We start from the raw sequence: 55,778 nt of genomic DNA on the forward strand, positions 1-55,778 counted from the left end.
GGTGTGGGGGGGGAAGAGGGAAGGGGACAGTGACCCGTGGGGCCACCCCCCCCCCCACGGCCCGTTCCGACGTCCCTACCGGGTCAGGCCCTGACCCGGGGCGCGGTGGTCGGCTGCTGGGGGTCGGCAGCGGTGGCGCCGGACCGGTCGGCGGCCGGTCCCTGGGCACCGGGCCCGCCGCGGCGGGCCTTGAGCCGGGCGATCGGCCCGGGCGTCCAGTCCTTCAGCCGCATCGCCGGCGACTCGATCAGGTACCAGGAGATCGCGGCGAGCACCACGGTGCCCGCCAGCGCGCAGGCGAAGTAGCCGAGCTTCCCGTACTTCACGAATCCGAGCATCGCCAGCGCCTGCTCCACGGTGAAGCCGTAGATGTAGATGCCGTAGGAGAAGTCCCGGTTGCGCCCGATCCGCTGGAACGGCCGGGGCAGCCGGATGGCGAGCCAGAAGAGCAGGTACGCGAAGGCCGGGTAGCCGATCACGAACAGGCCGCCCCAGCGCATGGTCACCGCCAGGGTGAGCAGCGCGGCCAGCGCCAGGCCGTCGTGGACCGGGATCCGCTCCCGGTACAGCTGGACGGTGGCGCCCAGCAGGAACGCGAAGCCCAGGTGGATCAGGAAGTGGACGGACATGCCGCCGAGCAGCGGGACGTCCACGTAGGTGTTCATGTCCCCGGGGATGCCCCGCCAGCCGGGCGCGTTGATCCAGTCGTTGAGGATCAGGATCCACAGCGCCGTCATGGCCAGCGGCACGAACCGGCGGGCCCGCATCAGCACGCCGCCGGCCGCGAGCAGGCCGACCACGACGTAGCAGAGCAGCTCGTACTTGAGCGACCACAGGGCGCCGTTGACGCTCTGGTCGTAGTTGGTGCCCCGCTTGATGCCCTCCGCGATGGTGCCGGAGACGTCCCAGCCACCGCTCAGCGAGGTGTTCCAGGTGCCCATCAGGTAGTGGCGCGGGCCGTTGGGGTGGCTCCAGAACCCGTCCAGCGACCCGTGCTGCCAGTGGTACAGCAGCGGCATGATCACCAGGACCGAGATCAGCAGCGAACCCCACAGGCCGGGCATGATCCGCAGGATGCGGTGCCAGCTGTAGCGGCCGATGGTGGTGCGGCGGCCGCTGCCGGTGATCATGAAACCGGACAGGACGAAGAAGCCCACCACGGCCATCTTGCCGATGTCGGTCTGCTGGCCGCTGCGCAGCCACAGCGGATCCAGATGGCCGTAGCCGAGCGGGTACACGTGGGAGACCACCACGGAGGTGGCCAGCAGGAGTCGCAGCAGCCCGAAGCTGTTCGCACGGCCCGAGAAGAGCTCTGCCAACGTGCCTCGGGAGTGGAGCAGACCGGTCGGTCTCATGGATTCCTCAAGTCTGGTCGGGACGGGGCCGGTAGCCGGGTGACGCCTGGACGAAGGCCGTGGAGGCCGGTGCCCGCGGATGGGGCCGACCCGCTCCGGGTGCTACGGCGCGGACGGGGACCCGACCTGTGCCTGCCAGAGTGCCGCAACCGCCTCTCGCAGCGTACGGCGGGGGGCCCAGCCGAGCTGTTCGGCGGCCAGCGCGATGTCGAGCTGCTGCCACTCCGTCTCCGGACCGGTGCCCTCGGGCGCGGGCACCTCGGTGACCTCGGTGGGCACCCCGCTCTCCTCGATCAGCAGCTCGACGAGCAGCCGCGCGGAGCTGGCCGAGCCGGTACCGATGTTGACCACGGGGGCCGTGGTCCGGGTGCCGACGGCGGTCAGCACGGCGTCCACGGTGTCGGTGAGGTCGACGAAGTCGCGCTGCGCGGTGAGCGGGGCCAGCGACAGCTGGGCGTTCTGCCCGGCCAGCCGGGCCGCGTCCAGCTTCGCGGCCATCACACCGAGCAGGCTGTGCCCGGGCTGGCCGGCGCCGACCACGTTGCCGAGCCGCAGCACCACGCCGTCGATCCGGCCGGCGGCGACGGCCCGCGCCACGGACTCGGTGGCGGCCAGTTTGAGCTTGCCGTACTCCATCACGGGTGCGGCGGGGTCGCTCTCCCGCTGGCTGGTGCCGATCGGCGCCATGCCGTACTCGTGCACCGTGCCGAGGTGGATCAGCCGGGCCGGCGCGGCCATCGCGGAGACCGCCTCCACCAGCCGGTCCACCAGGACGACGTTGGCCTCGTACATCTGCTCGTCGGTCAGGCCCCACATGCCGCCGGCGGCGTTGACCACGGCGTCGATCCGCTCGCCGTCGAGCAGCGCCGCCAGCTCGGCGGGCGCCGTCGTGCTGAGGTCGACCCGGGCGAAACGGCCGGGGAGCGCGGCGGGCGCGGTGCGGGCCAGCGAGAGGACCTCGTGGCCCTGCTCGACCAGACGGCCGACCAGCACCCGTCCGATGAAGCCGGTACCACCCAGGACGGCGACGCGGGCCGGGGCCGCGTGAGGTGCGGACATGACGGGGTTGCTCCTAGCGGGAGGGTCGGAGGTTCAGCGGGGCTGGGCGGCGGTCGACGTGGCGTTGCGGACCAGGGTCCTGGCCCCGTCCCACTGCTTGGCGCGCAGCGCGCCGGGCACCAGGGTGAGGGCGTGGATCCGGGCCGAGAGGTGCAGCCGGGACGCCTTGGCCGCGCGGTGCCAGCCCTGCGCGTCCAGCCGGTCCGCCACGTCCAGGAAGTACCGGCGGGCCTCGGCGAAGCGGGCACCGGAGAAGGCCGAGGTGGCCGAGATGCTGACGTTGTGCCGGCGGTACTGGAAGCAGCGGGTGTCGTCGATCACGACCTGCTCGCCGGCCTGCAGCAGGTCGATCACCAGGGCCAGGTCCTGGATGATCTCGACGTCGTCGCGGAAGCCCATCGCCCGGACGGCCTCGGTGCGCCAGCACAGCGACGGGAAGTACAGCCAGTTGCCCCGCAGCAGGCTGGTCGCCAGCTCCTCGCCGCCCATCACCCGGCGCCCCTGCAGCTTCGGCGCGTAGATCCGGCGCTTCGCCTCGTCCGCCAGCGTCTTGCTGGGCCGGCCGTCGCTGTCGATCACCTCGACGCCGGGCTGCACGATGGCCACCCCGGGGTGGGCCGCCACGCAGGCGCGCACCGTCTCGACGTAGTTGGGCAGCATGATGTCGTCGGTGCCCATGAAGACCATGTACTCGTGCTCGGCCAGGCCCAGGCACTTGCGGTAGTTGCCGGTGACCCCGAGGTTCTGCTCGTTGCGGAAGTACCGGACCCGCTCGTCGCCGAGCTGCGCGAACCACTCCGGGACGCCCGGCTCCTTGCCGTCGTCCACGACGGTCAGCCGCCAGTCCCGGTCGGTCTGCGCGAGCACGCTGTGGACCGCGGCCTTCATCAGTGCGACGTCGCCGTAGTACGGGAGCAGCACGTCCAGTGTGGTCATGGTGGCAGGCACATCCGCTGGTAGAGGGGCAGCCGCAGGTGGTCCTCCGGCGGGGTCATCATACTGACCGCCGGATCGGCGGGTTCCGCCCGAAGGGCCGCAAACGCGGCACCCCGTGACCGCCGGGGTCACGGGGTGCGGGCCGGGCGCGGGCGGGCCGGACCGGCTCAGACGGTCCGCAGGCCGCGGTAGAAGTCCTGGCAGGCCCGGTAGTCCGGCAGCAGCCCGGAGGCGAGCGCCTCGGCCAGCGAGGGCGCGGCGTCGTCGCGGGCGGAGAGCACCGGGGCGTCGGTCGGCCACTCGATGCCGAGGTCCGGGTCGAGCGGGTGCACCGCGTGCTCGCCGGTCGGGTTGTAGGTCTCCGAGCACACGTAGGAGAGCGTGGCGTCGTCGGACAGCGCGCAGAAGCCGTGGCCGACGCCCTCCGGGATGTACACCGAGCGGCGGTCCACATCGTCCAGCCGCACGAACTCCCAGGTGCCGAAGGTGGGGGAGCCGACCCGGAGGTCGACGACCACGTCGAGCACCGCGCCGCGCACGCAGCTGACGTACTTGGCCTGGCCGGGCGGCACGTCGGCGAAGTGGATCCCGCGGACCACGTCCTTGGCCGACACGGAGAGGTTGCCCTGGGCCATCCGCAGGGGGTGGCCGACCACCTCGGACAGCCGGTCGAAGCGGTACCACTCCATGAACAGCCCGCGCGGGTCGCCGTGCTGCTGCGGGGTCACCTCGAACGCGCCGCCGATGGACAGCTCGCGGAACTTCACCGGGCGTTCTCCTCGTCGAGCAGGGCCAGCAGGTACTCGCCGTACCCGCTCTTGCGCAGCGGCTCGGCGAGCTCGCGCAGCTGGTCGGAGCTGATCAGGCCGGCCCGCCAGGCGGTCTCCTCCAGGCAGCCGATCTTGAAGCCTTGGCGCTCCTCGATGACCCGGACGAACTCCGAGGCCTGCACCATCGACACGAACGTGCCGGTGTCCAGCCAGGCGGTGCCGCGGTCGAGGATGGTCACGTGCAGCTGGCCCGCGTCGAGGTACGCCTCGTTGACGGCGGTGATCTCCAGCTCGCCGCGCGCGCTGGGCTTCAGGCCGGCCGCGATCTTCACGACCTGGTTGTCGTAGAAGTACAGGCCGGGCACCGCGTAGCGGGACTTCGGCGCGGTCGGCTTCTCCTCGATCGAGAGCACCCGCCCGTCCTCGGCGAACTCCACCACGCCGTACGCGGTCGGGTCCGCCACCGGGTAGGCGAAGACCCGTCCGCCGACCGGCTCGGTGTGCTGGGCGAGCCGGGTGCCCAGGCCGCTGCCGTGGAAGATGTTGTCGCCGAGGATCAGCGCGACCGGCTCGTCGCCGATGAAGTCGGCGCCGAGCACGAAGGCCTGGGCGATGCCCTCAGGGCGCTCCTGGACCGCGTACTCGAGCTTCAGGCCGAACTGCGAGCCGTCGCCCAGCAGCCGCGTGAACTGCTCCTGGTCCTGCGGGGTGGTGATGATCAGGATCTCGCGGATCCCCGCCATCACCAGGGTGGAGAGCGGGTAGTAGATCATGGGCTTGTCGAAGACCGGGAGGAGCTGCTTCGAGACGGCCCGGGTCAGGGGCCACAGTCGCGAGCCGGTGCCGCCCGCCAGGAGGATTCCACGCATGTCAGCACCTTATGTGAGGTCGGCGGCGGCCGGTCGACCCGGGGTCGGCCCCGAACGGCCAGCGGGTAGACTCCACCCCACTATGCGCATCCTCGTGACCGGCGGCGCCGGATTCATCGGTTCAGAATTTGTCCGTCAGCTGCTGGGCGCGGACGACTCCGCCCAGATCACCGTCTTCGACAAGCTGACCTACTCGGGCGTCGAGGCGAACCTCGCACCGGTCGCCGGCCACCAGGGCTACGCCTTCGTCCGCGGCGACATCTGCGACGTCGAGGCGGTCGACCAGGTGATGGCCGGTCACGACGTGGTCGTGCACTTCGCCGCCGAGTCCCACGTCGACCGGTCCATCGAGGGCGCGGGCCCGTTCGTCCTGACCAACGTGGTCGGCACCCAGGTGCTGCTGGACGCCGCCCGCAAGCACGGGGTCGGCCGATTCGTCCACGTCTCGACGGACGAGGTGTACGGCTCGATCTCCGAGGGCTCCTGGACCGAGACCTGGCCGCTCGCGCCGAACTCGCCGTACTCGGCGTCGAAGGCCGGTTCCGACCTGCTCGCGCTGGCCTACCACCGGACCCACGGCATGGACGTCGTGGTCACCCGCTGCTCCAACAACTACGGGCACTACCAGTTCCCGGAGAAGGTCATCCCGCTGTTCACCACCAACCTGCTCGACGGCAGGAAGGTGCCGCTGTACGGCAACGGCGGCAACATCCGCGACTGGCTGCACGTCTCGGACCACTGCCGCGGCATCGACCTGGCCATGCGCAAGGGCCGGGCCGGCGAGGTCTACAACATCGGCGGCGGCACCGAGATCACCAACAAGGAGCTGACCGGCCTGCTGCTCGACGCGGCCGGCGCCGGCTGGGACATGGTGGAGCCGGTCGCCGACCGCAAGGGCCACGACCTGCGCTACTCCCTGGACATCAGCAAGATCAGCGAGGAGCTGGGCTACGCGCCGCAGGTCCGCTTCGAGGACGGCCTCGCGGCGACCATCGCCTGGTACCGGGACAACCGCGACTGGTGGGAGCCGCTCAAGGCCCGCACCGCCCTGCACGGCTGAGCCCGGAGCCAGGACCGTGAGCAACCCGATTGCGCGGGTGTTCGGCGCGCTCCCGCCCGGAGTCCGGCTGGTGGCCGGCGGCACCGTCGTGCTGGGTGCGTCCTCCTACATCTACCTCGCCCTGGCGGGCTACAGCCTGACCGCGGCCGAGGTGGCCGGCGTCTCCGTGCTGTGGACCGTGGTGATGTCCGTCGGGTACGGGTTGTTCTCCCCGGTCGAGCTGGAGCTGACCCGGCTGGTGTCGGCCCGGGACGTCGCCGGCCACGGACCGCTGCCGGCCGTCCGCCGGGTGCTGGCCCTGGCCGGCGCGGTGCTGGCCGCGGTCCTCGCGGTGATCGGGTTCGCGGCGCGGCCGATCGCCGACCGCCTGCTCGGCGGCGACCTCGCGCTGGTGGCCGGTCTGGGCGGTGCGATGGTCGGACTGGCCGTCAGCTCGGTGGTCCGCGGCGCGCTCGCCGGCCTCGGCAACTTCCGCGCCTACGGCTCCCAGCTGGCGGTCGACGGCGGACTGCGGATCGGCCTGGCGGCCCTGCTGCCGGCGTTCGGCCTGCACTCGGCGCTGGCGTTCAGCCTGATCCTGGTGGTGGCCCCGCTGGCCGCCTCGGTGATCGGCCTGCGGTCGGTGCTCGCCGACCGCCGCGGCGGTCCGGCCCCGGCCTGGCCCGGCCTGGTGCGCGGGATCGCCCTGCTGACCGGCTCGACACTGCTCGCCCAGCTGATGGTCAACGCCGCGGTGGTCAGCGTGAAGCTGCTCTCCGCCGACGCGGTGGTCCTGGTCGGCGCGCTGCTCAACGCCGTGGTGCTGGCCCGGGTGCCGCTGTTCGCCTACGCCGCGATCCAGGCCTCCCTGGTGTCGGCGCTGTCCGGCGCCGCGGCGGCCGGTGACCACCAGGAGTTCCGCAAGGTGCTGTCCCGGACGGCGGCCATCGTCGCCGGGATGTGCACCGTGGCCGGCCTGCCCACCGTGGTGCTCGGCCCGTGGCTGATCCAGCTGCTCTTCAACGCCCAGCCGGTGCTCGGCCGGGCGGACTTCCTGTGGCTGGTGCTCGGGACCCTGTTCTTCATGCTCGCCACGGTCTTCGGCCAGGCCCTGATGTCGCTCGGGCGCCACCGGCACCAGCTGTTGTCCTGGGTGTGCGGCACCGTTGCCCTGGTGGCCGTCACCCTGCTGCCCGGGGACACCGGGACCCGTGCCGAACTGGGCTACCTGGCTGGTGCTGCCGTGAGCGCGGCTGGCATGCTGTGGTCGCTGGTCCGCTCGCTGCCCCGGACACGGCAACCGGTCCTCGCCGACCGCGCGACCGCCGACGGGCACAGCCCCGCCTCATCGATACCCGGCCCCTGAGACAGCTATGCGCAGTGCGTGTGAAGAATATGCGTTCGACACCCCTAAGATGTCTCAGTGATCGCCACGCCCACTGCCGCTGAAAGGCGTAACCCGTCGTGCGACTAACGATCATCACCTCGATCACCGGTGTGCTGGTGGTCGCCTACATCCTCGAACTGCTGCGCCGGCAGCAGCTGCGGGAGAAGTACGCGGCCATCTGGCTCCTGATCGGCCTGGCCGTGGCCCCGCTGGGCTTCTTCCCCACCGTCCTGGACTCCACCGCGCGCAAGCTGGGCATCGCCTCCGGCGTCAGCCTGGTGCTGTTCGCCGGCTTCGTCCTGGTCCTGCTGGTGTGCCTGCACCTCAGCTGGGAGGCCAGCCAGCTGGAGGCGGAGACCAGGAGCCTGTCGGAGGAGGTCGCCCTGCTCCGTTCCCACCTGGTGGAACACCACGGCTACCCGGTCCGCAAGCAGGACCCGACCACGGCGCTCGCCGACACCACCGAGGTGCACTCATGATCGACGGCCTGCGGGTCCTCATCATCCTGCCCGCCCTGAACGAGGCCGAGGGCCTGCCGGGCGTGCTGAAGGAGATCAAGACCCAGCTGCCCGGGGTGGACACCCTGGTCGTCGACGACGGGTCGACCGACGGGACCGCCGCCGTGGCCACCGCCTGCGGCTCCCCGGTGGTCCAGCTGCCGTACAACCTCGGGGTGGGCGGGGCCATGCGGCTCGGCTACCGCTACGCGTACCTGCACGGGTACGACGTGGCCATCCAGGTCGACTCGGACGGCCAGCACGACCCGGTCTACGTGCCGCTGCTGCTGGAGAAGCTGAAGGAGGCCGACCTCGCGATCGGCGCCCGCTTCGACGGCGAGGGCAACTACAAGGTGCGCGGCCCGCGCAAGTGGGCGATGGGCCTGCTCTCCAAGGTGCTCTCCCGGATCACCCGGACCAGGCTCACCGACACCACCTCCGGTTTCCGTGCCTGCAACCGGCAGCTGATCGAGTTCTTCGCCCAGTGGTACCCGGTGGAGTACCTCGGCGACACGATCGAGAGCATGGTCGGCGCGGCCCGCTGCGGCTTCGTGGTCCGGCAGGTGCCGGTGGCCATGCGCGAGCGCACCACCGGGACGCCGAGCGCGTCCCCCTTCAAGGCGACCATCTACCTCGCCCGGGCCGGCCTGGTCCTGCTGCTCGCCCTGATCCGGCGGATGCCGAAGCACCTCAAGGACATCGCCGCCGCCGACCGCACCCCGGCCGTCCAGCGCGAGCTGGTCGCCGGGGGCTGAGCCGGCCCGCGGCCCGGGGCGGGCGGCACGTCCGCCCCGGGCCGGACCAGGTGGCATCCACGGGGGAGCCGCCCGACCCGCGGCAGCACGCCGCCTCATGAAAGCGATCGATATGACTGACCTGGTCGACGACCCGGTGAGCGGTGCCCGACCCGACAGCGGCGTGACGTCCTCCGCCACCGAGGAGGCGGCCGGCACCCGGGTGCCGCGCTTCAAGCCGTGGCAGCTGCGGCTGGCCGAGGGCGGGGTCAGCGTCATCGCCGCACTGTGCTTCCTGCGGCTGTGCATGCACATCAGCGTCAACCCGCTCCTGCGGATCGGGCAGGTCAGCGGCCTGGCCAAGGTGCAGCAGTACGGCGCCCTGCTGGGCCTGCCGCTGCTGGCACTGCTGCTGTACGCCGCCTACCGCGGCACCTTCCAGCGCTTCCAGGTGGTCCAGCGGCTGGTCTGCGCGGCGCTGGCGGGCCTGGCCACCGGCGCGGTCGCCGGCGGCATCGCGGTCGCCCTGCACGGCACCCCGTTCGGCCTGGGCGGCCAGGAGGGCGACCCGGGCAACGTCATGGGCATGGCGAACGACATGATCCGCGGCGACGGCCTGCCCGGCGTCTACCCGCCGCTCTTCCCGGCCCTGCTCGCCCTGGTGGCCGACACCTTCCACCACGGCGTCGCCGGCGTCGGCTACGCCATGAAGGACCTCCAGCTGCTGTGCACCGCGCTGGCCGGGCCGCTGGCGTACCTCGCCTGGCGGCTGATGCTGCGCCCGGTGTGGGCGGCGCTGATCGCCATCCCGTCGGCGATCGTCTTCATGGACCCGATCCGCCCGTACAGCCACATCACCATGATCGTCATGGTCCCGATGCTGGCCGGCTACCTGCGCGAGCTGCGTCGCGCGCACGAGCTGTCGCGGCGCTCGACGGTGCTGCGCTCGGCCGGCTTCGGCGCCTCCTTCGGGCTGCTCTTCCTCTGGTACTCGGGCTGGTTCGTGTGGACCGCCCCCGGCGTGCTGGTGCTCGCGCTCTTCCTGGTGCCGTGGCGCCAGGGCCGCGCCCGGCTCCGCCGGGCCCTGCTCTCGCTGGGCGTCACCCTGCTGAGCGCGGCCGTGGTCGGCGCACCGCTGCTGATCCAGATGGTCCGGCTGGGCGCGACCACCAAGGACCGCTACGCGTACGTGATGACGTACCTCGACCCGGCCTACGTGATGGGGTGGATCTCCGACCGCGAGGGCCGCGAGAACTACCACACCTTCCCGGACGTCGGTGAGCTGGCCGGGCAGAACGCCTTCACCCTGCTGCTGCTCGCCGCGGTGGCGCTCGCGATCGGCTTCGGCCTGCGCAGCATCGCCGTCCGGACCACGCTGGCCGGCCTGGTCAGCGCCTGGCTGCTGCGGTTCTGGTTCGCCTCCCACATGGAGCACGACCAGGCGGTGCAGCTCTACCCCCGGACCACCTGGATCATCATGTACAGCCTGATGATCCTCGGTGTGCTGGGCCTGATGTTCACCACCCAGCGGGTGGTCGGCTGGCTGCGGACGGTGGGCGGCGACACCCCCGGCGCCCGGATCTCGCCGATCGCGGTCGGCCGGCTCGGCGCCGGCGTGCTGTGCGGCCTGGCCCTGTTCGCCACCGTCGGGGCCTCCTGGTCGGCCAACCGCTACATGCCGACCACCGAGATCGGCGTCGAGGACATGGGCCTGGACGCCTACCGGGCGCACTTCATCCAGCAGCAGAACGGCAAGTGCCCCAAGTACGCGGGCAGCAAGGGCTGTTCGCCGATCAACATGGACCTGGCCGAGTACACCTTCGGTCCGGACGACTTCAAGCTGTTCTGCGGGAACGCGACCGCGGAGGAGTGGCCGGTCCTCTGCGGGCGCAAGCGCCCCTGGTAGACCGCCGCGGCGGAACGCTCTCCCGATCGGCCCCGGGCCCGGCGTGGTGCACTCCATGCCGGGCCCGATTGGCTTATCGGGTGCCGGATGTGGCAAGATGTCCAAGTTGCTCGGTTGAGTGCCGATGCTGCGCGCCTCCCGTCGGGAGGACCGGAAGCGAGTCCCATGTACTCGTCGTTCCCGTGATGGCCGTTCATGTGTTCACGTGCGGTATGTGAATGCAGTGGTGTGTAGTCGACACCGCGGCAGCTGCGGGGCGGACGTACGGGAATCTTCCGGGAAGCGTGTGCGGGGCCTCGATCCGGCGCCTGGTGGGTGCAAGACCTGCCGAACCGGCGGAAATCTGATCCCAGGGGGAACCCGGATCGGATTTTTTGCAAGCGGGAGTGCGACACGCCCGACCGCGTGGGTCGGACGGCAACCACCCAGGGGCGCCACCGGACCAGTCCACCCGGACGAACCCGGCAGTAGAAGCAGCAGACGAGACAAAGGACTACTGAGTAGCCATGGCGGGACAGAAGATCCGCATCCGGCTCAAGGCCTACGACCACGAGGTGATTGACTCCTCGGCGAAGAAGATCGTCGAGACCGTCATTCGCACTGGTGCGCAGGTCGCGGGCCCGGTGCCGCTGCCCACTGAGAAGAACGTGTACTGCGTCATCCGCTCGCCGCACAAGTACAAGGACTCGCGCGAGCACTTCGAGATGCGCACTCACAAGCGTCTGATCGACATCCTCGACCCGACCCCGAAGACCGTTGACTCGCTGATGCGCCTCGACCTTCCGGCCGGCGTCGACATCGAGATCAAGCTCTGAGAGGCGCGACGAAGATGGCAAAGCAGATTAAGGGCATCCTGGGCGAGAAGCTCGGCATGACCCAGGTCTGGGACGAGAACAACCGGATCGTTCCGGTGACCGTCGTCAAGGCCGGGCCCAATGTCGTGACCCAGGTCCACACCGCCGACAGCGCGAGCGGCTACGACGCCGTGCAGATCGGCTTCGGCGAGATCGACCCCCGCAAGGTGAACAAGCCCCTCGCGGGCCACTTCGCCAAGGCCGGTGTCACCCCGCGCCGCCACCTGGTCGAGCTGCGTACCTCGGACGCGTCCGAGTACACCCTCGGCCAGGAGATCACCGCTGAGCTGTTCGAGGCGGGTGTCAAGGTCGACGTGACCGGCACCTCCAAGGGCAAGGGCTTCGCCGGTGTCATGAAGCGTCACAACTTCAAGGGCCTCGGCGCCGGTCACGGCACCCAGCGCAAGCACCGTTCGCCCGGTTCCATCGGTGGCTGCGCCACCCCGGGTCGCGTGTTCAAGGGCATGCGGATGGCGGGTCGGATGGGCCACGAGCGTGTGACCACCCAGAACCTGACCGTGCACGCCGTTGACGCGGAGAAGGGCCTGCTCCTGATCAAGGGCGCAATCCCGGGCCCGAACGGCGGCCTCGTCCTCGTCCGCACCGCGGCGAAGGGGCTGTGAGGATATGAGCACCATTGACATCCTGTCGCCGGCCGGCGACAAGGCCGGCAGCCTCGAGCTGCCCGCCGAGATCTTCGACGCCAAGGTCAGCATCCCGCTGATGCACCAGGTCGTCGTGGCGCAGCTCGCTGCCGCCCGTCAGGGCACCCACAAGACCAAGACCCGTGGCGAGGTCCGCGGCGGCGGCAAGAAGCCGTACCGCCAGAAGGGCACCGGCCGCGCCCGTCAGGGCTCGACCCGTGCGCCGCAGTTCGCCGGTGGTGGCGTCGTGCACGGTCCCGTGCCGCGTGACTACTCGCAGCGGACCCCGAAGAAGATGATCGCTGCCGCCCTGCGCGGTGCGCTCACCGACCGGGCCCGCCACAACCGCATCCACGTCGTCACCGACGTGGTCGCGACCGAGGCGCCGTCGACCAAGGCCGCCAAGGGTCTGTTCGGCAAGATCACCGACCGCAAGAACGTCCTCCTGGTCGTCGAGCGTGCGGACGAGCTGGGCCTCAAGTCCGCTCGCAACCTGCCGAACGTGCACATCCTGGACGCCGGCCAGCTGAACACCTACGACGTGCTCGTCTCCGACGATGTGGTCTTCACCCAGGCTGCCTTCGAGCGTTTCGTGGCCGGTCCGGCCGCGTCCGCCAAGGCTGTTGCCGCTGAGGGCGAGCTCGAAGGGAGCGCCGCCTGATGGCTGCACAGATCACGAGCAAGACGTACACGGACCCCCGTGACGTCCTGGTGAAGCCGGTCATCTCCGAGAAGAGCTACTCGCTCCTCGACGAGAACAAGTACACGTTCATCGTGTCTCCGGACGCCAACAAGACCCAGATCAAGCAGGCCGTCGAGGCGGTCTTCTCGGTCAAGGTCGAGGCCGTCAACACGCTCAACCGTCAGGGCAAGCGCAAGCGCTCCAAGACGGGCTTTGGCAAGCGCAAGGACACCAAGCGCGCCATCGTGACGCTGGCCGAGGGCAACCGCATCGACATCTTCGGTGGTCCGGCCTCCGCCTGACGGGGTCGTGATCGTCGATAAGGACGAGGACGAAAATGGGTATCCGCAAGTACAAGCCGACTACGCCGGGCCGCCGTGGCTCCAGCGTGGCCGACTTCGTCGAAATCACGCGGTCCACGCCGGAGAAGTCGCTGGTTCGCCCCCTGCACAGCAAGGGCGGCCGTAACAACGCCGGTCGTGTCACCGCTCGCCACCAGGGTGGCGGTCACAAGCGCGCCTACCGCGTGATCGACTTCCGTCGTCACGACAAGGACGGCGTGCCGGCCAAGGTCGCTCACATCGAGTACGACCCCAACCGCACCGCGCGCATCGCGCTCCTGCACTACGCGGACGGCGAGAAGCGCTACATCATCGCCCCCCGCGGCGTTGCTCAGGGTGACCGGATCGAGAACGGCCCCGCGGCCGACATCAAGCCGGGCAACAACCTGCCGCTGCGCAACATCCCGGTTGGTACCACCATCCACGCGGTGGAGCTCCGTCCCGGTGGCGGTGCCAAGATGGCCCGCTCCGCCGGTGCCGGCATCCAGCTCCTCGCCCGTGAGGGTCGCATGGCGCACCTGCGCATGCCCTCCGGTGAGATCCGCCTGGTCGACGCCCGCTGCCGCGCCACCATCGGCGAGGTCGGCAACGCCGAGCAGTCGAACATCAACTGGGGCAAGGCCGGCCGTATGCGCTGGAAGGGCGTCCGCCCGACCGTGCGTGGTGTCGCCATGAACCCGATCGACCACCCGCACGGTGGTGGTGAGGGTAAGACCTCCGGTGGTCGTCACCCGGTCTCGCCGTGGGGCAAGCCCGAGGGCCGCACCCGTCGCCCGAACAAGGCGTCGGACAAGCTCATCGTGCGCCGCCGCAAGACCAACAAGAAGCGCTAGGAGCAGGTCAGATGCCGCGCAGTCTCAAGAAGGGCCCCTTCATCGACGGCCACCTTCTCAAGAAGGTGGACGCGCAGAACGAGGCGGGCACCCAGAACGTCATCAAGACCTGGTCCCGTCGTTCCGTGATCTTCCCGGCCATGCTCGGCCACACGATCGCGGTTCACGATGGCCGCAAGCACGTCCCGGTGTTCGTCACCGAGTCGATGGTCGGCCACAAGCTCGGCGAGTTCGCCCCCACGCGCACCTTCAAGGGGCACGTGAAGGAAGACCGCAAGTCGAAGCGTCGCTAAGCGTCGCGAGCTTGAGCGCCAGCAAGACTCAATGACTTACACCAGCAAGGGGACAACCATGGAAGCCAGGGCCCAGGCGCGGTACATCCGCGTCACGCCCATGAAGGCCCGCCGCGTGGTGGACCTCATCCGTGGCCTGAACGCCACGGAGGCCCAGGCGGTCCTGCGTTTCGCTCCGCAGGCCGCAACCGTGCCGGTCGGCAAGGTGCTCGACAGCGCCATCGCCAACGCCGTGCACAACTACAACCACAACAACGTGGACGACCTCGTGATCTCCGAGGCGTACGTTGACGAGGGCCCGACCCTGAAGCGGTTCCGCCCGCGTGCCCAGGGCCGTGCCTACCGGATCCGCAAGCGGACCAGCCACATCACCGTGGTCGTCAGCAGCAAGGAAGGGACCCGGTAATGGGCCAGAAGGTTAACCCGCACGGGTTCCGCCTCGGCATCAGCACGGACTTCAAGTCCCGCTGGTACGCCGACAAGCTGTACAAGGACTACGTCAAGGAAGACGTTGCCATTCGTCGCATGATGACGAAGGGCATGGAGCGGGCCGGCATCTCGAAGGTCGAGATCGAGCGCACCCGCGACCGCGTCCGCGTCGACATCCACACCGCGCGTCCGGGCATCGTCATCGGCCGCCGCGGCGCGGAGGCCGACAAGATCCGGGGCAACCTGGAGAAGCTGACCGGCAAGCAGGTCCAGCTGAACATCCTCGAGGTCAAGAACCCCGAGCTGGACGCCCAGCTCGTGGCTCAGGGCGTCGCGGAGCAGCTGTCCTCCCGCGTCTCCTTCCGTCGCGCCATGCGTAAGAGCATGCAGTCGACCATGAAGGCCGGCGCCAAGGGCATCAAGGTCCAGTGCTCCGGTCGTCTCGGCGGCGCCGAGATGAGCCGTTCGGAGTTCTACCGCGAGGGCCGTGTGCCGCTGCACACCCTTCGTGCGAACGTCGACTACGGCTTCTTCGAGGCCAAGACCACCTTCGGCCGCATCGGCGTGAAGGTCTGGATCTACAAGGGCGACGTCAAGAACATCGCCGAGGTCCGCGCTGAGAACGCCGCTGCCCGCTCGGGCAACCGCCCGGCCCGCAACGACGCCCGCCCCGCGCGTGGCGAGCGTGGCGGCGCCCGTGGTGGCGAGCGCGGTGGCCGTGGCCGTCGCCCGCAGGGCACCGAGGCTTCGGCCCCGGTGACCGAGGCTCCGGCTGCTGAGAACACCGGAACGGAGGCCTGACCCCATGCTGATCCCTCGTAGGGTCAAGCACCGCAAGCAGCACCACCCCAAGCGCCGTGGCGCTGCCAAGGGTGGCACCGAGCTCGCGTTCGGCGAGTACGGCATCCAGGCCGTCACCCCGGCCTACGTGACGAACCGTCAGATCGAGTCCGCTCGTATCGCGATCACCCGTCACATCCGCCGTGGTGGCAAGGTCTGGATCAACATCTACCCGGACCGCCCGCTCACCAAGAAGCCGGCCGAGACCCGCATGGGTTCCGGTAAGGGTTCGCCCGAGTGGTGGATCGCGAACGTGCACCCGGGTCGGGTCATGTTCGAGCTGTCGTACCCCAACGAGAAGGTGGCTCGTGAGGCGCTGACCCGCGCAGCTCACAAGCTCCCGATGAAGTGCCGGATTGTCCGGCGCGAGGCAGGTGAGAGCTGATGTCGGCCGGCACCAAGGCTGCTGAGCTGCGCGAGCTGGACAACGAGGGTCTCGTTGCCAAGCTCCGCGAGGCCAAGGAGGAGCTGTTCAACCTCCGCTTCCAGGCGGCGACCGGGCAGCTCGACAACCACGGACGGCTCAAGCTCGTCCGTAAGGACATCGCGCGGATCTACACCCTGATGCGCGAGCGCGAGCTGGGCATCGAGACGGTGGAGAGCGCCTGATGACTGAGAACACCAACGAGACGCGCGGTTTCCGCAAGACCCGTGAGGGTCTCGTCGTCAGCGACAAGATGGACAAGACCGTCGTCGTCGCCGTCGAGGACCGCGTCAAGCACGCTCTGTACGGCAAGGTCATCCGCCGTACGAACAAGCTGAAGGCGCACGACGAGCAGAACGCTTGCGGCATCGGCGACCGGGTCCTCCTGATGGAGACCCGCCCGCTGTCCGCGACGAAGCGCTGGCGCGTCGTCGAGATCCTCGAGAAGGCCAAGTAACGAAGCCGATGTGGTACGGCCGTATGTGCTCGATGTCGAGAGACGATCGAGTGAGCAGCGGCCGGCCCGTCGACTCTCGTTGACGATCAGGAGAAAGCTGTGATCCAGCAGGAGTCGCGACTGCGCGTCGCCGACAACACTGGTGCCAAGGAGATCCTTTGCATCCGTGTTCTCGGTGGCTCCGGTCGCCGCTACGCCGGTATCGGGGACGTCATCGTCGCCACCGTCAAGGACGCGATCCCCGGCGGTTCGGTGAAGAAGGGTGACGTCGTCAAGTGCGTCATCGTTCGCACCGTCAAGGAGCGTCGTCGTCCGGATGGCTCGTACATCCGTTTCGACGAGAACGCTGCGGTCGTTCTGAAGAACACCGACGGTGACCCCCGTGGCACCCGCATCTTCGGCCCGGTGGGCCGCGAGCTGCGTGACAAGAAGTTCATGAAGATCATCTCGCTGGCGCCGGAGGTGCTCTAACCCATGGCGAACAGCATGAAGATCAAGAAGGGTGACCTGGTTCAGGTCATCACCGGCAAGGACCGCGGCAAGCAGGGCAAGGTCATCCAGGCCATGCCCGCCGAGAACAAGGTCCTCGTCGAGGGTGTGAACCGGGTCAAGAAGCACACCAAGCCGGGCCCGGGCACCCAGGGTGGCATCGTCACCGTCGAGGCTCCCGTGCACGTCTCCAACGTCCAGCTGGTCGTTGAGAAGGACGGCAAGAAGGTCGTCACCCGCGTTGGTTACCGCTTCGACGACGAGGGCAACAAGATCCGCGTTGCCAAGCGGACCGGTGAGGACATCTGATGTCTGAGACGACTGTTGAGAAGGTGGCCCCCCGCCTCAAGGAGCGTTACAACTCCGAGATCAAGGGCCAGCTGCACGAGCAGTTCTCGTACGAGAACGTCATGCTGATCCCCGGCCTGGTCAAGGTCGTGGTCAACATGGGTGTCGGCGAGGCGGCCCGTGACAGCAAGCTGATCGAGGGCGCGATCAAGGACCTGACCGCGATCACCGGCCAGAAGCCGGCCGTGACCAAGGCCCGCAAGTCCATCGCGCAGTTCAAGCTGCGCGAGGGCCAGCCGATCGGCGCCCACGTCACCCTCCGTGGTGACCGCATGTGGGAGTTCGTGGACCGTCTGGTGTCGCTGGCGCTGCCGCGTATCCGTGACTTCCGCGGCCTCTCGCCCAAGCAGTTCGACGGCCGTGGCAACTACACCTTCGGTCTCACCGAGCAGGTCATGTTCCACGAGATCGACCAGGACAAGGTCGACCGTCAGCGCGGTATGGACATCACCGTCGTGACCACCGCTCAGACCGACGATGAAGGCCGGGCGCTGCTGCGTGCCCTGGGCTTCCCGTTCAAGGAGGCGTGAGCATGGCGAAGAAGGCCCTGATCGCAAAGGCCGAGCGCAAGCCGAAGTTCGGCGTGCGGGCCTACACCCGTTGCCAGCGGTGCGGTCGTCCGCACTCTGTCTACCGCAAGTTCGGCCTGTGCCGTGTGTGCCTCCGTGAGATGGCGCACCGCGGCGAGCTGCCGGGTGTGACCAAGAGCTCCTGGTAATCCGGGCGCGCTAGGCACACAGCTACGCGACGCAGTGGTGCCCGGCCCCCCACTTTTGGGTCTCCGTTCGGAATCCCGTAAGGTGGTGGGGTCGGGCCCCCTGCCGCGGCATCTCCTATAGGTGCTCGCGGCTCTCTCACGAGGGCTCGCACCCAGTCTTACTACGCCGCAAGTCCCCTGCGCTTGTGCCCCTTTCGCACTCTTTTGCGAGTGCGCGGAGGGGGACCTGGCGCGGAGAAACTGTGGCGAGAGAGGCCTGAGGCCATCATGACCATGACCGACCCCATCGCAGACATGCTCACGCGTCTGCGTAACGCGAACTCGGCGTACCACGACACCGTGGCGATGCCGGCCAGCAAGATCAAGGCGCACGTCGCCGAGATCCTGCAGCAGGAGGGGTACATCTCCTCCTACAAGGTTGAGGAGCCGGTTGAGGGCGAGGTCGGCAAGAAGCTGACCATCGAGCTCAAGTTCGGCCCGAACCGTGAGCGCTCCATTGCCGGCATCAAGCGCATCAGCAAGCCGGGTCTGCGTGTTTACGCAAAGTCCACCAACCTGCCGAAGGTGCTCGGCGGCCTGGGCGTGGCGATCATCTCCACGTCCTCGGGTCTCCTCACCGACAAGCAGGCCGCCAAGAAGGGCGTAGGCGGAGAAGTTCTCGCCTACGTCTGGTAATTCGGGAAACGGAGGTACAGCAATGTCTCGCATTGGACGGCTGCCCATCCCGGTTCCCGCCGGCGTGGACGTCACCATCGATGGCCGCGAGGTGTCGGTGAAGGGCCCCAAGGGCTCCCTCACCCACGTCGTCGCCGCGCCGATCGAGATCGGCAAGGGCGAGGACGGCACTCTGCTCGTCTCCCGCCCGAACGACGAGCGTCAGTCGAAGGCCCTGCACGGCCTGTCGCGGACGCTGGTGGCGAACATGATCACCGGCGTGACCGCGGGCTACCGCAAGTCGCTGGAGATCAGCGGTGTTGGTTACCGAGTCGCTGCGAAGGGCTCCGCCATGGAGTTCCAGCTCGGCTACAGCCACCCGATCCTGATCGAGGCCCCGGAGGGCATCTCCTTCGTGGTCGAGTCGCCCACCAAGTTCCACGTGGACGGGATCGACAAGCAGCTGGTCGGCGAGGTTTCGGCCAAGATCCGCAAGCTGCGCAAGCCTGACCCGTACAAGGCCAAGGGCGTCAAGTACGCGGGCGAGGTCATCCGCCGCAAGGTCGGAAAGAGTGGTAAGTAAGCGATGAGCGTCTCTGTCAAGATCGGCAAGGGCAACGCCTACAAGAACGCCGCCCGCAAGCGCCGCGCCATCCGCGTTCGCAAGCGCGTCGTCGGCACCGAGGTGCGTCCGCGCCTCGTTGTGACGCGCTCGAACCGTCACATGGTCGCCCAGGTCATCGACGACGCCAAGGGTCACACCCTGGCGTCGGCGTCCACCCTCGACGTGTCCATCCGTGGCAACGAGGGCGACAAGACCGAGCTGGCCAAGAAGGTCGGAAGCCTGGTCGCCGAGCGCGCCAAGGCCGCCGGCATCGAGTCGGTCGTCTTCGACCGCGCGGGCAACCGGTACGCCGGCCGCATCGCCGCCCTGGCGGACGCGGCCCGTGAGGCCGGGCTCGACTTCTAAGCCCGCTCGTCGGCCTAGTCGACGGACGTAATCGAGAGAGGTAATTCCAATGGCTGGACCCCAGCGCCGCGGTAGCGGCGCCGGCGGCGGCACCGGCGGTGGCGAGCGGCGTGACCGTAAGCGTGACGACCGGGGCAACGCTCCCGCCGTCGAGAAGACCGCTTACGTTGAGCGCGTCGTAGCGATCAACCGTGTCGCCAAGGTTGTCAAGGGTGGTCGTCGTTTCAGCTTCACCGCGCTGGTCGTGGTGGGCGACGGTGACGGCACCGTGGGTGTCGGATACGGCAAGGCGAAGGAGGTTCCGGCCGCCATCGCCAAGGGCGTTGAGGAGGCCAAGAAGAACTTCTTCAAGGTCCCCCGTATCCAGGGCACCATCCCGCACCCGATCCAGGGCGAGAAGGCCGCCGGCGTCGTGCTGCTGAAGCCGGCGTCCCCCGGTACCGGTGTTATCGCCGGTGGCCCGGTGCGTGCCGTCCTGGAGTGCGCCGGCGTTCACGACATCCTGTCGAAGTCGCTCGGCTCGGACAACGCGATCAACATCGTGCACGCCACCGTGGCTGCTCTGAAGGGCCTCGTGCGCCCCGAGGAGATCGCCGCCCGCCGTGGCCTGCCGCTGGAGGACGTGGCTCCCGCCGCTCTGCTGCGGGCGCGTGCTGCTGGGGTGAGCGCCTGATGGCTCGCCTCAAGATCACGCAGACCAAGTCCTACATCGGTAGCAAGCAGAACCACCGTGAAACCCTTCGTTCGCTTGGTCTCAAGCGGATGAACGACGTGGTCGTGAAGGAGGACCGTCCCGAGATCCGCGGGATGGCCCAGACTGTCCGTCACCTCGTCACGGTCGAGGAGGTTGACTGACATGGCGGACAATCCGCTGAAGGTCCACAACCTGAAGCCTGCCCCGGGTGCCAAGACCGCCAAGATCCGTGTGGGTCGTGGTGAGGGTTCCAAGGGTAAGACCGCAGGTCGTGGTACCAAGGGCACCAAGGCCCGCTACCAGGTTCCGCAGCGCTTCGAGGGTGGCCAGATGCCCCTCCACATGCGCCTGCCGAAGCTGAAGGGCTTCAAGAACCCGGCCCACAAGCAGTTCCAGGTCGTGAACCTGGACAAGCTGGCCGAGCTCTACCCGCAGGGTGGCGAGGTCACCGTGGCCGACCTGGTCGCGAAGGGCGCCGTTCGCAAGAACGAGCTCGTCAAGGTCCTCGGCCAGGGCGACATCGCGGTGGCGCTGCAGGTGACGGTCGACGCCGTCTCCGGCTCCGCGGCCGAGAAGATCACCGCCGCCGGCGGCACCGTCACCGAGCTCCTCTGAGCCTGCTGACCACCGAGCCCCGCACTTCCCGAAAGGGGGGTGCGGGGCTCGCTGTATTTGTGGGCGAATTGTGTGCCAAAACCGGGCAAGCCGTCCCCCGTCAGTGGTGGAGCGGCGGCTCAAGCTTCTGCCTGATGCCCGTGCACTGTTAGAGTCCGTGGAGTTCCCTTGTACGCTGGCGCCAGGCTTGCCTGTGCCGGCCCCTACCGGGGCTCGCAATCCACTCTCCCCATTCAGGACCGACCCTCCCGCCGACGATGTGCGGGAGGCGCAGGAGGCACCGTGCTCAGTGCGTTCGCGCGGGCGTTCCAGACGCCCGACCTGCGCAAGAAGCTGCTGTTCACGCTGGGCATCATGGTGCTGTTCAGGGCGGGCGCGCACATTCCCGTACCGGGCGTCAACTTTGTCGCCGTGAACCAGTGTCTGCAGGACAAGCCGGGCGGCCTGTTCGCCCTGGTGAACCTCTTCAGTGGTAACGCGCTGCTCCAGCTGACGATCTTCGCGCTCGGGATCATGCCGTACATCACGGCCAGCATCATCCTCCAGCTCCTGACCGTGGTGATCCCGCGGCTCGAGGCGCTGAAGAAGGAGGGGCAGGCCGGTACCGCGAAGATCACCCAGTACACCCGCTACCTGACCATCGCGCTCGCCGTGCTCCAGGGCACCGGCATCGTCGCGACGGCCTCCAGCGGCGCCCTGTTCAGTGGCTGCGCCTACGCCGACCAGGTCGTGCCGGACCAGTCCGTCTTCCGGATCGCCACCATGGTGATCGTGATGACCGCCGGCACCACGGTGATCATGTGGCTCGGCGAGCTGATCACCGACCGCGGCATCGGCAACGGCATGTCCATCCTGATCTTCACCTCGATCGCGGCCGGCTTCCCCGGTTCGATGTGGGCGATCAAGCAGTCCGGCACCATCGGCGGCGGCTGGGTCGAGTTCTTCGCGGTCATCGCGGTCGGCATCGTCGTGGTCGGCCTGGTCATCTTCGTGGAGCAGGCCCAGCGCCGGATCCCGGTGCAGTACGCGAAGCGCATGATCGGCCGGAAGGCGTTCGGCGGGACCTCGACCTACATCCCGCTCAAGGTCAACCAGGCGGGTGTGATCCCGGTCATCTTCGCGTCCTCGCTGCTCTACATCCCGGCGCTGGTGGTCCAGCTCACCAACAGCCAGGCCGGCTGGGCGACCTGGATCCGGACCAACTTCGTCAAGGGCGACCACCCGATCTACATGGTCACGTACTTCGTGCTGATCGTGTTCTTCGCCTTCTTCTACGTGGCCATCTCCTTCAACCCCGAAGAAGTTGCCGACAATATGAAGAAGTATGGTGGGTTCATCCCGGGTATCCGGGCCGGCCGACCGACGGCCGAGTACCTGAACTACGTGCTCACCCGTATCACGTGGCCGGGTTCGCTCTACCTGGGTCTGATCGCGTTGATCCCGATGATCGCCCTGGTCGCCTTCGGACAGCAGACCAACTTCCCGTTCGGCGGCACCAGCGTCCTCATCGTCGTCGGCGTGGGCCTCGAAACTGTCAAGCAGATCGAGAGCCAACTCCAGCAGCGTAACTACGAAGGGTTCCTCCGCTGATGCGAATCGTCCTCGTCGGGCCTCCCGGGGCCGGGAAGGGTACTCAGGCGCACGTCCTGGCCAAGACCCTGTCCATCCCGCACATCTCCACCGGAGACCTGTTCCGCGCCAACATCAGCCAGGGCACCCCGCTGGGGCTCGAGGCCAAGGCGTACATGAACGAGGGCCGTCTGGTACCGGACGAGGTCACCATCGGGATGGCCAAGGACCGGATGCTCCAGGCGGACGCCGCGGGCGGCTTCCTGCTCGACGGCTTCCCGCGGAACATCGGCCAGGCCAAGGCCCTGGACGAGTTCCTGGCCGAGCAGGCCATCTCCCTGGACGGCGTGCTGGACCTGGAGGTGCCGGAGGACGAGGTCGTCAACCGGATCGCCGGTCGCCGGCTCTGCCGCAACGACGGGGGCCACGTCTACCACGTGGTCTACAACCCGTCGAAGGAGGAGGGCGTCTGCGACGAGTGCGGCGGCGAGCTGTACCAGCGTCCGGACGACACCGAGGACAAGGTGCGGACCCGGCTGGAGGTCTACCACACGGAGACCGAGCCGATCATCGACTACTACGCGCAGCAGGGCCTGCTGGTGACCATCCCGGCCCTCGGCAAGGTGGACGAGGTCACCGCGCGGGCGATCGCCGCGCTGGAGAAGAACAAGGACGCCTGAGCGTCCTCGCAGGGCCAGTGAGACGGCCGGGGCGCCCCGCACGGGGCGCCCCGGCCGTTTGCGGCGTCGTACGGTGGTAGGTGCACGGCCGCCCGGCAAGGACCGGGTGCGCGACGAACAGTGGAAGGCGTGACCGGATGGTGGAGATCAAGACCCCCGAGCAGATCGCGAAGATGCGGACGGCCGGGCTGGTCGTCGCCGAAGCGCTCAAGGCCTGCCGGGAGGCGGTCGCCCCGGGTGTGACCACCCAGGAGCTCAACGACATCGCGGCGAAGGTGATCGCCGACCACGGCGCCACCTCGAACTTCCGCGCGCACCACGGCGGTCTGTGGTTCCCGGGCGTGATCTGCGCCTCGGTGAACAACGAGGTGGTCCACGGCATCCCCGGCGAGCGGGTGCTCCAGGAGGGCGACCTGATCTCGATCGACTGCGGCGCGATCGTGGACGGCTGGCACGGCGACGCCGCCATCACCGTCCCGGTCGGCGAGGTCAAGCCGGAGCACGCCCTGCTGAGCCGGGTGACCGAGGGCTCGATGTGGGCCGGCATCGCCCAGATGAAGAAGGGCAACCGGCTGGTCGACGTCTCCCGCGCGATCGAGGGCTACATCCGCCGCCAGCCGCTGCCGCCCAAGGGCAAGTGGGGCATCACCGAGGGGTACGGCGGCCACGGCATCGGCACCGCGATGCACATGGAGCCGCACGTGCTGAACTACGTGGCCGGCCGCGGCAAGGGCCCCAAGCTGATCCCGGGCACCGTGCTGGCGATCGAGCCGATGGTGGGCCTCGGCACGCCGCACACCACGGTGCTGGAGGACGACTGGACGGTCGTCACCGACGACGGCACCTGGGCCTCGCACTGGGAGCACTCGGTCGCCGTCACCGAGCAGGGCCCGCTGGTGCTGACCGCCTTCGACGGCGGCCGGGCCGAACTCGCCAAGCTGGGCATCACCGCAGCTCCGGACCCGCTGGCCTGACCGGTGCGGCGTCAGGGCCTGGAGGCTTCTGCCTCCAGGCCCTTTGTCCTATTTTGACACTGGCGGACTTTTCGCTAGGCTCCGGCGTTTGACGGCCACCACAACACAAGGGGCGAGCAGTGCTCAAGGGCTTCCGCGACTTCATGATGCGCGGCAACGTGATCGACATGGCGGTCGGTGTCGTCATCGGTGCCGCCTTCACCGGTGTCGTGACCGGCTTCGTGTCCGCGTTCCTCACCCCGCTGGTCGGTGTGGTGGTCGGCGCGGCCGGCGACTTCAGCAGCTACCGGTTCACCGTGGCCGGGGTCACCTTCCCGTACGGGCAGTTCCTGAACGTGCTGATCGCGTTCGTGATGACCGCCGCGGTGCTGTACTTCTGCGTGGTGCTGCCGGTCACCAAGGCGAGCGCCCGGTACCTGCCGAAGAAGCCGAAGACCCCGAAGCGCCCCTGCCCGGAGTGCCTGACCGAGATCCCGCAGGCGGCCCGCCGCTGTGCCTCCTGCACCGCGGTGGTCGAGCCGATGGTGGCGGGCGTCACGTACTGAGCGTGACCGGTCGGCATCGTTTTGGCGTCGGGTTGCTGCCTGACGTAGACTGATGCGTCGGCTCACTCGTAGCGTGCTTCGGCACGCCCTCTTCCCGTGAGGGTTGGGGTGGACCCAGGCTCGCACGAGCGTGCCGCATGCGGTAGCCGGCCCCGGAAGGTGGATCTCGCAGTTCATGGCAAAGAAGCAAGGCGCCATTGAGATCGAGGGCACCGTGATCGAGTCTCTTCCGAACGCCATGTTCAAGGTCGAGCTGCAGAACGGTCACAAGGTCCTCGCGCACATCAGCGGCAAGATGCGGATGCACTACATCCGTATCCTCCCGGACGACCGGGTTGTCGTGGAGCTCAGCCCTTACGACCTGACTCGCGGCCGGATCGTCTACCGGTACAAGTAAGAACCTGTCAGATCTAGACCCGGAGAACCTGAACCATGAAGGTCAAGCCGAGCGTCAAGAAGATCTGCGACAAGTGCAAGGTGATCCGCCGTCACGGCCGGGTCATGGTGATCTGCGACAACCTGCGCCACAAGCAGCGCCAGGGCTGATCTCTCCCCAGCATTTCTCGTAGTACTTCGCGCGACGCGCACAACGTCATAACGCGGGCTGCCCGATCCGTCCCCCTCGCGGGACGGACTGCCACCCCCGGTCAGAGGCCGGGGCTCCCTCGCCGAGAGGTGTTGGAGTAGGTACCCCGTAAGACCTCTGAAGAACCACAGGAGCCATGAATGGCACGCCTCGCCGGCGTTGATCTCCCCCGTGAGAAGCGGATCGAGATCGCCCTTACCTACGTCTACGGCATCGGCCGTACCCGCGCCCAGCAGACGCTGGCCGAGACCGGTGTGAGCCCGGACGTCCGCGTCCGCGACATCTCCGAGGACGACCTCGTCAAGCTGCGCGAGTACATCGACGCCAACTACAAGGTCGAGGGTGACCTCCGCCGTGAGGTGGCCGCCGACATCCGCCGCAAGGTCGAGATCGGCTGCTACGAGGGTCTGCGTCACCGCCGTGGCCTGCCCGTCCGCGGTCAGCGCACCCACACCAACGCGCGTACCCGCAAGGGCCCGCGTCGCGCGATTGCCGGCAAGAAGAAGCCGGGCAAGAAGTAGTCCGTCCCGTAACCGGACATCCCTCCGGCCCGCGGGTTAGCGGACCGACCACCTCAGTAGGAGAACAGACTTATGCCCCCCAAGGGTCGTCAGGCTGCCGGCGCGAAGAAGATCCGCCGCAAGGAGAAGAAGAACGTCGCTCACGGGCACGCCCACATCAAGAGCACGTTCAACAACACCATCGTTTCGATCACCGACCCCTCGGGCAACGTGATCTCCTGGGCCTCTGCCGGCCACGTCGGCTTCAAGGGCTCGCGCAAGTCCACCCCGTTCGCCGCGCAGATGGCCGCCGAGGCCGCCGCGCGTCGTGCGCAGGAGCACGGCATGCGCAAGGTCGACGTCTTCGTGAAGGGTCCGGGCTCCGGCCGCGAGACCGCGATCCGTTCGCTCCAGGCCACCGGCCTGGAGGTCGGCTCGATCCAGGACGTCACCCCCACCCCGCACAACGGCTGCCGTCCGCCGAAGCGCCGCCGCGTCTGACGCAGCTTTCCCCGCCTCGCCTCCGGGCGCTCTCGATCCGAGATCGACGTTCGCCCTCCTTGCCCGGCAACGGGCAGGAGGGGCCCACACGTCGGCGCTCCTGCGTCGCTTGTCGTTCGTCCCTTTCGATCTCGGCGCGCCCTTCGGCTCGGCGGGAGCGCCTTCGGGCACGCGGGTGCTTTAAACCTCGTACGGGGTCCCGTTTCGCGCGGGACCCCGTACGCTTGGTTCTGTTCGGCATCAAATAGTGGGTGCCGAAGACAACTGGAGGATCTGAAAACATGCTGATCGCTCAGCGTCCCTCGCTGACCGAAGAGGTCGTCGACGAATTCCGCTCCCGGTTCGTGATCGAGCCGCTGGAGCCGGGCTTCGGCTACACCCTCGGCAACTCGCTCCGCCGTACGCTCCTCTCCTCGATCCCCGGCGCTGCTGTCACCAGCATCCGGATCGACGGTGTCCTGCACGAGTTCACCACCGTGCCGGGCGTCAAGGAGGACGTCACCGACCTCATCCTCAACATCAAGCAGCTGGTCGTCTCCTCGGAGCACGACGAGCCGGTCGTGATGTACCTGCGCAAGCAGGGCCCGGGTGTGGTCACCGCCGCCGACATCGCGCCCCCGGCCGGTGTCGAGGTGCACAACCCCGAGCTGGTCCTCGCCACCCTGAACGGCAAGGGCAAGCTGGAGATGGAGCTGACCGTCGAGCGCGGTCGCGGCTACGTCTCCGCGGTCCAGAACAAGGCCTCCGGCCAGGAGATCGGCCGGATCCCGGTCGACTCGATCTACAGCCCCGTGCTGAAGGTCACCTACAAGGTCGAGGCCACCCGTGTCGAGCAGCGGACCGACTTCGACAAGCTGATCGTCGACGTCGAGACCAAGCCCGCCATGCGCCCGCGTGACGCCATGGCCTCGGCCGGCAAGACCCTGGTCGAGCTGTTCGGTCTCGCCCGCGAGCTGAACGTCGACGCCGAGGGCATCGACATGGGCCCGTCCCCGACGGACGCCGCCCTGGCCGCCGACCTGGCGCTGCCGATCGAGGAGCTGGAGCTCACCGTTCGGTCGTACAACTGCCTCAAGCGCGAGGGCATCCACACCGTGGGTGAGCTCGTCGCCCGCTCCGAGGCCGACCTGCTCGACATCCGCAACTTCGGTGCGAAGTCGATCGACGAGGTCAAGGCGAAGCTGGCCGGCATGGGCCTGGCCCTCAAGGACAGCCCGCCCGGATTCGACCCGACCGCCGCCGCCGACGCCTTCGGCGCCGACGACCTGGACGACGCGGGTTACGCGGAGACCGAGCAGTACTAAGAGTTTGGGACGGGGGCGGCCCCTCGCGGACCGCCCCCGCTTCAATGCACACAAGCCGTCCGGGCAACAGTGCCCGGCCGCCCGCTGCGGTACCTGACACGGCCGCAGTCGGAGATTCAAGGAGTAATCCATGCCGCGTCCCACCAAGGGTGCCCGCCTCGGCGGCGGCCCGCACCACGAGCCGCTGCTGCTCGCCGGTCTGTGCCGGGAGCTGTTCCAGTACGGCCGCATCACCACGACCGAGGCCAAGGCCCGTCGGATGCGCCCGCTGGCGGAGAAGCTGATCACCAAGGCGAAGAAGGGCGACATCCACAACCGTCGCCTGGTGCGCAAGACCATCACCGACGTCTCGGTGCTGCACACCCTCTTCACCGAGATCGCGCCGCGCTACGAGAACCGCCCGGGTGGCTACACCCGCATCACCAAGATCGGTCCCCGTCGTGGCGACAACGCCCCGATGGCCGTGATCGAGCTGGTCGAGGGCCTGACCGTCGCGCAGACCGCCGTCGGCGAGGCCGAGGGCGCCACCAAGCGCGCCGTCAAGGAGGCCGACCAGGCCGCCGAGGCGAAGGCCGACGAGACCACTGAGGTCGAGAACGCCTGACACCGCCAGGTGTGATTCCGGGCCCGTTCTCCCAGCGATGGGGGAGCGGGCCCGTTTCCTGTCCGGATCTGGGGAGATTCAGCAGTGCTCAAGGATTGCGAGCAGGCGCCGCAGGCGTCGCAGCAGCAGGACGGCCCGGCCGAGGGCCACGTCCGGATCCGGCTCGACCTGGCGTACCACGGCGGTGAGTTCTCCGGCTGGGCGCGGCAGCCCGGGCGGCGCACGGTGCAGGGCGAGATCGAGGACGCGCTGCGGATCGTCACCCGCAGCGAACGGACCTACGACCTGACCGTGGCCGGCCGGACCGACGCCGGGGTGCACGCCCGCGGCCAGGTCGCCCACGTCGACCTGCCGCAGGAGCTGTGGGCCGGGCACGGCGAGAAGCTGCTTCGACGGCTGGCCGGCCGGCTGCCCGCGGACATCCGGATCTTCCGGGTGGGCGAGGCGCCGAGCGGCTTCGACGCCCGGTTCGCGGCGATCTGGCGCCGGTACGCCTACCGGGTCGCCGACCACCCCGGCGGGGTGGACCCACTGCTGCGCGGCCACGTGCTCTGGCACGACCGCCCGGTGGACATCGAGAAGATGAACGAGGCGGCCCGGCTGCTGGTCGGCGAGCACGACTTCGCCGCGTACTGCAAGAAGCGCGAGGGCGCCACCACCATCCGCACCCTGCTGGAGCTGCGCTGGGACCGGGTGCCGGTGGACGGCTACGCCACCCAGGAGGGCAGCCTCGCGGTGGCCACCGTCCGGGCCGACGCCTTCTGCCACAACATGGTGCGGGCGCTGGTCGGCGCGATGCTGCTGGTCGGCGACGGGCACCGGCCGGTGGAGTTCCCCGGCGAGGTGCTGCGCGGCGGGGTGCGCAACTCCGCGGTCAACGTGATCCGGCCGTACGGGCTGACGCTGGAGGAGGTCGGCTACCCCGCCGACGACCAGCTGGCGGAGCGCAACCGGGCGGCCCGGCGGATGCGGACGCTGCCCGGCACCGAGGGCTGATCCGGGTCCGACGAGCTAATCCGTTTGGGCCCACGGCCCCCGGCTTGGCACAATCCGGACCATGGGACACGTCGAGATTTCGCACCTGGAGTACTACCTGCCGGACGGACGGGTGCTGTTCGACGACGCGTCCTTCCGGGTCGGTGAGGGCGCCGCGGTCGCCCTGGTCGGCGCCAACGGCGCCGGCAAGACCACCCTGCTGCGCATGATCGCGGGCGACGTGCAGCCGCACGGCGGCACCGTCACGGTCAGCGGCGGCCTCGGCGTGATGCGGCAGTTCGTCGGCACCACCGGCCGCGAGGACCTGCGCGAGACGCCCGGCGCGCTGCCGGCCGACGCCTCGGTGCGGGACCTGCTGGTCTCCGTCGCCCCGCAGCGGATCGCGGTCGCCGCCCGGGCGGTGGACGCCGCCGAGCTGGCGATGATGGCGCAGGAGGACGAGAAGACCCAGATGGCGTACGCCCAGGCGCTGTCCGACTGGGCGGACGTCGGCGGGTACGACTACGAGACCGACTGGGACGTCTGCACCACGGCGGCGCTCGGGATGCCCTTCGACCGGGCGCAGTTCCGCGGGCTGAACACGCTCTCCGGCGGCGAGCAGAAGCGCCTGGTGCTGGAGTCGCTGCTGCGCGGCCCGGACGAGGTGCTGCTGCTCGACGAGCCGGACAACTACCTGGACGTGCCCGGCAAGCGCTGGCTGGAGGAGGCCATCAAGGCCAGCTCCAAGACCGTGCTGTTCATCTCGCACGACCGCGAGCTGCTGTCCCGCGCCGCCGACAAGATCATCAGTGTCGAGGCCGGCTTCGGCGGCGGCGGCAGCAGCGTCTGGGTGCACGGCGGCGGCTTCGAGTCCTTCCACGAGGCCCGCAAGGAGCGCTTCGCCCGCTTCGAGGAGCTCGGCCGCCGCTGGGACGAGGAGCACGCCAAGCTGAAGAAGCTGGTGGTCAACCTGCGCCAGGCGGCCTCGGTCAGCCACGCGCTGGCCACCCGCTACGCGGCCGCGCAGACCCGGCTGAAGAAGTTCGAGGAGGCCGGCCGCCCGGAGGAGCCGCCGCGCGAGCAGTCGATCACCATGCGGCTCAAGGGCGGCCGCACCGGCGTGCGGGCGCTCACCCTGGAGGGCCTGGAGCTGACCGGCCTGATGAAGCCCTTCGACCTGGAGGTCTTCTACGGCGAGCGGGTCGCGGTGCTCGGCTCCAACGGCTCCGGCAAGTCGCACTTCCTGCGGATGCTGGCCGGCGACGGGACGGTGAAGCACTCCGGTACCTGGAAGCTCGGCGCCCGGGTGGTGCCCGGCCACTTCCGGCAGACCCACGCCCACCCCGAGCTGTTCGGCCGCACCGTGCGCTCGATCGTGGAGGAGGAGCACGCGCTCAGCCGCGGCGCCGCGATGGGCGTGCTGCGCCGCTACGAGCTGGACCGGCAGGAGGAGCAGAAGTTCGAGTCGCTCTCCGGCGGCCAGCAGGCCCGGCTGATGATCCTCAAGCTGGAGCTGTCCGGCGTCACCGCGCTGCTGCTGGACGAGCCGACCGACAACCTGGACCTGGAGAGCGCGGAGGCGCTGCAGGAGGGGCTGGAGTCGTTCGACGGGACCGTGCTGTGCGTCACCCACGACCGCTGGTTCGCCCGCAGCTTCGACCGCTTCCTGGTGTTCGGTTCGGACGGGCGGGTCTACGAGGCGCCGGAGCCGGTCTGGGACGAGACCCGGGTGGTGCGGGAGCGCTGAGCGGGGCGCCGGCCGGGGCGCCGGGCGTTTTTGACCCGTGCGTGCCGGGCCGGTAGTCTGGGCCCTTGTTGTGCGTATTGGCTCGCTCCATCTCACGTGAGAGGTCGGTACGCCGGAGACACCAGGCCGATGTTCAGCGGCCCTCCTCTGAATTGCGTCCAGAGCGGGCAAGGCTGATCTCCTCGTCCAGCGTGCTCCTGTCAAGGACACACTCACTGAAAAGCGAAGGCTACGACCGTGCGTACGTACAGCCCCAAGCCCGGCGACGTCCAGCGTCAGTGGCACGTCATCGACGCGAACGACGTCGTGCTCGGCCGCCTGGCCTCCCAGGCCGCCTCCATCCTGCGAGGCAAGCACAAGGCGATCTACGCGCCGCACGTTGACACCGGTGACTTCGTCATCATCATCAACGCTGACAAGGTGCACCTCTCGGGTAACAAGAAGACCCAGAAGCTGGCGTACCGCCACAGCGGCTTCCCGGGCGGTCTCCGCTCGGTCCGCTACGACGAGCTGCTCGACAAGAACCCCGAGAAGGCCGTCGAGAAGGCCATCAAGGGCATGCTCCCCAAGAACAGCCTGGGCCGCCAGATGCTCTCCAAGCTGAAGGTCTACTCGGGCGACCAGCACCCGCACGCTGCGCAGCAGCCGGTGCCGTTCGAGATCACCCAGGTCGCGCAGTAATTCCGGCCACCCAACCCCATCACTGAACAGCAGGAGCTGAGGAACACCGTGGCCGAGACTGCCATCGAGAACACCCTCGAGGTCGAGTTCGACGAGAACGTCGACGAGTACACCTCCGAGACCGAGTACAGCACTGAGTCGCTGGCCGGCCGCTTCGGCGAGGCCACCCCGGGCGCCGGCCTCGGCCGCCGCAAGGAGGCGATCGCCCGCGTGCGCATCGTCCCCGGCACCGGCAAGTGGAAGATCAACGGCCGCACCCTGGAGAACTACTTCCCCAACAAGGTGCACCAGCAGACCGTGAACGAGCCGTTCAAGCTCCTCGAGCTCGACGGCCGCTACGACGTCGTGGCCCGCATCGCGGGTGGCGGCGTCTCCGGTCAGGCCTACGCGCTGCGCCTCGGCGTGGCCCGCGCCCTGAACGAGGCCGACGTGGACAACAACCGCGCCGCCCTGAAGAAGGCCGGCTTCCTGATGCGTGACGCGCGTGCCGTCGAGCGCAAGAAGGCCGGTCTCAAGAAGGCCCGCAAGGCCCCGCAGTACAGCAAGCGCTAGTCGCGCCGGGGGGTGCGTGCCGCCCTGGTGGTGCGCGCCCTCGGGTGTGCCTCGTACGCCCCGGAGTACCTCGTGTACTCCGGGGCGTCGTGCTCCCCGGGCCTGGTACGAAGGCGGGAGCGGTCGATGATTTGCCAGCAGGGGCGGACAAAGGACGGAAGCATGGGACGACTCTTCGGTACGGATGGGGTACGTGGTGTGGCCAACGAGGGCCTGACCGCGGAACTGGCCCTGGGCCTGTCGGTGGCGGCAGCCCACGTGCTCGGCGACGCGGGGGCCTTCGACGGCCACCGCCCGGTCGCCGTGGTCGGGCGGGACCCGCGTGCCTCCGGGGAGTTCCTGGAGGCCGCCGTGATCGCGGGCCTCGCCAGCGCCGGCGTGGACGTGCTCCGGGTCGGCGTGCTGCCCACCCCGGCCGTGGCGTACCTGACCGGCTCGCTCGGCGCGGACTTCGGCGTGATGCTCTCCGCCAGCCACAACGCGATGCCCGACAACGGCATCAAGTTCCTCGCCCGCGGCGGCCACAAGCTGGACGACGCCATCGAGGACGCCATCGAGGAGCACTACCACCGCTACGGCGTCGGCACCGACGAGGACTGGAAGCGCCCGACCGGCGCCGCCGTCGGCCGGGTCCGCCAGTACACCGAGGGCTTCGACCGCTACGTCGCGCACCTGGTCGCGGTGCTGCCGAACCGCCTGGACGGCGTCAAGGTCGTCATCGACGGCGCGCACGGCGCCGCCGCCCGGGTCGCCCCGGAGGCGTTCGCCCGGGCCGGCGCCGAGGTGGTCTACACGCTGGGCGCCGAGCCCGACGGCCTGAACATCAACGACGGCGTCGGCTCCACCCACCTGGACAAGCTCCGCACCGCCATGCGCGAGCACCGGGCCGACCTCGGCATCGCCCTCGACGGCGACGCCGACCGCTGCCTGGCCGCCGATGCGGACGGCAACGAGGTGGACGGCGACCAGATCATCGCGATCCTCGCGGTCGCCATGCGCGAGGCCGGCACGCTGCGCCGCAACACCGCGGTCGCCACCGTGATGTCCAACCTGGGCTTCAAGCTGGCCATGGAGCGCGAGGGCATCGACCTGGTGCAGACCGCGGTCGGCGACCGCTACGTGCTGGAGGAGATGAAGCAGCACGGCTTCGCGCTCGGCGGCGAGCAGTCCGGCCACGTGATCCTGCTGGACCACGCCACCACCGGTGACGGCACCCTGACCGGTCTGATGCTGGGCGCCCGGCTCGCCGCGACCAAGCAGTCGCTGGCCGAGCTGGCCGAGGTGATGACCCGGCTGCCGCAGGTCCTGATCAACGTCAAGGGCGTCGACCGGACCCGGGTCGCCAGCTCGCTGGAGCTGGCCGCCGCGGTCTCCGAGGCCGAGACCGAGCTGGGCGCCACCGGCCGGGTGCTGCTGCGGCCGTCCGGTACCGAGCCGCTGGTGCGGGTGATGGTGGAGGCCGCCGACGAGGTGCAGGCCAAGGCCGTCGCCGAGCGTCTCGCCGAGGCGGTCCGCACCCACCTGGGCTGAGTCCGGTCCTGAACGCACGTCAGCGCGCCTCCCGCGGGAGGCGCGCTGACGGCTTTTCGGGGTGACGGCTTTTCGGGGTGAGGGCGCGTCGGGGTGACGGTGCTTCGGGGTGGCGCGGGGTCAGAGCTTGCGCAGCAGCGCCCGGCGGACCTTGTGGTCGGCGCCCTTCTGCAGCACCAGGGTGGCCCGGCCGCGGGTGGGCAGCACGTTCTCCAGCAGGTTGGGCCGGTTGATGGTGCGCCAGACCTGGCGGCCGTAGTCCATCGCCTCCTCCTCCGGCACCTCGGTGAAGCGGCGGAAGTAGGAGTTCGGGTCCTGGAAGGCGGTGTCGCGCAGCTTCTTGAAGCGCGACAGGTACCAGCTCTCGATGTCGTCGGTGCGGGCGTCGACGTAGATCGAGAAGTCGAAGTAGTCGGCGACCGCGAGGCGGGTGCGGCCGTCGGTGCCGGGCAGGGCCGGCTGGAGGACGTTCAGGCCCTCGACGATCAGGATGTCCGGACGCTCCACGGTCAGCCGCTCGTCCGGCACGATGTCGTACACCAGGTGCGAGTAGACCGGTGCCGAGACCCGTTCCTTGCCGGCCTTCACGTCCGCGACGAAGCGCATCAGCGCCCGGCGGTCGTACGACTCGGGGAAGCCCTTACGGGCCATCAGGCCGCGGCGGCGCAGCTCCGCGTTGGGCAGCAGGAAGCCGTCGGTGGTGACCAGTTCGACCCGCGGGTGCTCCGGCCAGCGGGCCAGCAGGGCCTTCAGCAGGCGGGCGGTGGTGGACTTGCCGACCGCCACCGAGCCGGCCACGCCGATCACGAACGGGGTGCGCACCCGCTCGGTGTCGGCGACGTCCAGGAAGGTGCCGACCGCGCCGCGCAGTTCGTGGGTGGCGTGGATGTAGAGGTTCAGCAGCCGGGACAGCGGCAGGTAGACGTCCCGGACCTCGTCGAGGTCGAGGGCGGTGCCGAGGCCGCGCAGCCGCTCGACCTCCTCGGCGGTCAGGGGGAGCGGGGTCCGCTCGCGCAGGGCACTCCACTCCGCCCGGTCCAGGTCCACGTACGGGGACGGGGTGGGGGTGGCGGGAGCGCCCCGGGTACAGAGTTCGGTCAGCACATCCTCCATTGTGGGCCGTGCGGGGCCGGGCGGGTGCTGTGGTGTCGGTCACCCGTCGGGGAGGCAGCCGTGAACGGAGGGGAACGCCTGCCCGCATATGCTGGCGCACATGTGCGGAATTGTTGGATATGTAGGGCCCCAGCAGGCCCTGGACGTAGTGATCGCAGGTCTGCAGCGGCTGGAGTACCGCGGGTACGACTCGGCCGGTGTGGCGGTGCAGACGCAGGGCTCCGACGGGCAGTGGAGCCTTGCCACGGACAAGCGGGCCGGGAAGCTCGCCAACCTTCAGAAGTCGCTGGCCGAGACCCCTCTCGCGGCCGGCACCACGGGCATCGGCCACACCCGGTGGGCCACCCACGGCGGTCCGACGGACGCCAACGCCCACCCCCACCTGGACGACACCGGGCGGGTCGCGGTCGTCCACAACGGCATCATCGAGAACTTCGCCCAGCTGCGGGCGGCGATCGCCGAGCGCGGCCACACCCTGCGCTCGGAGACCGACACCGAGGTGGTCGCCCACCTGCTCGGCGAGGCGTACGACGGCGACCTGGCCGAGGCCATGCGGGTGGTCTGCCGCCAGCTGGACGGCGCCTTCACCCTGGTCGCGGTGCACGCCGACGCCCCCGACGTGGTGGTCGGCGCCCGCCGCAACTCGCCGCTGGTGGTCGGCCGCGGCGAGGGCGAGAACTTCCTCGCCTCGGACGTCGCCGCCTTCATCGCGCACACCCGCGAGGCGATCGAGCTCGGCCAGGACCAGGTCGTGGAGCTGCGCCACGGCGGGGTGACCATCACCAACTTCGACGGCACCCCCGCCGAGGTGCGCGAGTACCACGTCGACTGGGACGCCTCCGCCGCCGAGAAGGGCGGCTACGACTACTTCATGCTCAAGGAGATCGCCGAGCAGCCGAAGGCGGTCGCCGACACCCTGCTGGGCCGGATCGGCACCGACGGCCGGCTGACCCTGGACGAGCTGCGGATCCCGGACCAGGTGCTGCGCGAGGTCGACAAGGTCGTCATCGTGGCCTGCGGCACCGCGTTCCACGCCGGCATGATCGCCAAGTACGCGATCGAGCACTGGACCCGGATCCCGTGCGAGGTCGAGGTCGCCTCCGAGTTCCGCTACCGCGACCCGATCATGAACGACCGCACCCTGGTCGTCGCGATCTCGCAGTCCGGCGAGACCATGGACACCCTGATGGCCCTGCGGCACGCCCGCGAGCAGGGCGCCAAGGTGCTGGCGATCTGCAACACCAACGGCTCGACCATCCCGCGCGAGTCCGACGCCGTGCTCTACACCCACGCCGGCCCCGAGGTCGCGGTCGCCTCCACCAAGGCGTTCCTGACCCAGCTGGTGGCCTGCTACCTGGTCGCGCTGTACCTGGGCCAGGTGCGCGGCACCAAGTGGGGCGACGAGATCTCCGCGGTGATCCGCGAGCTCTCCGACGCGCCGAAGCAGGTCGAGCAGGTCCTGGAGACCATGGAGCCGGTCCGTGAGCTGGCCCGCTCGCTGGCGGACGCCAAGTCGGTGCTGTTCCTCGGCCGCCACGTCGGCTTCCCGGTGGCCCTGGAGGGTGCGCTCAAGCTCAAGGAGCTGGCGTACATGCACGCCGAGGGCTTCGCGGCGGGCGAGCTCAAGCACGGCCCGATCGCGCTGATCGAGGAGGGGCTGCCGGTCGTGGTGGTCGTCCCGTCGCCGCGCGGCCGGTCGATCCTGCACGACAAGATCGTCTCCAACATCCAGGAGATCCGGGCCCGCGGCGCGCGCACCATCGTGATCGCCGAGGAGGGTGACGAGGCGGTCGCGCCGTACGCCGACCACCTGATCCGCATCCCGGTCACCCCGGTGCTGCTCCAGCCGCTGGTCTCGACGGTGCCGCTGCAGGTCTTCGCCTGCGAGCTGGCCACCGCCAAGGGCCACGAGGTGGACCAGCCGCGCAACCTGGCGAAGTCCGTCACGGTCGAGTAGTCCCGCCGGACACGGCAGTGGGGCCCGCCGCGAGCGATCGCGGCGGGCCCCACGGGTTTCCGGTCCGTCCGGGTCAGCCGATCTGGACCGGGACGGCCTGGTCGCTGCTGTCGAGCAGGGCGACCGCGGCCGGGGTCAGGGCGCTGTTCCAGGTCTGGACGTCACTGATCCGGCCGGCGAACGGGTTCTCGTTCCTGGCGTTCCCGATCGTGAGCGGGCCGCCTGCGGCCCAGGCGGACGGGTTGGTGGCCGAGCCCGCCAGTACGCCGTCGACGTAGAGGCTCATCGACCTGTCGGCCGCGTTGTAGACGGCGACCAGGTGGGTCCACCGGTTGAGGGCCGGCGGGGTGCTCGCGAACGCGGCCGGGTAGCTGCCGGGGCTGGCCGAGTCGATGGCCGGGCTGACGAAGGCCCAGGCGTTGAAGGCCTTCGAGTACTGCAGGTAGAAGGCGCTCGCGTTGCTGCCGGACTGGCCGGCCACGGTGGCGTAGCCGCCGGTGCCGGTCAGGTAGGCCCAGGCCGAGACGGTGTAGCTCTTGGAGGTGTCCACCACCGGGCCGGCCGTGGCCGCGACCGCGCCGTTGGTGCCCGGCACGGAGAGCACCGTGCCGCGGGCCGGGTCGCCGGTGAAGGACGCGCCGCCCTGCAGGGTCAGGCCGTTGGCGGGCCGGACCGAGTCCGCGGGGTCGGTGAGCTTCCAGCGGTCGGTGGGCTGGTTGAGGTGGCCCAGCGTCTGCACCGGTGCGAACTGTGCGGCGCCCGAGTACACGGCACGGACCGCGTTCGGGGTGAGTGCGCCGGTCCAGGTCTGGACGTCGCTGATCCGCCCCGGGAACGGGTTGCCGTTCTTGGCGTTGCCGATCACCAGCGGGCCGCCCGCGGCCCAGGCGGAGGGGTTGGTGCCGGTGGCGACCAGGTTGCCGTCGACGTACAGGCTCATCGCCTTGGTCGCGGCGTCGTAGCTGCCGACCAGGTGGGTCCACCGGTTGAGGACCGGCGGGGTGCCCGCGAACACCGCGGGGTAGCTGCCGGGGCTGGCCGAGTCGATGGCCGGGCTGACGAAGGCCCAGGCGTTGAAGGCCTTCGAGTACTGCAGGTAGAAGGCGTTCACGTTGCTGCCGGACTGGCCGGCCACGGTGGCGTAGTCGGCGGTGCCGGTCAGGTAGGCCCAGGCCGAGACGGTGTAGCTCTTGGAGGTGTCGACCACCGGGCCGGAGGTGGTGGCCGAGTCGTTCGGCGAGGTCAGGCTGAGCACCTTGCCGTGCGTCCGGTCCTTGATGAAGGCCGCCGAGCCGGTCAGCGTCAGCCCGTGGTCGGGGTTGACGGCGTCGGTGGTGTCGGTGAGCTTCCAGCGGTCCGTCGGGCCGGCCGGCGGCTTCACACCGGCCCGGAGCATGATCTTGCCGTTGCCCGTGATGGTGTACAGGTCCGGGTAGCCGTCGCCGTTGACGTCACCGGGCGAGCCGATGCCGGGGAAGGCCGCGGCGGCGGCGCCGGGGGCGAGTGCCGACTGGGTCGCGGGCAGCACGTTGCCGTTGGTGGCCGCCCAGTTCTGCTCGGCGTGGCCGTCGAGGCAGTCCCACAGGATGAGCTGGGTGCCGGGGGTGTTGAACGCGGCGGGGTCGGCCAGGCACCGGCCGGAGTTCGGGTTCTTCAGCAGGCCGTTCGGGCCGGAGACCCACTGCTGGGCGGCGGTGCCGTTGCAGTCGTACAGCTGGACCGGGGTGTTGTTGTCCTTGCCGCCGCCGGCCGCGTCCACGCACTTGCCGAGGACGTGGATCGAGTTGTCGGAGCCGAGCAGGAACTTCTGCGGGTTGGTCGTGTTGCAGTTCCACAGCTGGACCGGGGTGCCGTTGTCGGTCTTCCCGTTGCTGATGTCCGCGCACATGTTCTTGCCCGCGGCGTCCTTGACGCCCGAGGTCAGGAACGACCCGGCGGGGGCGGTGATGCTGGTGGTGGGAACGCCGTTGGCGTCGAAGGTGAGCGGGTAGCTGGTGATCGCTCCGGTGGTGTTCTCCCGGGCCCACAGCGCGGGGACGCCGTCGACCGTGCCGGGGGCGATCAGGGTGGTGTTGGTCCAGTCGCCGGTGCCGATCTTCACGCCCTCGGCGAGGTTGCAGCCGCCCTGGTAGGTGCCCGGGTAGTACCAGAGTTCCTTGTCGTCGACCGTGATCAGGTCGGGCACGTCGGCCATCTGGGAGAGCTTGCCGGGCGCCAGGATCTGGGTGACCTTGTTCCAGGTGCCGTCCGAGCCCTTGGCCGGGCAGGAGTCGGAGTTCCTGACGTTGACCACGTTCTGGGTCAGCGTGAAGTGGCCCGAGGTGCCGCCGGGGGTGTTGGCGTCGTTGGCGTAGATGTACAGGTTGTGGGTGTTCTTGTTGAACGCGAACAGGTCGTCGACCATGGACGCGGTCAGCGTGCCGCGGTGGGCGATCAGGTAGTTGTTCCAGCCGGTGCCGTCGGGGCTCTTGGCCGGGGTGGAGACGGTCTCGGTGGTGTCGGCCGGGCCGCCGCCGCGGATCAGCGCGAGGTTGCCGTCGGTGGTGGTGGCGGCCAGGTCCGGCACGCCGTCGCCGTCGAGGTCACCGGGAGCGACCTTGGCGTTCGGGTTCCACGGGGCGAAGAAGGAGTACTGGCCCACGGTGCCCTGGGTGTTGCCGGCCTTGTCGACGGCGCGGACGAACAGGGTGTGGGTGCCCCACTGGGAGCTGCTGACCGAGATCGGGATGTCGGCGCCCGCGTTGCCGCCGCCGGTCGGGGTGGCGGCCACCGAGGTGCCACCGCTCGGGATGTTGGTGTCGAGCGAGTACTCGAAGCGGTCGATGCCGCTGCTGATGCAGGCGTCGCGGGTGCAGCCGCCCGGCACGGGGTCGTTGGCGGTCACCTTGACCGTGGCGCCGGTGTCGCCGGCGTGGCCGGTGGGGGCCTGGTCGCCGCCGAGCGGGGGGAAGGCCGCGTTGGCGGTGAAGGCCGGGATGCTCGGAGGGGTCAGGTCGACCTTGAAGTAGCAGTACGGCGAGGACGGGCCGGTGAGGGTGCCGTCGGTGGCGACCATGTTCCAGCCGTACAGGTGGCCGTCCTCGGCGGTGAAGCCGAGGTTGTCGTACACGGTGCCGCCGTTGCCGACCGTGGCCGACCAGGGCCACGACTTGGTCAGCGCGTTGCCGTTGCCGTCGTTGGACATGTTGTCCCAGACGTGCGCCATCGCCTGCAGGTTGACCCCGCTCATCTTGGTGGAGAGGCGGGCGTTGAGGGTGATGTTGGAGACGCTGCCGGTGGTGCCGGAGTTGCCGATCCAGCCCGCGTTGCCGTCGCAGCCGTTGCCGTCCGGGTTGTGCGGGGCGGGGCTGACACTGATGGTGTCCGGGGCGTTCGGGGCGATGTCGAAGACCGTGACGACGTACGGGTTGGTGTTGAACCGCATGAAGTCGTTGTTGCTGCTCGACTTGGTCTCGTTGCCGAAGATGCCGACGGTCCAGTTGCCGTAGTGGCCGACGATCTTCTGCATCTGGCCGGTGACGTCGAAGACGGCCTCGTGGTTGCCGCACTTGTTGGAGATGTTGGAGCTCTTCGGGTACTGCGTGCCGCCGAGCCAGCCGTCCCCGGTGACCCAGGGCTGGTTGCGGTTCCAGGCGACGTCGGAGTGGAGCTCGCTGACGGTCGCCAGGGAGACCGGGGCCTGGTGCTGGCAGTCGAAGCTGGCGCCGTAGGTCTCGGTGAGGTGGAACTCCGACCGGGAGACCACCATGTCGGCGGTCAGGTTGCTGGTGTCGATCTGGTAGAAGGACCGGTACAGGCCCTGGCAGTCGTTCCAGTGCTGGTAGCCGACGCCCTCGCCGTTGTCCTGCGCGACGTCGTAGGCGGTCTGCCCGGGGCAGCCCTCCTTGACGGTCGCGTAGTGGCTGGTGCCGTTGGTGACCGGGCTGACCGACGGGTCGATGTAGAGCGGCCAGACGGTGTCCGGGCCGGTCAGCAGGCCGGTGTCCGGGGTCAGGGTGAGCGCCCCGGGCTCCGCGGTCACCGCGATCGGCTTGACCTTGGCGCCCGTCCCGGGCTCGCGCTCGGTGGAGCGGGTGGGCTGCGCGGGGGCCGCGGGGGCGCCCGCGTCGGCGCCGGCCGCGCCGCGCGCGGCGGACTTGGCCTTCGGCGCCGGTGCGGAGGCGGGCGGCGCCTGGGTCGAGGAGTCCCACATCACCGGGGTGGGAGCGGCGAACGCGGTGCTGCCGTCGGCGGCCTTCGCGGTGATCGCGCCGCTCGGGTCGGCGGCCAGCCCCAGCCCGTTGCTGGTGGTGACCGCGAGCTTCAGGGTCTTCAGCGCCGGGTCGGCGGCCGCCACGGCGTCGTGGACCACCAGGACCTCGCGCAGACCGCCCTGGTCGGAGGCGATCACCTTGAGGTCGACCCCGGGCAGCACGGCCGGGTACACCGCGGTGTCACCGGACAGCTGCGGCGCGGGGAGCGCGACCGGGAAGGTCAGGGCCAGCCTGCGGCCCCTGGCGTCGGTCAGCGTCGCCAGCGGGCCCTTGCCGCCGCCGGACAGGACCAGGCCCGAGGGGGTGGCCCTGGGCGAGAGGGTGCCGTCGCCGTTGCGGGCGAGCGAGGCGTCCACATCGGTCCAGCCGCCGTTCCTGCGCACCCGGGCCGGCTGGACGCTGGTGGTCAGGGTGAACGTCCCGTCGGCGTTGGCGACGGTCCGGGTGGTCTCGGTGGTCAGCGACTCGACCGGGACGGGCCGGCCGTCCTTCTTCGCCTGCTCCGAGGCGGCCCTCAGCGGTGTGCCCGGTGCGGCGGCGGGTGACGGGCTGTCGGCCAGCGCCGGGCCGGCGGTGCCGAGCACCAGGCCGCCCAGTGCCGCCGTCAGCGCCAGACGGCGTGCGAATGCTCGCGTTCCTCTGAGAGGGACGCGGGTGATTTCCCCCACGAACTGTCCTTCGACTCTGTGGACGTGCCCGTGCGTCGGCCGGAGTTCCCCCGGGGCTCCTCGTACGGGCGGCGTCGGATTTGGACGTGTTCACAGCACTCTCACCCGATTGTGCGAGGACAGGGTGAAGGCTGTGAACGATGTGACTGCCGGGGAAGGGTATTGCGGTCCCAACGTGCGTGGCAATACCGTTCCCGCTGGTCAGACAGTGCGTCAGCTGATGCACATTCAGGTCTGACGGGTTGAAAACGTTCATTGGGGGATGATTCACATGCGCGCCGCAGCGCGAAGTTTCCAGGGTGCCCGGGGGAGGGGATGGGCTCGACGGGGGACGGTCGCGGTGGCGACGGTCGCCGCGTTCTCGCTGGCGTCGCCGCTGGCGATAGCCGCGGACGTCCTCGTCGGCCCGTACCGCTACACCGGGAAGGTGTGGGCGGCCGACCCGCTCCAGCAGCAGCCCAAGGTGCCGGGCCACCCGGCCGACGGATCCGGCGCCACGCCGAAGCCGGGGATACCGCAGGGGGCGCGTGAACTCACCGCGCACACCCCGGCGGCGGCGAAGTGGCCGGGTGCCTCGACGGTCACCGTCGACCTGGCCGGCAGCTCGGCGGCCAAGAGCCTGAAGGCGGGGGCGTCACCGGTCTCGGTGGCGTCCGTTCCCGCCTCGGAGCTCGGAGTCCGGGCGGGCGGCCTCGTGGCCCCGCTGGCGCCGGTGGCGCCGGCCTCGGCGGTCAAGGTGCAGCTCGCCGACCGGCCGCAGGCCAGGGCGGCGGGAGTCGACGGCCTGCTCGTCGGCCTCGCCCGCACGGACGGCGGAACCGGCGCGGGCAGCGCCTCGGTCTCGCTCGACTACAGCGCCATCGAGCAGGCCTACGGCGGCGGTTGGGCCTCCCGGCTGCATCTGGTCGCGCTGCCGGGCTGCGCGCTGACCACGCCCCGGCTGGCCGCCTGCCGCAAGCAGTCGCCGATCGAGTTCACCAACGACCCGCAGGGGCGCCGGCTCTCGGGCACCGTCGCGCTGCCGAACACCGCGAAGCCGAAGGCGCTGAGCGCGTTCGCCTCGCCGTCGGCGCGGGCCGCCTCCTCGGGCTCGTCCTCGATGGCGGTCGCGGCGGTCGCCGGTTCCGGCGGCTCACAGGGCGACTACGGGGCGACCTCGCTGTCCGCCTCGGGCTCCTGGACGGCCTCGGCCTCCGGCGCCTTCACCTACTCCTACCCGATCACCGTGCCGCCGTCCCTGGGCGGCGCCGCACCGTCGGTCGGGCTGTCGTACGACTCGCAGTCCGTCGACGGCGAGACCTCGGCCCGCAACTCGCAGTCCTCGTGGATCGGTGACGGCTGGGGCTACAGCCCGGGCTTCGTCGAGCGCTCCTACAAGGCCTGCAAGGACCAGGGCATCGAGGACTCCGGCGACCAGTGCTGGGGCGGCTGGAACGCCACCATCTCGCTCGGCTCGCACACCGGCGAGCTGGTCCGGGACTCCTCCGGCGTCTACCACCTGCAGAACGACGACGGCACCAGGATCGAGCGGCTGACGGGCGCTTCGAACGGGTTGTGGGAGGGCGAGTACTTCAAGGTCACCACGACCGACGGCACCGCCTACTACCTCGGCCTCAACCACGCGCCCGGCACCACCTCGGACGGGGCCACCAACAGCGCCTGGGGTGCGCCGGTCTACCACCCCAAGTCGGGTGACCCCTGCTACAGCGCCGCCAAGGGCAACGACTCGCAGTGCGACCAGCAGCCCGGTTACCGGTTCAACCTGGACTTCGCGGTCGACCCGCACGGCAACGTGCAGCGCTACGACTACGCCACGGAGTCCAACTACTACAACATGGGCTACGGCCAGGTCGCCAAGGACGACAAGGGCGGCACGCTCACCGCGTACACCCGTGGCGGGCGCCTGACCCAGATCTCGTACGGCTACCAGCTGCCCGACGTGCTGGCCGGGCGGGAGCCCGCGGCGAAGGTGGTCTTCAACGCCGCCCAGCGCTGCACCACCTCGGACACCGTGTGCCAGGAGTCGAACCTCTCCCGGGACACCGCCACCAACTGGCCGGACACCCCGTACGACCTGACCTGCCTCGCCGGCGACAAGAACAAGGTCGAGGGCGATGACACCGACGGTGTCTGCCTCACGGGCGGGCCGACCTTCTGGCAGACCACCCGCCTGAAGTCGATCGACACCAAGGTCCGCACCGCCTCCGGCTGGCAGGACGTCGACACCTACGACCTGACCCAGGTCTTCTCCGACGCCGGCGGCACCTACGACCCGGTCACCGGAAAGACCCAGGACCCGAAGAACGCGGGCGCCCTGCAGTCGGTGATGTGGCTCTCCGAGATCAGGCACACCGGCAAGGACACCTCCGCCGGCGGCACCGGCACGATCACCCTCGACCCGGTCACCTTCACCGGCATCGAGATGGACAACCGGGTCGACGGACTCTCCCCGGCCGCCCCGCCGCTCTACCACCCGCGGATCTCCAGCATCCAGACGGACACCGGCGAGTCGGTCGCCGTCACCTACCGGGCGCCCGAGTGCTCGCGGACCGGCAACCACATGCCGGCCTCGGCCGACAGCAACACCATGGCCTGCTACCCCGTCTTCTGGAACACCCCGGGCGGGAAGGACCCGATCGAGGACTGGTTCCACAAGACCCTGGTCTCCCAGGTCACCGACAGCGACCGCACCAAGGCCGGCTCGCCGGCCAGCGTGACCAACTACACGTACAGCGGTGGTGCGGCCTGGCACCGGGACGACTCGGACCTGACGGACGACCAGCACCGCACCTGGGGCGGGTTCCGCGGCTACCGGACGGTCACCACCACCACGGGCGCCGCACCCGACCCGATCACCCAGAGCACCGTCTCCTACCTCCAGGGCATGGACGGCGACTACAAGGCGGACGGCACGCGGCGCAGCGTCAAGCTCGCCAACTCGCTCGGCGAGCAGGTCACCGACAGTCCCTGGCTGTCCGGTACCGCGCAGGAGACGGCCACCTACACCCAGGCGGGCGGCAGTGTCGTCAAGAAGTCGCTGACCGACGAGGCCTCCACGGAGGTCACCGTCACAGCGACCCGAACGGCCTGGACGTCGGAGGACCCGGCTCCGGCAAAGCTGTCCGTGCTGCCCGATCTGACGGCTCGCCGCGTGGTTTCGACATCCACCCGTGCCATGGGTCTGATGTCGGACAACACCACGTGGCGGACCACCCAGTCGAAGAGCACGTTCGACAGCTTGGGGCGGATCTTCCAGGTCAATGACAAGGGCGATCTCGCTGTGCCGTCGCAGGAGACCTGCATCACGACGACGTACGCGTCGGCGCCGGCTGCCAACCCGATGATGTTGATGAATCCGAAGGAGACCGTCGGCGTCATCGGACCCTGTGGGACGCCGGTGACGAAGACGACCCTCCTCTCGCAGAAGCGGCTGTTCTACGACGGCGACGGTAGTGTCACCGCACCCGGGGCCTTCGGTTCACTCGGGCAGAACGGCACGTCCCTGGGTCTCCTCACGGCCACCCAGGCCGTCACGTCGTTCGACGCCTCCGGCAAGCCGGAGTTCCGGACGGTGGGTGGCCTGTCGTACGACAAGTACGGCCGGGTCACCAGGAGTACGGACGGCACAGGGGCCGTGACGACGACGGCCTATGGACCGGACAGCTCTACTCTCCCGACATCGCTGTCCACCAAGAGCCCACTCGGCTGGGAGGCAAGCAGCACCATCTCGCCCGCTCGGGGTGCGGTGACGCATTCGGTGGACGCGAACAACAGGGTCACCGATGTGAAGTTCGACGCTCTGGGTCGCCGGACCCAAGTCTGGAAGCCCGGCCGCCGACAGGCCGACCAGACTCCGGACCTGATCTTCACGTACGCGGTCCATGGCGCCGGTGACAATCCGGATCCGTCCGCCGTCACCACGCAGACGCTGCGCGAGAACGGCTCCTACACGACCGGGGTGACGATCTACGACGGGTTGCTCCGTCCCCGTCAGACCCAGTCGACGACCGCGGACAATTCGGCGGGACGGCTCGTCTCCTCCACGTTCTACGACTCGCATGGATGGACCGTCTCCACGATCGCCCCGTATGCCGATGTCGCGAACGGCCCGGGTGCGACCCTGTGGGCCGAGACGAACCGCACGGGACCCTCGGTCACACGCAGCGTGTTCGACGGGCTGGGGCGTGTGGTCACGACTCAGCAGGTGTCCTTCGCGAGCACGCTCTGGCAGGCTGCGAAGGTCTATCAGGGTGTGGATCGCGTCGACACCGTTCCGCCGGATGGTGGGCCGAGCAGCACGACGTATGTGGATGCGCTGGGCCGGACCACTTCGACGGTTTCTCGGGACACGACCGCCGATCGCAAGCTGACCGGCAACTCGACTGTTGCTTCGGGCAGTTCGATTGTCTCCCGGAGCGTGCGACTCGCCATGCTGGCGGACGGCAACCTGGTGCTGACGGCCCTGGTCGAAGGCACCACGCTGTGGTCCTCGGGTACGGCCGGCCACCCCGGCGCGTACGCGGTGATGCAGGCCGACGGCAACCTCGTCGTCTGGGACGCGGCTGGGACGACCAAGTTGTGGTCGACGAACACGGGCGGGCATCCGGGTGCCTTCCTCAAGGTGCAGGGCGACGGCTCCGCCGCCGTGTACAACTCGGACAACTCACGGCTGTGGTCGACCGGCGCGGCGAACCACGCGTCCGTCGCCGACATCACCACGAGCTACACCTACACGCCGAGCGGCCAGCTCGATTCGGTCAAGGACACCGTCGGCAACGTCTGGTCCTACGCGTACAACCTGCAGGGACAGCCGACATCCCAGAGCGATCCCAACACCGGTACCTCCAAGACGTCCTACGACGACTACGGGCGGGTGGCCACGACCACCGACGGCCGGGGACAGACGCTCTCGTTCACCTATGACTCGCTCGGACGCAAGACGGGCGAGTACGAGGGTGCCGGAACGTCCGATCCGACCAAGCTTCTGGCCGAATGGACCTACGACAGCCTCGGCAAGGGCCTCCCGGTCGCCTCCACCCGCTATGTCGGTGGCCGGAACGGCAGCGCCTACGTCTCCGCAGTCACCGGTTACAACGCTGCCGGACAGCCGACCGGGACCAACGTGGTCATCCCGGCCTCGGAGGGCAAGCTTGCGGGCACCTACGGTGTCGCGCCGTCGTACACGGCGAACATCGGCCTGCTGGCCTCCACCACGTACGGCACCGAGGGCGGCCTTCCGGCCGAGACGGTGGGTTACGGCTACAACCTGCAGGGCGGGTTGTACAGCATGGGTACGCCCACGACGCCCTACGTCGCCTCGACCAACTACAGCCCGCTCGGCCAGGTCCTGCAGACCACGCTCGGGCCGGCGGCCAAGCAGCTGCGCACCGGCCAGACCTACGACCAGGCGACGGGCCGGCTGACCACCGACCGGATCACGCTGCAGAGCAACACCGCCAACCCGATATCCGACACCACCTACGGCTACGACCAGTCCGGCAACGTCACCGCGGTCTCCGAGACCGTGTCGTCCGGCGGTACCGACCGCGCGACGGACACCCAGTGCTTCGGTTATGACGCTCAGGACCGACTGGTCACCGCGTGGACCGACACCAAGGGCCTCACCGCTGCGACGGCGGGCCAGCTCGCCCGCTGCACCACCTCCAACCCGAGCCCGGCGACCATCGGCGGCACTGCCCCGTACTGGCTCGACTGGCAGTACAACCAGCTGGGTGACCGGACGCAGCAGGTCCAGCACGATGTGACCGGTAACGCGGCCAAGAACACGACGCAGACCAGCACGTATCCGGGTGCCGGCACGACGGCGGCCGCCAAGCCCAACACCGTCAACAGCGTCAGTACGGCCAATCCGACCACGGGCGTGAGCACGCTCGCCCCGCTCTACGACGCGGCCGGAAGCACCAAGAGCCGCACCGTCACCGGAAGCAGGACATCCAACCAGACCGTCACCTACGACAAGGAAGGTCGCACCGAGACCGTCGTCACGGACGGCAAGCAGGTCGGCTACGTCTACGACGCCAGCGGTGGGCTCCTGATCCAGCGCACCTCTGCCACCACCAAGCTTTACCTGTTCTCCGGCGCCGAGCAGCTCACCCTCGACAACACCACCAAGGCTGTCACGGGTCAGCGCTACTACCGGGCGCCCGACGGGACGGTGATCGTCCGGTCCAGCGGTGGGTCCGTGTGTTATCAGCCCAGGAACGTCCAGGGCACGGCCCAGCTCCAGGTCGACGCCAAGACCCTGGCGATCACCAGGCGAGCCTTCGACCCCTTCGGGAATCCTCGTGGCACGGCGCCTTCCGGGTGGGCCGACAACAACGGCTTCCTGGGCCAGCCCACGGAGGCTCTCAGCGGCCTGGACCTGCTCGGAGCCCGTAACTACGACCCCGTCATCGGCCGGTTCCTGACCGCGGACCCGGTGTTCCAGATCGGGGACCCGAACCAGATGGGCGGCTACACCTATGCCGCCAACAACCCCACGACCGGCAGCGACGCCAACGGTCTCAGCTGGCTGAGGGACTGGGCCAACGACGCGGGAAGCTTCCTCGGCGGTGTCGGTGACTCCATCATCGGCGATCCGTACCAGTGGACCGTCAACACCGGCTCCGATTTCCTGAACGCCTGCTCCGACGGCTGGAACTCCTACTGGGAGGACAAGGACACCCTCGGCCTGATACCCGAGTTCGGGCACACCGGCTACGTCGACGACACGCCCCTGGCGGACCTCTTCAACATCGACACGGACTCCGACGCGTACGTCGCCGGTCAATGGGTGGGCACGGTCGGGTCGCTCGTCATCGACGGAGTAGGGCTGGTGAAGGGCGTTGTGGCCGGCGTCAAGGCCTTCAAGGCCGTGCGGCTGGCCATGAAGGAGGGCGACGGCCTCCTCACCGCGGTCAAGAGGCTTCTCGCCGACGACCTTCCCACGACGCCGCCGGGCGATGCCGCACCGACGACCCCCAAGACCGACACTCCGAGCACTCCCAAGTCGGGAACCATCAAGGGCGGGGACGAGCCCACCACACCCGCGGCCAGCAGCGACGCGACGCTCAGCGGAGGGGGCGAGAGCACCGGGGGCGGGAAGCCGCCGCACAAGAATGCGAACGTCGCCCAACCGATCGACGGCCTGCGGAGCGACGGGGACACGGTCATCCACGGGCACGGTGGCTACTACGGGAACGGCACGACGCGGGTCCCGGAGGGAACCATTCTCTGCATGTATGTCGACGACGGTCGCAAACTGGATGCTGCCAAGGGGCTTGCCATCGCTGGGCCCGGCGGTCCGAACTACAACCCGCTTCACATCTTCGGCCCCGGAGACGAGGTTCCCAACTACACTCTCACCCCGCTCGGGTACAGGACCGACAACGGTCTGCCGCACAAGTACCGGATGGGCTCGATCATCGTCAATGAAGAGACGTTGCTGAGTGACATCCTGGAACCGGACATGGGTGTGTGCCACTGGGTCGCATGCCGTTACCCGGGCTACAAGAACGGCGCAAATGGCTGAGTACCGCGACCTCACCCCTTACGTCTATGACGAGGCTCCGCTGCCGATGACGGCGGTCGGATGGCTCGGCGGCGGTGACGGGATCCCGTGTCGGGGCTCTGTCACCGAGAGGCAGCTCGACCGGATCCGGCAGGAGGCCAAGCGCTCGCGGAACCTCGCTCTGGGGCTCCACGACTGCGAACTGTGTCCTGCCGGAGAGTCTGTCAGTGGCACCGGTGAGATCCATGTCTTCGGGGCCGCGGGAACCACGTACTGCGCTCCCGCCATGGTTGCCCACTACATTCGGGATCACGGGTACACACCTCCCGCCGAGTTCCTCACCGCCCTGACCCGGGATGGTTTCCTGGACTGGGACGACCGCGCAGAGACGCTGGTGTCCGTGCTCGTCTCGGACCGCGCGGAACCGGGATGGCGGGACGCCGCCGCGATCGACATCGTGAACTGGCACGACGGACGGGCCCTCGACGCCTTGCTCGTGGCCGGCCTGGACGATCACATCGTGGACTATTCGGGACGCTCGATCGGTGCGTCGATCGCCGAGTTCTGGGGTCGTGCCGGCGCGGTCGACGGCGACTCGTACGGCGCGCTCCTGCCGCAGGTGCAGTGGGGGGTTCTGAACGAGCTCCATGACCGGCACCCCGAGCTGGCGAACGGTCTGCTCGTGCCCCCTGAGAAGTTCAACTACTGACGGGAGACCAACAGGTCGTGCCCGGCGGCTCCGGCTGCCGGGCACGACCTTGGTCGTCCCGTGGGCCGGCCGCCTACCGCAGGGGCGCCGTGTCCAGCGCGAACGAGAACGGCGCCGGCAGGTCGAGCGGCTTGCCGAACGGGACCTGGATGTGGGCGGTGTAGTCCCCGTCCGCCGGGTCCGTGAACAGGGTGGCGTGCGACTCGTCGCGGTCGATCAGCAGGTAGCAGGGGATGCCCGCCGAGGCGTACCCGAGGCGCTTGGCCTCGCGGTCCTTGCCCGGGTTGGTCGAGGTGATCTCGAAGACCAGCAGGACCCCGGAGGGAGCGGCCCAGGAGTCCTTGTCCTCGAAGTGCCCCACCGGACTGACGGTGCCGTCCGGGATGAACCGCCCGTTGGGCGTGACCAGGCCCTTGGTGCCCGAGAGATCCAGGTCGATGGCTGCCTGGCGCATGAACTGCCGGTTGAGCAGGGCGAACGCGGTCTCGTGGGATCCGTCCGGCGGTGGAGTTACGACGATCTCCCCTTCGATCAGCTCGGCTTTGAAGCCGGCCGGGGTGTCCAGTTCCAGAAAGGCCCTGAGGAGATCGTCCCCGGACAACGGGTGCTCGACGGCTGGCATGGCGACCATGGCCCTTCTCCGTCCTGCTGGGGGTTGCCGCGCAACACGGTAGGTGTACGGACCGGGGCAGGCGGGGGATCGGAGGGGTTCTCACCCGAAAGTGTGCCGTAAGGTCCGGGCCACGGGCGGTTGCGACGGAGGAGTTCAGCTTGATCATCGGCGTTGGGATCGACGTGGCGGCCATCGACCGGTTCGAGGCGTCGCTGGAGCGCACGCCCCAGCTGGCGGACCGGCTGTTCACCGAGGCCGAGCTGGTCCTCCCGTCGGGGGCGCGCCGCGGCGGGGCCTCGCTGGCGGCCCGGTTCGCCGCGAAGGAGGCGCTGGCCAAGGCGCTGGGCGCGCCGCCGGGACTGAAGTGGACGGACGCCGAGGTGAGCGTCGAGTCCTCCGGGCGCCCGGTACTGAAGGTCACCGGGACGGTGGCGGCGCGCGCCGCCGAACTCGGCGTCCGGTCGTGGCATGTGTCGCTCAGTCATGACGCGGGCGTAGCGTCGGCGGTGGTGATCGCCGAAGGCTGAGCCGCGGGAGGCAGCGGATGCGTTACGCACACACCGTCGAGCAGGTCCGGGCGGCGGAGGCCGAACTGATGGCCCGGCTGCCGGAGGGCACCCTGATGCAGCGGGCCGCCGCCGGACTCGCCGCCACCTGCGCACAGCTGCTGCCCCGGGTGTACGGCAGCCGGGTCCTGGTCCTGGCCGGCAGTGGCGACAACGGCGGCGACGCGCTGTACGCGGCCGCCCGGCTGGCCCGGCGCGGGGCGCGGGTCCGGGCCGTCCTGCTGTCGCCGGAGCGGGTGCACGCGGGCGGGCTGGCCGCGCTGCGGGCCGCCGGCGGGCGGGTGACCGAGGACCCGGGCGAGTTCGGGCGGGCGGACCTGGTGCTGGACGGCATCGTGGGGATCGGCGGCCGCGGCGGGCTGCGGCCCGGGGCGCAGCCGTACGCCTCGATGGAGCGGCGCGGCCCGGTGGTGGCGGTCGACGTGCCGAGCGGGGTGGACGCCGACACCGGGCAGGTCGACGGCGTCGCGCTGCGGGCGGACGTCACGGTCTGCTTCGGCACCCACAAGCCCGGCCTGCTGATCGACCCCGGCGCCTCGTACGCCGGAGTGGTGCACCTGGTGGACATCGGGCTGACCCTGCCCGAGGCGCCGGTGACGGCGCTCCAGCACGCGGATGTGGCCGCCCTGCTGCCCCGGCCGTCGGCGGAGAGCGACAAGTACCGCCGCGGGGTGGCCGGCATCGCGGCCGGCTCGGCCCGCTACCCGGGGGCGGCGGTGCTCGCGGTGGCGGGCGCGCTGCGCGGCGGGGCCGGCGCGGTGCGGTACGCGGGGACGGCGGCCGAGGAGGTGGTGCGGCGCTTCCCCGAAGCCTTGGTCAGCACCGGCGGACCGGCCGACGCCGGGCGGGTGCAGGCCTGGGTGGTCGGACCCGGCGGTGGGGACGGCGCCGCCGACGCACTCGCCCAGGCGCTGGCCACCGACGTCCCGGTGCTGGTGGACGCCGACGGGCTGACCGAACTGGCCCGGCTCGGCCCGGCCGCGCTCGCCGGACGGACGGCGCCGGTCCTGCTCACCCCGCACACCGGGGAGGCCGCCCGGCTGCTGGCCGGAGCGGACGGCGGGGCCCCGCCGCTCGCCCAGGACCTGGCGGCGGCGCGGCTGGCGACCGCCCGGCGGCTGGCGGCGGCCTACGGCGCGACCGTCCTGCTCAAGGGCTCGACCACGGTGGTCGCCGACCCGGCCGGCCCGGCCCGGGTCAACCCGACCGGGACGCCCTGGCTCGCCACGGCCGGCAGCGGCGACGTGCTCTCCGGCCTGGCCGGCTCCCTCCTCGCCGCCGGCCTCGGCGCCTTCGACGCGGCCTCCGCAGCCGCCTACCTCCACGGCCTGGCCGGCCGCACCGCCGCCCACGGCGACACCCCGACCACCGCCATGGCAGTCGCCACCGCCCTCCGCCCCGCCTGGCAAGCCGTCCACCAGCCCCCCGCCTGACGTGGGGAACTGCGCGGGGTCGGCCGGCACCTCCCAGGGGCGCGGGGAACCGCGCGAGGTCGGCAGGGCAGCCGCGAGTCCCGTGCGCAGAGAGGCCAGCTGGCACCTCCCGGGGGCGCGGGGAACTGCGCGAGGTCGGCAGGGCAGCTGCGAGTCCCGTGCCCGAGAGGCCGGCTGGCACTTCCCAGGGGCGTGGGGAACTGCGCGACGTCGGTAGGGCAGCGGGGAATCCGTGCGCAGAGAGGCCAGCTGGCACCTCCCGGGGGCGCAGGGAACTGCGCGAGGTCGGCAGGGCAGCCGCGAGTCCCGTGCGCAGAGAGGCCAGCTGGCACCTCCCGGGGGCGCGGGGAACTGCGCGAGGTCGGCAGGGCAGCCGCGAGTCCCGTGCGCAGAGAGGCCAGCTGGCACCTCCCGGGGGCGCGGGGAACTGCGCGAGGTCGACAGGACAGCCGCGAGTCCCGTGCCCCGAGAGGCCGGCCGGCACCCGTCCCAGGTCCACCGGGACACCCCGGCCGGAGGCCGCGAGCTCCCGCCCGCGCCGCCCCCGTACGGAACCCGGCCGCCCCCGCGGAGCGTCTTCGCAGGTCCACCGCCACGTCCCCGCGGGCCGTTCACGGGGCAACGGCGGCGGTCTGGGAGACTGATACGCGATGACAACTGCGAACACCACCGGTACGGCCGTCCTCGCGCAGGGGGCGCGAGCCGAGGCGACCATCGATCTGGGCGCCCTGCGGGGCAACCTGGACGCGCTGCGCGCCCGTACCGCCGGCCCTGCGCTGATGGCCGTGGTCAAGGCGGACGCCTACGGCCACGGCGCGGTGCGGTGTGCCCGGGAGGCGGTCGCGGCGGGCATCGGCTGGCTCGGTACGGCGATGCCCGAGGAGGCGCTCGCGCTGCGCGCCGCGGGGATCGGTCCCGAGCAGGCCCGCATCCTGTGCTGGCTGTGGACGCCGGGCGGCCCCTGGCAGCAGGCGCTGCACGCGCGGATCGACGTCTCGGTGAGCGCCCGCTGGGCCCTGGACGAGCTGGTGGCGGCGGTCCGGGAGACCGGGGTGCCGGGCCGGGTGCACCTGAAGGCCGACACCGGCCTCGGCCGCAACGGCTGCCAGCCGCACGACTGGCCGGACCTGGTGGCCGCCGCGCTGCGCGCACAGGCCGAGGGCCTGATCGAGGTGGTCGGCCTGTGGTCGCACCTCGCGGCCGCGGACGAGCCCGGCCACCCTTCGATCCAGGCCCAGCTGGACTCATTCGAGGCGGCGCTGGCCCACGCCGAGCGGGCGGGGGTGCGCCCCGAGGTGCGGCACCTGGCGAACTCGCCGGCCACCCTGCTGCTGCCGGCCTCGCACTACGACCTGGTCCGCACCGGCCTCGCGATGTACGGGCTGTCGCCGGTGCCCGAGGTCGGCACCCCGGCCGACTTCGGCCTGCGCCCGGTGATGTCGCTGACCGCCCGCCTCGCGCTGGTGAAGACCGTCCCCGGCGGCCACGGGGTGAGCTACGGCCACCACTACACGACCCCCGGCCCGACCACCCTGGGCCTGGTGCCGGTCGGCTACGCGGACGGCATCCCGCGGCACGCCAGCGGCACCGGCCCGGTGCTGATCGGCGGCAAGTGGCGGACGGTCGCGGGCCGGGTGGCGATGGACCAGTTCGTCGTCGACCTCGGCGGCGACACCCCGCCGGTCGGCGAGGAGGTGCTGGTGTTCGGCACCGGCGAGCACGGGGAGCCGACCGCCGAGGACTGGGGCCGGGCCTGCGGCACCATCGCGTACGAGATCATCACCCGGATCGGCGCCCGGGTGCCGCGCCGCTACGTGGGCGGCACCGGCTCATGACCGAGCCCGGCGCGGGCGGCAACCCGGTGGCGGCGGTGGCGAAGGCCGCCGGGTCGGCCTCGGCCGGGGTGAGCCGGGCCGGGCTGATCGGCATCTCGCTGGGCGTGGTGGCGGCGGGCGCCGCCGCCGGGGTGGCGATAGAGCGGCTGACGGTCGGCCGCTCGATGCGCCGCCGGGCCCGCGAGGAGCTGGCCGCGGCGGCGCCGTTCGGTTCGCTGCGCGGGCGGCCGCGCACGGTGACCGCCCCCGACGGCACCGAGCTGTACGTGGAGCTGGACGGCGTCGGCTGGCCGGATCCGGTGCAGGTGCGCCCGGAGGAGGGCCCGGCGCCGCGGCGCGGCTGGTTCGCCCGCCGCCGGCCCGAGGCGTCGGTGGACCGGGCCGGGCTGCCGGGGCTGCTCGGCGGGTCCGGGGCGCTGGTGCGGGCCGGCAGCCGGAAGAGCTTCGGCGCCGCGCCGGCGCCGGCCGCGCCGCCGCTGACCGTGGTGTTCTGCCACGGCTACTGCCTGAACCAGGACAGCTGGCACTTCCAGCGGGCGGTGCTGCGCGAGTCGATGCGGCTGGTCTTCTGGGACCAGCGCAGCCACGGCCGCTCCGAGCGGTCGCGCTCCTACGTGGCCGGTGAGCCCGCCTCGATCGATCAGCTCGGCGCCGACCTGAAGGCGGTGCTGGACGCGGTGGTGCCCGAGGGCCCGGTCGTGCTGGTGGGCCACTCGATGGGCGGGATGACCGTGATGGCGCTCGCCGCCCAGCACCCGGAGCTGTTCGGAGCCGCGACGCCCGCGACGCCAGGGGCGCCCGCGACGCCCACGGCTCCCGCGGAGCTCGCGGCGTCCGGGCCCGGGGCCGCGGGGCGGATCGCCGGCGTGGCGCTGATCGGCACGCTGGCCGGCGACTGGGACTCCGTCACCTTCGGCCTGCCGGTGGCGGGGGCGCGGCTGATGCGCCGGGTCGCCCCGGGCGTGGTGCGGCTGCTCGGCAAGCAGGTCGAACTGGTGGAGGCCACCCGCAGGTTCGGCGCCGATGTGACCGGTGTGTTCTACCGCCGGTTCTCGTTCGGCTCCAAGGACGTGGACCCGTCGGTGGTGCGGTTCGCCGAGCAGCTGCTGGACGCCACCCCGATCGACGTGGTCGCCGAGTTCTACCCGGCGTTCTCCGCGCACGACAAGCGGGCGGCGCTGTCGGCCCTGGACGGCGTCCCCACCCTGGTGCTGGCCGGGACCAAGGACCTGCTCACCCCGCCCGAGCACAGCGAGGCGATCGCCGCCCGGCTGCCCGGCGCCGAGCTGGTGCTGGTGGAGGACGCCGGGCACCTGGTGATGCTGGAGCGCCCCGAGGTGGTGGACCGGCAGCTGGCCGCGCTGCTGGTCCGGGCCGCCGGCCGGGCCGGCGCGGCGCCGCTGCCGGAGGCCGTCCGCGAGCTGCTGGACTGAGCGGTGCGCGGCCGCGGTCCGGGGTGTGGCACCGTAGCGGGAGCCGCCGCGCCGGGCGGCGCCATCCCGGACGAAGGGCATCGCACGACCATGGGCACCCGAA

57 protein-coding genes (1 of these 57 only partly in view) are annotated in these 55,778 nt (G+C 70.1%); 49 read left to right on the forward strand and 8 right to left on the reverse strand.

Annotated elements, in window-relative coordinates:
* Positions 1–83 precede the first annotated feature (83 nt).
* From AC2TEW_RS13620 to rfbA, 5 genes are all read right to left on the reverse strand, one after another.
* Positions 84–1,355, reverse strand: a complete 1,272-nt coding sequence (locus AC2TEW_RS13620) for an acyltransferase family protein (RefSeq protein ID WP_484623622.1) — start codon at positions 1,353–1,355, stop codon at positions 84–86.
* 102 nt (positions 1,356–1,457) lie between these two features.
* A complete protein-coding gene (locus tag AC2TEW_RS13625) occupies positions 1,458–2,414 on the reverse strand; it encodes an NAD-dependent epimerase/dehydratase family protein (protein ID WP_484623623.1) in 957 nt (318 codons plus the stop codon).
* 33 nt (positions 2,415–2,447) lie between these two features.
* Complete coding sequence (locus tag AC2TEW_RS13630; protein WP_484623624.1) at positions 2,448–3,350, reverse strand: glycosyltransferase family 2 protein; 903 nt, start codon at positions 3,348–3,350, stop codon at positions 2,448–2,450.
* 167 nt (positions 3,351–3,517) lie between these two features.
* Entirely contained in the window at positions 3,518–4,117 is a 600-nt protein-coding gene (gene rfbC / locus AC2TEW_RS13635) for a dTDP-4-dehydrorhamnose 3,5-epimerase (RefSeq protein ID WP_484623625.1), read from the reverse strand.
* Positions 4,114–4,989, reverse strand: coding sequence for a glucose-1-phosphate thymidylyltransferase RfbA (gene rfbA, locus AC2TEW_RS13640; protein ID WP_484623626.1), 876 nt, complete (start codon positions 4,987–4,989; stop codon positions 4,114–4,116). The genes rfbC and rfbA overlap by 4 nt, the downstream gene beginning before the upstream one ends.
* 82 nt (positions 4,990–5,071) lie before the next feature.
* Between rfbA and rfbB the strand changes: the two genes are divergently transcribed.
* From rfbB to glmM, 41 genes are all read left to right on the forward strand, one after another.
* On the forward strand, positions 5,072–6,049 hold the full coding sequence (gene rfbB / locus AC2TEW_RS13645) for a dTDP-glucose 4,6-dehydratase (RefSeq protein WP_484623627.1): 978 nt from the start codon (positions 5,072–5,074) through the stop codon (positions 6,047–6,049).
* Between the two features lie 16 nt (positions 6,050–6,065).
* Positions 6,066–7,394 carry a lipopolysaccharide biosynthesis protein gene (locus AC2TEW_RS13650; RefSeq protein ID WP_484623628.1) on the forward strand — a complete coding sequence of 443 codons (1,329 nt, stop codon included), beginning with the start codon at positions 6,066–6,068 and terminating at the stop codon, positions 7,392–7,394.
* 98 nt (positions 7,395–7,492) lie between these two features.
* Positions 7,493–7,894 carry a DUF2304 family protein gene (locus tag AC2TEW_RS13655; protein ID WP_484623629.1) on the forward strand — a complete coding sequence of 134 codons (402 nt, stop codon included), beginning with the start codon at positions 7,493–7,495 and terminating at the stop codon, positions 7,892–7,894.
* The gene (locus AC2TEW_RS13660) at positions 7,891–8,667 is read left to right on the forward strand and encodes a glycosyltransferase family 2 protein (protein WP_484623630.1); all 777 of its coding nucleotides are present in this window, start codon (positions 7,891–7,893) and stop codon (positions 8,665–8,667) included. The genes AC2TEW_RS13655 and AC2TEW_RS13660 overlap by 4 nt, the downstream gene beginning before the upstream one ends.
* Before the next feature lie 112 nt (positions 8,668–8,779).
* Positions 8,780–10,552, forward strand: coding sequence for a hypothetical protein (locus AC2TEW_RS13665; protein WP_484623631.1), 1,773 nt, complete (start codon positions 8,780–8,782; stop codon positions 10,550–10,552).
* A 506-nt stretch (positions 10,553–11,058) separates the two neighbouring features.
* Positions 11,059–11,367, forward strand: a complete 309-nt coding sequence (gene rpsJ / locus AC2TEW_RS13670; RefSeq protein WP_012785157.1) for a 30S ribosomal protein S10 — start codon at positions 11,059–11,061, stop codon at positions 11,365–11,367.
* Between the two features lie 14 nt (positions 11,368–11,381).
* Positions 11,382–12,029: a 50S ribosomal protein L3 gene (gene rplC / locus AC2TEW_RS13675; RefSeq protein WP_033824234.1), complete on the forward strand. Its 648-nt coding sequence runs from the start codon at positions 11,382–11,384 to the stop codon at positions 12,027–12,029.
* 4 nt (positions 12,030–12,033) lie between these two features.
* Positions 12,034–12,711 (forward strand): 50S ribosomal protein L4, encoded by a 678-nt coding sequence (rplD, locus tag AC2TEW_RS13680; RefSeq protein WP_033824233.1) that lies wholly within the window; start codon positions 12,034–12,036, stop codon positions 12,709–12,711.
* Positions 12,711–13,034: a 50S ribosomal protein L23 gene (rplW, locus tag AC2TEW_RS13685; RefSeq protein ID WP_484623632.1), complete on the forward strand. Its 324-nt coding sequence runs from the start codon at positions 12,711–12,713 to the stop codon at positions 13,032–13,034. The genes rplD and rplW overlap by 1 nt, the downstream gene beginning before the upstream one ends.
* 35 nt (positions 13,035–13,069) lie before the next feature.
* A complete protein-coding gene (rplB, locus tag AC2TEW_RS13690; protein ID WP_033824231.1) occupies positions 13,070–13,906 on the forward strand; it encodes a 50S ribosomal protein L2 in 837 nt (278 codons plus the stop codon).
* Between the two features lie 11 nt (positions 13,907–13,917).
* Entirely contained in the window at positions 13,918–14,199 is a 282-nt protein-coding gene (gene rpsS, locus AC2TEW_RS13695) for a 30S ribosomal protein S19 (RefSeq protein WP_033824230.1), read from the forward strand.
* A 58-nt stretch (positions 14,200–14,257) separates the two neighbouring features.
* Positions 14,258–14,605: a 50S ribosomal protein L22 gene (gene rplV / locus AC2TEW_RS13700; protein WP_033824229.1), complete on the forward strand. Its 348-nt coding sequence runs from the start codon at positions 14,258–14,260 to the stop codon at positions 14,603–14,605.
* Positions 14,605–15,429, forward strand: coding sequence for a 30S ribosomal protein S3 (rpsC, locus tag AC2TEW_RS13705; protein ID WP_033824228.1), 825 nt, complete (start codon positions 14,605–14,607; stop codon positions 15,427–15,429). The genes rplV and rpsC overlap by 1 nt, the downstream gene beginning before the upstream one ends.
* Before the next feature lie 4 nt (positions 15,430–15,433).
* On the forward strand, positions 15,434–15,853 hold the full coding sequence (gene rplP, locus AC2TEW_RS13710) for a 50S ribosomal protein L16 (RefSeq protein WP_033824227.1): 420 nt from the start codon (positions 15,434–15,436) through the stop codon (positions 15,851–15,853).
* A complete protein-coding gene (rpmC, locus tag AC2TEW_RS13715) occupies positions 15,853–16,077 on the forward strand; it encodes a 50S ribosomal protein L29 (protein ID WP_030393300.1) in 225 nt (74 codons plus the stop codon). The genes rplP and rpmC overlap by 1 nt, the downstream gene beginning before the upstream one ends.
* Positions 16,077–16,349, forward strand: a complete 273-nt coding sequence (rpsQ, locus tag AC2TEW_RS13720; protein WP_033824226.1) for a 30S ribosomal protein S17 — start codon at positions 16,077–16,079, stop codon at positions 16,347–16,349. The genes rpmC and rpsQ overlap by 1 nt, the downstream gene beginning before the upstream one ends.
* Before the next feature lie 99 nt (positions 16,350–16,448).
* Positions 16,449–16,820, forward strand: a complete 372-nt coding sequence (gene rplN / locus AC2TEW_RS13725; protein WP_030263487.1) for a 50S ribosomal protein L14 — start codon at positions 16,449–16,451, stop codon at positions 16,818–16,820.
* Between the two features lie 15 nt (positions 16,821–16,835).
* Entirely contained in the window at positions 16,836–17,147 is a 312-nt protein-coding gene (rplX, locus tag AC2TEW_RS13730; protein ID WP_030055828.1) for a 50S ribosomal protein L24, read from the forward strand.
* A complete protein-coding gene (gene rplE / locus AC2TEW_RS13735) occupies positions 17,147–17,716 on the forward strand; it encodes a 50S ribosomal protein L5 (RefSeq protein ID WP_033824225.1) in 570 nt (189 codons plus the stop codon). The genes rplX and rplE overlap by 1 nt, the downstream gene beginning before the upstream one ends.
* Before the next feature lie 2 nt (positions 17,717–17,718).
* On the forward strand, positions 17,719–17,904 hold the full coding sequence (locus tag AC2TEW_RS13740; RefSeq protein ID WP_030263476.1) for a type Z 30S ribosomal protein S14: 186 nt from the start codon (positions 17,719–17,721) through the stop codon (positions 17,902–17,904).
* Positions 17,905–18,171: 267 nt separating this feature from the next.
* Positions 18,172–18,579 (forward strand): 30S ribosomal protein S8, encoded by a 408-nt coding sequence (rpsH, locus tag AC2TEW_RS13745; protein WP_033824224.1) that lies wholly within the window; start codon positions 18,172–18,174, stop codon positions 18,577–18,579.
* 22 nt (positions 18,580–18,601) lie between these two features.
* Positions 18,602–19,141 (forward strand): 50S ribosomal protein L6, encoded by a 540-nt coding sequence (rplF, locus tag AC2TEW_RS13750; RefSeq protein ID WP_033824223.1) that lies wholly within the window; start codon positions 18,602–18,604, stop codon positions 19,139–19,141.
* Positions 19,142–19,144: 3 nt separating this feature from the next.
* Positions 19,145–19,528 carry a 50S ribosomal protein L18 gene (gene rplR / locus AC2TEW_RS13755; protein ID WP_035981611.1) on the forward strand — a complete coding sequence of 128 codons (384 nt, stop codon included), beginning with the start codon at positions 19,145–19,147 and terminating at the stop codon, positions 19,526–19,528.
* 49 nt (positions 19,529–19,577) lie between these two features.
* Positions 19,578–20,201, forward strand: coding sequence for a 30S ribosomal protein S5 (gene rpsE / locus AC2TEW_RS13760; protein ID WP_033824222.1), 624 nt, complete (start codon positions 19,578–19,580; stop codon positions 20,199–20,201).
* Positions 20,201–20,383 carry a 50S ribosomal protein L30 gene (gene rpmD, locus AC2TEW_RS13765; RefSeq protein ID WP_033824221.1) on the forward strand — a complete coding sequence of 61 codons (183 nt, stop codon included), beginning with the start codon at positions 20,201–20,203 and terminating at the stop codon, positions 20,381–20,383. The genes rpsE and rpmD overlap by 1 nt, the downstream gene beginning before the upstream one ends.
* A gap of 1 nt (position 20,384) precedes the next feature.
* Positions 20,385–20,837, forward strand: a complete 453-nt coding sequence (gene rplO / locus AC2TEW_RS13770; RefSeq protein ID WP_035981609.1) for a 50S ribosomal protein L15 — start codon at positions 20,385–20,387, stop codon at positions 20,835–20,837.
* 282 nt (positions 20,838–21,119) lie between these two features.
* Complete coding sequence (gene secY / locus AC2TEW_RS13775) at positions 21,120–22,427, forward strand: preprotein translocase subunit SecY (protein WP_484623633.1); 1,308 nt, start codon at positions 21,120–21,122, stop codon at positions 22,425–22,427.
* Complete coding sequence (locus AC2TEW_RS13780) at positions 22,427–23,086, forward strand: adenylate kinase (protein ID WP_033824219.1); 660 nt, start codon at positions 22,427–22,429, stop codon at positions 23,084–23,086. The genes secY and AC2TEW_RS13780 overlap by 1 nt, the downstream gene beginning before the upstream one ends.
* 137 nt (positions 23,087–23,223) lie before the next feature.
* The gene (gene map, locus AC2TEW_RS13785; RefSeq protein ID WP_484623634.1) at positions 23,224–24,060 is read left to right on the forward strand and encodes a type I methionyl aminopeptidase; all 837 of its coding nucleotides are present in this window, start codon (positions 23,224–23,226) and stop codon (positions 24,058–24,060) included.
* Positions 24,061–24,179: 119 nt separating this feature from the next.
* The gene (gene mscL, locus AC2TEW_RS13790; RefSeq protein ID WP_484623635.1) at positions 24,180–24,605 is read left to right on the forward strand and encodes a large conductance mechanosensitive channel protein MscL; all 426 of its coding nucleotides are present in this window, start codon (positions 24,180–24,182) and stop codon (positions 24,603–24,605) included.
* Between the two features lie 175 nt (positions 24,606–24,780).
* The gene (gene infA / locus AC2TEW_RS13795) at positions 24,781–25,002 is read left to right on the forward strand and encodes a translation initiation factor IF-1 (protein WP_003956442.1); all 222 of its coding nucleotides are present in this window, start codon (positions 24,781–24,783) and stop codon (positions 25,000–25,002) included.
* A 35-nt stretch (positions 25,003–25,037) separates the two neighbouring features.
* A complete protein-coding gene (rpmJ, locus tag AC2TEW_RS13800) occupies positions 25,038–25,151 on the forward strand; it encodes a 50S ribosomal protein L36 (RefSeq protein ID WP_003956441.1) in 114 nt (37 codons plus the stop codon).
* A gap of 180 nt (positions 25,152–25,331) precedes the next feature.
* Entirely contained in the window at positions 25,332–25,712 is a 381-nt protein-coding gene (gene rpsM, locus AC2TEW_RS13805) for a 30S ribosomal protein S13 (protein ID WP_033824216.1), read from the forward strand.
* 72 nt (positions 25,713–25,784) lie between these two features.
* Entirely contained in the window at positions 25,785–26,192 is a 408-nt protein-coding gene (gene rpsK / locus AC2TEW_RS13810; protein ID WP_014136257.1) for a 30S ribosomal protein S11, read from the forward strand.
* A 281-nt stretch (positions 26,193–26,473) separates the two neighbouring features.
* Positions 26,474–27,496, forward strand: coding sequence for a DNA-directed RNA polymerase subunit alpha (locus tag AC2TEW_RS13815; protein WP_033824215.1), 1,023 nt, complete (start codon positions 26,474–26,476; stop codon positions 27,494–27,496).
* Between the two features lie 130 nt (positions 27,497–27,626).
* Positions 27,627–28,100, forward strand: a complete 474-nt coding sequence (rplQ, locus tag AC2TEW_RS13820; RefSeq protein WP_033824214.1) for a 50S ribosomal protein L17 — start codon at positions 27,627–27,629, stop codon at positions 28,098–28,100.
* Between the two features lie 84 nt (positions 28,101–28,184).
* A complete protein-coding gene (gene truA, locus AC2TEW_RS13825) occupies positions 28,185–29,096 on the forward strand; it encodes a tRNA pseudouridine(38-40) synthase TruA (RefSeq protein WP_484623636.1) in 912 nt (303 codons plus the stop codon).
* A gap of 61 nt (positions 29,097–29,157) precedes the next feature.
* Positions 29,158–30,822 (forward strand): ABC-F family ATP-binding cassette domain-containing protein, encoded by a 1,665-nt coding sequence (locus AC2TEW_RS13830; protein ID WP_484623637.1) that lies wholly within the window; start codon positions 29,158–29,160, stop codon positions 30,820–30,822.
* A 237-nt stretch (positions 30,823–31,059) separates the two neighbouring features.
* Entirely contained in the window at positions 31,060–31,503 is a 444-nt protein-coding gene (gene rplM, locus AC2TEW_RS13835; protein ID WP_033824211.1) for a 50S ribosomal protein L13, read from the forward strand.
* A gap of 48 nt (positions 31,504–31,551) precedes the next feature.
* On the forward strand, positions 31,552–32,055 hold the full coding sequence (gene rpsI / locus AC2TEW_RS13840) for a 30S ribosomal protein S9 (protein ID WP_035981606.1): 504 nt from the start codon (positions 31,552–31,554) through the stop codon (positions 32,053–32,055).
* Between the two features lie 162 nt (positions 32,056–32,217).
* Entirely contained in the window at positions 32,218–33,585 is a 1,368-nt protein-coding gene (gene glmM / locus AC2TEW_RS13845) for a phosphoglucosamine mutase (RefSeq protein ID WP_033824210.1), read from the forward strand.
* A gap of 120 nt (positions 33,586–33,705) precedes the next feature.
* On the opposite strand, the gene coaA is transcribed toward glmM, so the two are convergent.
* Entirely contained in the window at positions 33,706–34,698 is a 993-nt protein-coding gene (coaA, locus tag AC2TEW_RS13850; RefSeq protein ID WP_484623638.1) for a type I pantothenate kinase, read from the reverse strand.
* A 100-nt stretch (positions 34,699–34,798) separates the two neighbouring features.
* Between coaA and glmS the strand changes: the two genes are divergently transcribed.
* Positions 34,799–36,655, forward strand: coding sequence for a glutamine--fructose-6-phosphate transaminase (isomerizing) (gene glmS / locus AC2TEW_RS13855; RefSeq protein ID WP_484623639.1), 1,857 nt, complete (start codon positions 34,799–34,801; stop codon positions 36,653–36,655).
* Between the two features lie 73 nt (positions 36,656–36,728).
* Here glmS and AC2TEW_RS13860 read toward each other — a convergent pair whose 3' ends face one another.
* On the reverse strand, positions 36,729–41,576 hold the full coding sequence (locus AC2TEW_RS13860; RefSeq protein WP_484623640.1) for a LamG-like jellyroll fold domain-containing protein: 4,848 nt from the start codon (positions 41,574–41,576) through the stop codon (positions 36,729–36,731).
* A gap of 340 nt (positions 41,577–41,916) precedes the next feature.
* Here AC2TEW_RS13860 and AC2TEW_RS13865 point away from each other — a divergent pair, with 340 nt between their 5' ends.
* Positions 41,917–49,107: an RHS repeat domain-containing protein gene (locus AC2TEW_RS13865; protein ID WP_484623641.1), complete on the forward strand. Its 7,191-nt coding sequence runs from the start codon at positions 41,917–41,919 to the stop codon at positions 49,105–49,107.
* Entirely contained in the window at positions 49,100–49,795 is a 696-nt protein-coding gene (locus AC2TEW_RS13870) for a DUF7919 family protein (protein WP_484623642.1), read from the forward strand. The genes AC2TEW_RS13865 and AC2TEW_RS13870 overlap by 8 nt, the downstream gene beginning before the upstream one ends.
* A gap of 73 nt (positions 49,796–49,868) precedes the next feature.
* Here AC2TEW_RS13870 and AC2TEW_RS13875 read toward each other — a convergent pair whose 3' ends face one another.
* Positions 49,869–50,417, reverse strand: a complete 549-nt coding sequence (locus AC2TEW_RS13875; RefSeq protein ID WP_484623716.1) for a Uma2 family endonuclease — start codon at positions 50,415–50,417, stop codon at positions 49,869–49,871.
* Between the two features lie 149 nt (positions 50,418–50,566).
* On the opposite strand from AC2TEW_RS13875, the gene AC2TEW_RS13880 reads away from it, so the two are divergent.
* The 5 genes from AC2TEW_RS13880 to tsaE form a co-directional block, all read left to right on the forward strand.
* Positions 50,567–50,935, forward strand: coding sequence for a holo-ACP synthase (locus AC2TEW_RS13880; protein WP_484623643.1), 369 nt, complete (start codon positions 50,567–50,569; stop codon positions 50,933–50,935).
* A 17-nt stretch (positions 50,936–50,952) separates the two neighbouring features.
* On the forward strand, positions 50,953–52,407 hold the full coding sequence (locus tag AC2TEW_RS13885; RefSeq protein WP_484623644.1) for an NAD(P)H-hydrate dehydratase: 1,455 nt from the start codon (positions 50,953–50,955) through the stop codon (positions 52,405–52,407).
* Positions 52,408–53,057: 650 nt separating this feature from the next.
* Complete coding sequence (gene alr / locus AC2TEW_RS13890; protein WP_484623645.1) at positions 53,058–54,242, forward strand: alanine racemase; 1,185 nt, start codon at positions 53,058–53,060, stop codon at positions 54,240–54,242.
* On the forward strand, positions 54,239–55,675 hold the full coding sequence (locus AC2TEW_RS13895) for an alpha/beta fold hydrolase (protein ID WP_484623646.1): 1,437 nt from the start codon (positions 54,239–54,241) through the stop codon (positions 55,673–55,675). The genes alr and AC2TEW_RS13895 overlap by 4 nt, the downstream gene beginning before the upstream one ends.
* Positions 55,676–55,765: 90 nt before the next feature.
* Positions 55,766–55,778 carry the 5' end (the start) of a tRNA (adenosine(37)-N6)-threonylcarbamoyltransferase complex ATPase subunit type 1 TsaE gene (gene tsaE, locus AC2TEW_RS13900; protein WP_484623647.1) on the forward strand. 491 nt of this gene lie beyond the right edge of the window, so 13 of the gene's 504 nt are visible here — the first part of the coding sequence; its start codon is at positions 55,766–55,768; its stop codon lies off the right edge, out of view.

This window comes from Kitasatospora sp. NEAU-CNBT7, assembly GCF_057220535.1.

What these genes read in the sequence shown, in the direction of transcription:
- rpsJ (WP_012785157.1), top strand. Translation starts at nt 11,059, where the DNA reads ATGGCGGGACAGAAGATCCGCATCCGGCTCAAGGCCTACGACCACGAG.
- map (WP_484623634.1), top strand. Translation starts at nt 23,224, where the DNA reads ATGGTGGAGATCAAGACCCCCGAGCAGATCGCGAAGATGCGGACGGCC.
- AC2TEW_RS13740 (WP_030263476.1), top strand. Translation starts at nt 17,719, where the DNA reads ATGGCGAAGAAGGCCCTGATCGCAAAGGCCGAGCGCAAGCCGAAGTTC.
- rpsS (WP_033824230.1), top strand. Translation starts at nt 13,918, where the DNA reads ATGCCGCGCAGTCTCAAGAAGGGCCCCTTCATCGACGGCCACCTTCTC.
- coaA (WP_484623638.1), bottom strand. Translation starts at nt 34,698, where the DNA reads ATGGAGGATGTGCTGACCGAACTCTGTACCCGGGGCGCTCCCGCCACC.
- rpmC (WP_030393300.1), top strand. Translation starts at nt 15,853, where the DNA reads ATGTCGGCCGGCACCAAGGCTGCTGAGCTGCGCGAGCTGGACAACGAG.
- rplF (WP_033824223.1), top strand. Translation starts at nt 18,602, where the DNA reads ATGTCTCGCATTGGACGGCTGCCCATCCCGGTTCCCGCCGGCGTGGAC.
- AC2TEW_RS13875 (WP_484623716.1), bottom strand. Translation starts at nt 50,417, where the DNA reads ATGCCAGCCGTCGAGCACCCGTTGTCCGGGGACGATCTCCTCAGGGCC.
- AC2TEW_RS13625 (WP_484623623.1), bottom strand. Translation starts at nt 2,414, where the DNA reads ATGTCCGCACCTCACGCGGCCCCGGCCCGCGTCGCCGTCCTGGGTGGT.
- infA (WP_003956442.1), top strand. Translation starts at nt 24,781, where the DNA reads ATGGCAAAGAAGCAAGGCGCCATTGAGATCGAGGGCACCGTGATCGAG.
- AC2TEW_RS13780 (WP_033824219.1), top strand. Translation starts at nt 22,427, where the DNA reads ATGCGAATCGTCCTCGTCGGGCCTCCCGGGGCCGGGAAGGGTACTCAG.
- rpsM (WP_033824216.1), top strand. Translation starts at nt 25,332, where the DNA reads ATGGCACGCCTCGCCGGCGTTGATCTCCCCCGTGAGAAGCGGATCGAG.
- rfbA (WP_484623626.1), bottom strand. Translation starts at nt 4,989, where the DNA reads ATGCGTGGAATCCTCCTGGCGGGCGGCACCGGCTCGCGACTGTGGCCC.
- rpsK (WP_014136257.1), top strand. Translation starts at nt 25,785, where the DNA reads ATGCCCCCCAAGGGTCGTCAGGCTGCCGGCGCGAAGAAGATCCGCCGC.
- rplO (WP_035981609.1), top strand. Translation starts at nt 20,385, where the DNA reads ATGGCGGACAATCCGCTGAAGGTCCACAACCTGAAGCCTGCCCCGGGT.
- glmS (WP_484623639.1), top strand. Translation starts at nt 34,799, where the DNA reads ATGTGCGGAATTGTTGGATATGTAGGGCCCCAGCAGGCCCTGGACGTA.
- rplP (WP_033824227.1), top strand. Translation starts at nt 15,434, where the DNA reads ATGCTGATCCCTCGTAGGGTCAAGCACCGCAAGCAGCACCACCCCAAG.
- rplB (WP_033824231.1), top strand. Translation starts at nt 13,070, where the DNA reads ATGGGTATCCGCAAGTACAAGCCGACTACGCCGGGCCGCCGTGGCTCC.
- AC2TEW_RS13895 (WP_484623646.1), top strand. Translation starts at nt 54,239, where the DNA reads ATGACCGAGCCCGGCGCGGGCGGCAACCCGGTGGCGGCGGTGGCGAAG.
- rplQ (WP_033824214.1), top strand. Translation starts at nt 27,627, where the DNA reads ATGCCGCGTCCCACCAAGGGTGCCCGCCTCGGCGGCGGCCCGCACCAC.
- rpsE (WP_033824222.1), top strand. Translation starts at nt 19,578, where the DNA reads ATGGCTGGACCCCAGCGCCGCGGTAGCGGCGCCGGCGGCGGCACCGGC.
- rpmD (WP_033824221.1), top strand. Translation starts at nt 20,201, where the DNA reads ATGGCTCGCCTCAAGATCACGCAGACCAAGTCCTACATCGGTAGCAAG.
- glmM (WP_033824210.1), top strand. Translation starts at nt 32,218, where the DNA reads ATGGGACGACTCTTCGGTACGGATGGGGTACGTGGTGTGGCCAACGAG.
- AC2TEW_RS13665 (WP_484623631.1), top strand. Translation starts at nt 8,780, where the DNA reads ATGACTGACCTGGTCGACGACCCGGTGAGCGGTGCCCGACCCGACAGC.
- AC2TEW_RS13870 (WP_484623642.1), top strand. Translation starts at nt 49,100, where the DNA reads ATGGCTGAGTACCGCGACCTCACCCCTTACGTCTATGACGAGGCTCCG.
- rplW (WP_484623632.1), top strand. Translation starts at nt 12,711, where the DNA reads ATGGCTGCACAGATCACGAGCAAGACGTACACGGACCCCCGTGACGTC.
- alr (WP_484623645.1), top strand. Translation starts at nt 53,058, where the DNA reads ATGACAACTGCGAACACCACCGGTACGGCCGTCCTCGCGCAGGGGGCG.
- rpsC (WP_033824228.1), top strand. Translation starts at nt 14,605, where the DNA reads ATGGGCCAGAAGGTTAACCCGCACGGGTTCCGCCTCGGCATCAGCACG.
- AC2TEW_RS13885 (WP_484623644.1), top strand. Translation starts at nt 50,953, where the DNA reads ATGCGTTACGCACACACCGTCGAGCAGGTCCGGGCGGCGGAGGCCGAA.
- rfbB (WP_484623627.1), top strand. Translation starts at nt 5,072, where the DNA reads ATGCGCATCCTCGTGACCGGCGGCGCCGGATTCATCGGTTCAGAATTT.
- AC2TEW_RS13815 (WP_033824215.1), top strand. Translation starts at nt 26,474, where the DNA reads ATGCTGATCGCTCAGCGTCCCTCGCTGACCGAAGAGGTCGTCGACGAA.
- rpsH (WP_033824224.1), top strand. Translation starts at nt 18,172, where the DNA reads ATGACCATGACCGACCCCATCGCAGACATGCTCACGCGTCTGCGTAAC.
- AC2TEW_RS13830 (WP_484623637.1), top strand. Translation starts at nt 29,158, where the DNA reads ATGGGACACGTCGAGATTTCGCACCTGGAGTACTACCTGCCGGACGGA.
- rplX (WP_030055828.1), top strand. Translation starts at nt 16,836, where the DNA reads ATGAAGATCAAGAAGGGTGACCTGGTTCAGGTCATCACCGGCAAGGAC.
- rplE (WP_033824225.1), top strand. Translation starts at nt 17,147, where the DNA reads ATGTCTGAGACGACTGTTGAGAAGGTGGCCCCCCGCCTCAAGGAGCGT.
- rpmJ (WP_003956441.1), top strand. Translation starts at nt 25,038, where the DNA reads ATGAAGGTCAAGCCGAGCGTCAAGAAGATCTGCGACAAGTGCAAGGTG.
- rpsQ (WP_033824226.1), top strand. Translation starts at nt 16,077, where the DNA reads ATGACTGAGAACACCAACGAGACGCGCGGTTTCCGCAAGACCCGTGAG.
- AC2TEW_RS13630 (WP_484623624.1), bottom strand. Translation starts at nt 3,350, where the DNA reads ATGACCACACTGGACGTGCTGCTCCCGTACTACGGCGACGTCGCACTG.
- rplD (WP_033824233.1), top strand. Translation starts at nt 12,034, where the DNA reads ATGAGCACCATTGACATCCTGTCGCCGGCCGGCGACAAGGCCGGCAGC.
- AC2TEW_RS13620 (WP_484623622.1), bottom strand. Translation starts at nt 1,355, where the DNA reads ATGAGACCGACCGGTCTGCTCCACTCCCGAGGCACGTTGGCAGAGCTC.
- rplV (WP_033824229.1), top strand. Translation starts at nt 14,258, where the DNA reads ATGGAAGCCAGGGCCCAGGCGCGGTACATCCGCGTCACGCCCATGAAG.
- rplR (WP_035981611.1), top strand. Translation starts at nt 19,145, where the DNA reads ATGAGCGTCTCTGTCAAGATCGGCAAGGGCAACGCCTACAAGAACGCC.
- rplC (WP_033824234.1), top strand. Translation starts at nt 11,382, where the DNA reads ATGGCAAAGCAGATTAAGGGCATCCTGGGCGAGAAGCTCGGCATGACC.
- AC2TEW_RS13660 (WP_484623630.1), top strand. Translation starts at nt 7,891, where the DNA reads ATGATCGACGGCCTGCGGGTCCTCATCATCCTGCCCGCCCTGAACGAG.